At 40.0% G+C, this 57,671-nt stretch carries 55 protein-coding genes and 1 tRNA gene (1 of these 56 running past the window's edge); 16 read left to right on the forward strand and 40 right to left on the reverse strand.

Features of this window, described 5'->3' with window-relative positions; translation table 11 throughout:
* Positions 1 to 623: 623 nt before the first annotated feature.
* The 15 genes from BFP77_RS07975 to BFP77_RS08045 all read right to left on the reverse strand — a co-directional run bounded on the left by BFP77_RS07975 (position 624) and on the right by BFP77_RS08045 (position 16,777).
* A tRNA-Arg gene (locus BFP77_RS07975) sits at positions 624 to 697 on the reverse strand.
* Positions 698 to 721: 24 nt separating this feature from the next.
* Positions 722 to 1,168, reverse strand: coding sequence for a GatB/YqeY domain-containing protein (locus BFP77_RS07980; protein WP_099573514.1), 447 nt, complete (start codon positions 1,166 to 1,168; stop codon positions 722 to 724).
* Between the two features lie 87 nt (positions 1,169 to 1,255).
* Complete coding sequence (gene ftsZ / locus BFP77_RS07985) at positions 1,256 to 3,172, reverse strand: cell division protein FtsZ (protein WP_099573515.1); 1,917 nt, start codon at positions 3,170 to 3,172, stop codon at positions 1,256 to 1,258.
* 45 nt (positions 3,173 to 3,217) lie between these two features.
* The gene (ftsA, locus tag BFP77_RS07990) at positions 3,218 to 4,558 is read right to left on the reverse strand and encodes a cell division protein FtsA (RefSeq protein ID WP_099573516.1); all 1,341 of its coding nucleotides are present in this window, start codon (positions 4,556 to 4,558) and stop codon (positions 3,218 to 3,220) included.
* Between the two features lie 5 nt (positions 4,559 to 4,563).
* Positions 4,564 to 5,244 (reverse strand): cell division protein FtsQ/DivIB, encoded by a 681-nt coding sequence (locus BFP77_RS07995; protein WP_306475422.1) that lies wholly within the window; start codon positions 5,242 to 5,244, stop codon positions 4,564 to 4,566.
* Between the two features lie 28 nt (positions 5,245 to 5,272).
* A complete protein-coding gene (gene murC / locus BFP77_RS08000; RefSeq protein ID WP_099573518.1) occupies positions 5,273 to 6,625 on the reverse strand; it encodes a UDP-N-acetylmuramate--L-alanine ligase in 1,353 nt (450 codons plus the stop codon).
* Positions 6,626 to 6,629: 4 nt separating this feature from the next.
* Entirely contained in the window at positions 6,630 to 7,718 is a 1,089-nt protein-coding gene (gene murG, locus BFP77_RS08005; RefSeq protein ID WP_099573519.1) for an undecaprenyldiphospho-muramoylpentapeptide beta-N-acetylglucosaminyltransferase, read from the reverse strand.
* Positions 7,705 to 8,907, reverse strand: a complete 1,203-nt coding sequence (locus BFP77_RS08010) for an FtsW/RodA/SpoVE family cell cycle protein (RefSeq protein ID WP_099573520.1) — start codon at positions 8,905 to 8,907, stop codon at positions 7,705 to 7,707. The genes murG and BFP77_RS08010 overlap by 14 nt, the downstream gene beginning before the upstream one ends.
* Entirely contained in the window at positions 8,908 to 10,242 is a 1,335-nt protein-coding gene (murD, locus tag BFP77_RS08015) for a UDP-N-acetylmuramoyl-L-alanine--D-glutamate ligase (RefSeq protein ID WP_099573521.1), read from the reverse strand.
* Positions 10,243 to 11,463 (reverse strand): phospho-N-acetylmuramoyl-pentapeptide-transferase, encoded by a 1,221-nt coding sequence (mraY, locus tag BFP77_RS08020; protein ID WP_099573522.1) that lies wholly within the window; start codon positions 11,461 to 11,463, stop codon positions 10,243 to 10,245.
* A 120-nt stretch (positions 11,464 to 11,583) separates the two neighbouring features.
* A complete protein-coding gene (locus BFP77_RS08025) occupies positions 11,584 to 13,047 on the reverse strand; it encodes a UDP-N-acetylmuramoyl-L-alanyl-D-glutamate--2,6-diaminopimelate ligase (protein WP_099573523.1) in 1,464 nt (487 codons plus the stop codon).
* The gene (locus tag BFP77_RS08030) at positions 13,044 to 15,050 is read right to left on the reverse strand and encodes a penicillin-binding protein (RefSeq protein ID WP_099573524.1); all 2,007 of its coding nucleotides are present in this window, start codon (positions 15,048 to 15,050) and stop codon (positions 13,044 to 13,046) included. The genes BFP77_RS08025 and BFP77_RS08030 overlap by 4 nt, the downstream gene beginning before the upstream one ends.
* Positions 15,051 to 15,052: 2 nt before the next feature.
* On the reverse strand, positions 15,053 to 15,382 hold the full coding sequence (locus tag BFP77_RS08035) for an FtsL-like putative cell division protein (RefSeq protein WP_099573525.1): 330 nt from the start codon (positions 15,380 to 15,382) through the stop codon (positions 15,053 to 15,055).
* Between the two features lie 38 nt (positions 15,383 to 15,420).
* Positions 15,421 to 16,335 (reverse strand): 16S rRNA (cytosine(1402)-N(4))-methyltransferase RsmH, encoded by a 915-nt coding sequence (gene rsmH / locus BFP77_RS08040; protein WP_257212909.1) that lies wholly within the window; start codon positions 16,333 to 16,335, stop codon positions 15,421 to 15,423.
* Positions 16,304 to 16,777, reverse strand: coding sequence for a division/cell wall cluster transcriptional repressor MraZ (locus tag BFP77_RS08045; RefSeq protein WP_099573527.1), 474 nt, complete (start codon positions 16,775 to 16,777; stop codon positions 16,304 to 16,306). Before BFP77_RS08045 ends, rsmH begins: the two co-directional genes overlap by 32 nt.
* A gap of 259 nt (positions 16,778 to 17,036) precedes the next feature.
* Here BFP77_RS08045 and BFP77_RS08050 point away from each other — a divergent pair, with 259 nt between their 5' ends.
* Positions 17,037 to 17,801, forward strand: coding sequence for an alpha/beta fold hydrolase (locus BFP77_RS08050; protein WP_099573528.1), 765 nt, complete (start codon positions 17,037 to 17,039; stop codon positions 17,799 to 17,801).
* Between the two features lie 11 nt (positions 17,802 to 17,812).
* Complete coding sequence (yihA, locus tag BFP77_RS08055; protein WP_099573529.1) at positions 17,813 to 18,430, forward strand: ribosome biogenesis GTP-binding protein YihA/YsxC; 618 nt, start codon at positions 17,813 to 17,815, stop codon at positions 18,428 to 18,430.
* Between the two features lie 21 nt (positions 18,431 to 18,451).
* Here the strand turns inward: yihA and BFP77_RS08060 are convergent, their stop codons facing one another.
* Positions 18,452 to 18,832 carry a GTPase gene (locus BFP77_RS08060; RefSeq protein ID WP_099573622.1) on the reverse strand — a complete coding sequence of 127 codons (381 nt, stop codon included), beginning with the start codon at positions 18,830 to 18,832 and terminating at the stop codon, positions 18,452 to 18,454.
* Positions 18,833 to 19,016: 184 nt separating this feature from the next.
* On the opposite strand from BFP77_RS08060, the gene BFP77_RS08065 reads away from it, so the two are divergent.
* The 11 genes from BFP77_RS08065 to BFP77_RS08130 all read left to right on the forward strand — a co-directional run bounded on the left by BFP77_RS08065 (position 19,017) and on the right by BFP77_RS08130 (position 28,215).
* Positions 19,017 to 20,528 (forward strand): hypothetical protein, encoded by a 1,512-nt coding sequence (locus tag BFP77_RS08065; RefSeq protein ID WP_257212910.1) that lies wholly within the window; start codon positions 19,017 to 19,019, stop codon positions 20,526 to 20,528.
* A 142-nt stretch (positions 20,529 to 20,670) separates the two neighbouring features.
* Positions 20,671 to 21,024: a PH domain-containing protein gene (locus tag BFP77_RS08070; RefSeq protein ID WP_099573530.1), complete on the forward strand. Its 354-nt coding sequence runs from the start codon at positions 20,671 to 20,673 to the stop codon at positions 21,022 to 21,024.
* A gap of 40 nt (positions 21,025 to 21,064) precedes the next feature.
* Positions 21,065 to 21,958 (forward strand): IS1595 family transposase, encoded by an 894-nt coding sequence (locus BFP77_RS08075; protein WP_099573531.1) that lies wholly within the window; start codon positions 21,065 to 21,067, stop codon positions 21,956 to 21,958.
* Positions 21,959 to 22,578: 620 nt separating this feature from the next.
* Positions 22,579 to 22,860: a type II toxin-antitoxin system RelE/ParE family toxin gene (locus BFP77_RS08085; protein ID WP_099573532.1), complete on the forward strand. Its 282-nt coding sequence runs from the start codon at positions 22,579 to 22,581 to the stop codon at positions 22,858 to 22,860.
* Positions 22,861 to 22,871: 11 nt separating this feature from the next.
* Positions 22,872 to 23,174 carry a HigA family addiction module antitoxin gene (locus BFP77_RS08090; RefSeq protein ID WP_099573533.1) on the forward strand — a complete coding sequence of 101 codons (303 nt, stop codon included), beginning with the start codon at positions 22,872 to 22,874 and terminating at the stop codon, positions 23,172 to 23,174.
* Positions 23,175 to 23,442: 268 nt separating this feature from the next.
* A complete protein-coding gene (locus BFP77_RS08095) occupies positions 23,443 to 23,661 on the forward strand; it encodes a hypothetical protein (protein WP_099573534.1) in 219 nt (72 codons plus the stop codon).
* The gene (locus tag BFP77_RS08100) at positions 23,661 to 23,966 is read left to right on the forward strand and encodes a type II toxin-antitoxin system RelE/ParE family toxin (protein ID WP_099573535.1); all 306 of its coding nucleotides are present in this window, start codon (positions 23,661 to 23,663) and stop codon (positions 23,964 to 23,966) included. The genes BFP77_RS08095 and BFP77_RS08100 overlap by 1 nt, the downstream gene beginning before the upstream one ends.
* A 19-nt stretch (positions 23,967 to 23,985) precedes the next feature.
* Entirely contained in the window at positions 23,986 to 24,249 is a 264-nt protein-coding gene (locus tag BFP77_RS08105) for a hypothetical protein (protein WP_099573536.1), read from the forward strand.
* A 1,292-nt stretch (positions 24,250 to 25,541) separates the two neighbouring features.
* Positions 25,542 to 26,747, forward strand: coding sequence for a M1 family aminopeptidase (locus tag BFP77_RS08120; RefSeq protein WP_099573539.1), 1,206 nt, complete (start codon positions 25,542 to 25,544; stop codon positions 26,745 to 26,747).
* A 416-nt stretch (positions 26,748 to 27,163) separates the two neighbouring features.
* On the forward strand, positions 27,164 to 27,535 hold the full coding sequence (locus tag BFP77_RS08125) for a DUF2200 domain-containing protein (protein WP_099573540.1): 372 nt from the start codon (positions 27,164 to 27,166) through the stop codon (positions 27,533 to 27,535).
* 77 nt (positions 27,536 to 27,612) lie between these two features.
* The gene (locus BFP77_RS08130; RefSeq protein ID WP_218963464.1) at positions 27,613 to 28,215 is read left to right on the forward strand and encodes a DUF1684 domain-containing protein; all 603 of its coding nucleotides are present in this window, start codon (positions 27,613 to 27,615) and stop codon (positions 28,213 to 28,215) included.
* Positions 28,216 to 28,225: 10 nt separating this feature from the next.
* On the opposite strand, the gene gldC is transcribed toward BFP77_RS08130, so the two are convergent.
* Complete coding sequence (gene gldC, locus BFP77_RS08135) at positions 28,226 to 28,561, reverse strand: gliding motility protein GldC (RefSeq protein ID WP_099573542.1); 336 nt, start codon at positions 28,559 to 28,561, stop codon at positions 28,226 to 28,228.
* Positions 28,562 to 29,518 (reverse strand): gliding motility lipoprotein GldB, encoded by a 957-nt coding sequence (gene gldB / locus BFP77_RS08140; protein WP_099573623.1) that lies wholly within the window; start codon positions 29,516 to 29,518, stop codon positions 28,562 to 28,564. It abuts the gene before it with no gap.
* 91 nt (positions 29,519 to 29,609) lie between these two features.
* Between gldB and nadE the strand changes: the two genes are divergently transcribed.
* Both nadE and BFP77_RS08150 read left to right on the forward strand, forming a co-directional pair.
* On the forward strand, positions 29,610 to 30,398 hold the full coding sequence (gene nadE / locus BFP77_RS08145) for an NAD(+) synthase (protein WP_099573543.1): 789 nt from the start codon (positions 29,610 to 29,612) through the stop codon (positions 30,396 to 30,398).
* A gap of 171 nt (positions 30,399 to 30,569) precedes the next feature.
* Entirely contained in the window at positions 30,570 to 31,199 is a 630-nt protein-coding gene (locus BFP77_RS08150) for a response regulator (RefSeq protein ID WP_099573544.1), read from the forward strand.
* 67 nt (positions 31,200 to 31,266) lie between these two features.
* On the opposite strand, the gene dnaG is transcribed toward BFP77_RS08150, so the two are convergent.
* From dnaG to rsgA, 11 genes are all read right to left on the reverse strand, one after another.
* Positions 31,267 to 33,246, reverse strand: a complete 1,980-nt coding sequence (gene dnaG, locus BFP77_RS08155) for a DNA primase (RefSeq protein ID WP_099573545.1) — start codon at positions 33,244 to 33,246, stop codon at positions 31,267 to 31,269.
* A 420-nt stretch (positions 33,247 to 33,666) separates the two neighbouring features.
* Entirely contained in the window at positions 33,667 to 34,758 is a 1,092-nt protein-coding gene (locus BFP77_RS08160; protein ID WP_099573546.1) for a hypothetical protein, read from the reverse strand.
* A 112-nt stretch (positions 34,759 to 34,870) separates the two neighbouring features.
* Entirely contained in the window at positions 34,871 to 35,635 is a 765-nt protein-coding gene (locus BFP77_RS08165; protein ID WP_099573547.1) for a hypothetical protein, read from the reverse strand.
* Complete coding sequence (locus BFP77_RS08170) at positions 35,622 to 36,185, reverse strand: RNA polymerase sigma factor (RefSeq protein WP_099573548.1); 564 nt, start codon at positions 36,183 to 36,185, stop codon at positions 35,622 to 35,624. Before BFP77_RS08170 ends, BFP77_RS08165 begins: the two co-directional genes overlap by 14 nt.
* Positions 36,186 to 36,373: 188 nt before the next feature.
* A complete protein-coding gene (locus tag BFP77_RS08175) occupies positions 36,374 to 37,351 on the reverse strand; it encodes a polyprenyl synthetase family protein (protein WP_099573624.1) in 978 nt (325 codons plus the stop codon).
* Between the two features lie 103 nt (positions 37,352 to 37,454).
* Positions 37,455 to 38,495, reverse strand: coding sequence for a 23S rRNA (adenine(2503)-C(2))-methyltransferase RlmN (gene rlmN / locus BFP77_RS08180; protein WP_099573549.1), 1,041 nt, complete (start codon positions 38,493 to 38,495; stop codon positions 37,455 to 37,457).
* A 98-nt stretch (positions 38,496 to 38,593) separates the two neighbouring features.
* On the reverse strand, positions 38,594 to 39,643 hold the full coding sequence (gene queA, locus BFP77_RS08185) for a tRNA preQ1(34) S-adenosylmethionine ribosyltransferase-isomerase QueA (protein WP_099573550.1): 1,050 nt from the start codon (positions 39,641 to 39,643) through the stop codon (positions 38,594 to 38,596).
* A 69-nt stretch (positions 39,644 to 39,712) separates the two neighbouring features.
* The gene (locus BFP77_RS08190; protein ID WP_099573551.1) at positions 39,713 to 40,942 is read right to left on the reverse strand and encodes a 3-phosphoshikimate 1-carboxyvinyltransferase; all 1,230 of its coding nucleotides are present in this window, start codon (positions 40,940 to 40,942) and stop codon (positions 39,713 to 39,715) included.
* Between the two features lie 76 nt (positions 40,943 to 41,018).
* Positions 41,019 to 41,345, reverse strand: coding sequence for a nucleotide pyrophosphohydrolase (locus BFP77_RS08195; protein WP_099573552.1), 327 nt, complete (start codon positions 41,343 to 41,345; stop codon positions 41,019 to 41,021).
* Positions 41,345 to 41,797 (reverse strand): D-aminoacyl-tRNA deacylase, encoded by a 453-nt coding sequence (gene dtd / locus BFP77_RS08200; protein WP_099573553.1) that lies wholly within the window; start codon positions 41,795 to 41,797, stop codon positions 41,345 to 41,347. Before dtd ends, BFP77_RS08195 begins: the two co-directional genes overlap by 1 nt.
* Positions 41,794 to 42,747 (reverse strand): ribosome small subunit-dependent GTPase A, encoded by a 954-nt coding sequence (rsgA, locus tag BFP77_RS08205; RefSeq protein WP_099573554.1) that lies wholly within the window; start codon positions 42,745 to 42,747, stop codon positions 41,794 to 41,796. The genes dtd and rsgA overlap by 4 nt, the downstream gene beginning before the upstream one ends.
* Positions 42,748 to 42,910: 163 nt before the next feature.
* Between rsgA and BFP77_RS08210 the strand changes: the two genes are divergently transcribed.
* The gene (locus BFP77_RS08210) at positions 42,911 to 43,546 is read left to right on the forward strand and encodes a hypothetical protein (RefSeq protein ID WP_099573555.1); all 636 of its coding nucleotides are present in this window, start codon (positions 42,911 to 42,913) and stop codon (positions 43,544 to 43,546) included.
* A 42-nt stretch (positions 43,547 to 43,588) separates the two neighbouring features.
* Here the strand turns inward: BFP77_RS08210 and BFP77_RS08215 are convergent, their stop codons facing one another.
* The 11 genes from BFP77_RS08215 to BFP77_RS08270 all read right to left on the reverse strand — a co-directional run.
* A complete protein-coding gene (locus BFP77_RS08215) occupies positions 43,589 to 44,671 on the reverse strand; it encodes a bifunctional 3-deoxy-7-phosphoheptulonate synthase/chorismate mutase type II (RefSeq protein ID WP_099573556.1) in 1,083 nt (360 codons plus the stop codon).
* Between the two features lie 129 nt (positions 44,672 to 44,800).
* Entirely contained in the window at positions 44,801 to 45,661 is an 861-nt protein-coding gene (locus BFP77_RS08220; RefSeq protein WP_099573557.1) for a prephenate dehydrogenase, read from the reverse strand.
* A gap of 72 nt (positions 45,662 to 45,733) precedes the next feature.
* Positions 45,734 to 46,882 carry a pyridoxal phosphate-dependent aminotransferase gene (locus BFP77_RS08225; RefSeq protein ID WP_099573558.1) on the reverse strand — a complete coding sequence of 383 codons (1,149 nt, stop codon included), beginning with the start codon at positions 46,880 to 46,882 and terminating at the stop codon, positions 45,734 to 45,736.
* A complete protein-coding gene (locus BFP77_RS08230) occupies positions 46,879 to 47,727 on the reverse strand; it encodes a prephenate dehydratase (RefSeq protein ID WP_099573559.1) in 849 nt (282 codons plus the stop codon). Before BFP77_RS08230 ends, BFP77_RS08225 begins: the two co-directional genes overlap by 4 nt.
* A gap of 427 nt (positions 47,728 to 48,154) precedes the next feature.
* Entirely contained in the window at positions 48,155 to 49,660 is a 1,506-nt protein-coding gene (locus BFP77_RS08235) for a M20/M25/M40 family metallo-hydrolase (protein WP_099573560.1), read from the reverse strand.
* 72 nt (positions 49,661 to 49,732) lie between these two features.
* Entirely contained in the window at positions 49,733 to 50,191 is a 459-nt protein-coding gene (locus tag BFP77_RS08240) for a hypothetical protein (protein ID WP_099573561.1), read from the reverse strand.
* Between the two features lie 111 nt (positions 50,192 to 50,302).
* A complete protein-coding gene (locus tag BFP77_RS08245; RefSeq protein ID WP_099573562.1) occupies positions 50,303 to 51,439 on the reverse strand; it encodes a serine hydrolase domain-containing protein in 1,137 nt (378 codons plus the stop codon).
* The gene (locus BFP77_RS08250; protein ID WP_257212911.1) at positions 51,436 to 52,161 is read right to left on the reverse strand and encodes a head GIN domain-containing protein; all 726 of its coding nucleotides are present in this window, start codon (positions 52,159 to 52,161) and stop codon (positions 51,436 to 51,438) included. Before BFP77_RS08250 ends, BFP77_RS08245 begins: the two co-directional genes overlap by 4 nt.
* 99 nt (positions 52,162 to 52,260) lie before the next feature.
* Complete coding sequence (locus BFP77_RS08255) at positions 52,261 to 53,361, reverse strand: acyloxyacyl hydrolase (protein ID WP_099573625.1); 1,101 nt, start codon at positions 53,359 to 53,361, stop codon at positions 52,261 to 52,263.
* A gap of 120 nt (positions 53,362 to 53,481) precedes the next feature.
* On the reverse strand, positions 53,482 to 54,435 hold the full coding sequence (gene metF / locus BFP77_RS08260; protein ID WP_099573564.1) for a methylenetetrahydrofolate reductase [NAD(P)H]: 954 nt from the start codon (positions 54,433 to 54,435) through the stop codon (positions 53,482 to 53,484).
* A 255-nt stretch (positions 54,436 to 54,690) separates the two neighbouring features.
* On the reverse strand, positions 54,691 to 57,671 hold the 3' portion of the coding sequence (locus BFP77_RS08270) for a vitamin B12 dependent-methionine synthase activation domain-containing protein (RefSeq protein ID WP_099573566.1). The gene runs 190 nt beyond the window's last position; the window shows 2,981 of its 3,171 coding nt (coding positions 191–3,171); its start codon lies off the right edge, out of view; its stop codon occupies positions 54,691 to 54,693.

Genomic DNA, 57,671 nt, shown 5'->3' on the forward strand with positions numbered 1-57,671 from the left:
GATACCTTTGAGATAGGGTCAATTGTTTGTAATGTTTCATGCAAGATCAATATAAATATTGAACCTAAAATACTTGGGGCTAGCCCCAAGTATTTTAAATATGCATGTTGCACTTATGACTTGAACTTAGAGATATCTTAAATCCACTACCTCGGAACAAGCAAATTTTATAAATTCGATTTAAGGTAGTGTAAACTTCACTGAAAGGATTTGTCAAATGCTTTTTATAATGCGTTAACCTTTATAATAGGAACAATGTAAAAAAGCAAGGATTTGGCTTTATAGTAATTATCCAGACGATGTAGCTGATAAGAAAGTACACTAGTTCTTGCTCTTTTCAAAAAAACAAAACCACGTTAAAAATGACGTGGTTCTCCGCTTGTAGTGACCCTGGAGGGATTACCTTCGCTAAAGCTCGTTTTTCCCTCAAAGCTCCACCCGAAAGTTCTGGATTGAAAATAAAAAACTTTGTTTTCAAATTAAAGTGAGAATCTTTTCAATGAACTGTAGTCTTTACTTAGGGATTGGCTGCGCATTTCCCTCAAAGCTCCGCTTTGAAAATAGTTCAAACAAAAAAACGCTCAAGCAAGCTTGGCGTTTTTTCTTATCGAACTATTTATTCGTGACCCCGGAGGGATTCAAACCCCCAACCCTCAGAGCCGAAATCTGATGCGCTATTCAGTTGCGCCACGAGGCCAATTATTTTATAGTAAGCACTAGCTTACAAAGATAATTTATTCTTTACAATTGTGGATATTGTTTTACCATCCGCTTGGCCGGCAAGTTCCTTTGAAACCATGCCCATAACCTTACCCATGTCTTTCATCCCAGAAGCACTAGTAGCGTCAATGGTTTGCACTACCACCTTTTCTATTTCTTCTTCTGTTAGCTGCTCTGGTAAAAATTTTTCTATTACGGCTACCTGTGCTAACTCCAGTTCTGCGAGGTCGTCTCTCCCTTGCTCCGTAAAAATAGCAGCACTATCTTTTCTTTGCTTTACGAGTTTTTGGACCAACTTTATTTCATCGTCCTCGGACAGATCACCATTGCCACTCGTCTGTGCCAACAATAACGCCGATTTAATGGCCCTTAACGATTCCAAGGCAACGGTATCCTTAGCTTTCATGGCCATTTTCATTTGCTCCATTACCTTTTGTTGTAGTCCCATGGTATATTATTTTAGCGGCACGAAGATAAAAAATAAACCCGAAAACAGCTTTTGTTTTCGGGTTTAAACTTCTTTAAAAGGTATTACCTAATCTACATTGTCATGCAGAAAAGAATTGTTGGACCTTAACTGAATCTCATCGTTACTGTCATCACTTAAACTTGTTCTGGAGATTTTATTCTCTCTAGGAGTATCGTTTAAATGAACACCTTGTCTTTTGTAAGCGGGTTCCTTTTCAATTTCATCGATATTACTAAGACTGTTCTTGAACTTATAGTTGAAATCTTTTAATTTTCTTCTGCGTTCGTCCGCCCTTTCTTTTAAAAGCTCCTCAATAGGAGTTTCCATAGGATCCACTTCACGATTCGTATGTGTAGTGGCATTATCATCTACTATGGTTTTCTTCTCAAAAACGAGCTCATCCTCGATAATTTTTGGCTCAAACTCCTCTGCTTTTGATTTAGCTCCTGTCAATTGATTCTCCAATTGCATGTAATCGTCCAGACTATAGCGTGTTTCCCCGGTCTTGTTGTACTCCAACACTGGTATGATTTCAACACTGTCCTTTACATCCATGTCCTTTACATCATCATCCAAACTAAAGGTAATGACGTTCTCCTTCTCCTCTTCATCCTTTAAAGGCATATCAAAACTCATCGCAAATTGATCGTCCTCTTCTTCGACCTTTAATATTTCCGGCTCTACCACCTCTATATTCCTGAGCGCGTCGGAAGACTCGATGATAATAAAATCATCTTCGGAAACATTCTCTGCAACCACTTCTTCATAAAAAACATTGAAATTCTTAATGTAGCTGGTCGTAGGTATCAAGTCAAAATCGTCATCGTCCAAAAGCTCATAGCGAGTTTCTGGTTCCGGAGCTGCCTTTTCTTCTTCGTCCTCAACAACCAGCGTATGCACCGTAGTATTATTGGACAACAGCTCTTTCTCTGCGCGCTGACCATCCTCAAGCGTGTGGATTATTTTTTTTGTCTCTGTATTTACGATATCGTCCTGTTGTTCAATATTAAAACCCGTGGCGATCACCGTTACCGCAATTGCTTCTCCTAAAGTTTCGTCCTCACCTACACCCATGATGATATTGGCACCATAACCAGCCTCTACTTGGATATGGTCATTTATTTCGCCTATCTCATCAATAGTAATTTCTTGCGCACCGGATACGATCAGCAATAATACATTTTTAGCACCTTGTATCTTGTTATCATTTAATAACGGCGAATCCAAAGCTTTCATGATGGCCTCGTTAGCCCTTGAAGAACCAGAAGCTATTGCCGAGCCCATTATGGCCGTCCCACTATTGGAAAGTACTGTTTTGGCATCACGTAAATCGATATTCTGCGTGTAATGATGCGTTATTACTTCTGCAATACCACGCGCTGCCGTAGCTAAGACTTCATCCGCTTTTGAAAACCCGGCCTTAAAGCCTAGGTTACCGTAAACTTCCCTTAGTTTATTGTTATTGATGACAATCAACGAATCTACGTTTCTCCTTAATTTCTCAATTCCCAATTGGGCTTGATCGCATCTCATTTTTCCTTCAAACTGAAATGGCATGGTCACGATACCAACGGTAAGGACATCCATCTCCTTTGCAAATTTGGCAATAACGGGAGCAGCACCAGTTCCTGTTCCCCCACCCATACCAGCAGTGATGAATATCATTTTTGTCGTATTATCCAGCATTTGCTTGATATCTTCCATACTCTCCATAGCGGCTTCCTCACCTACTTCAGGGTTGGCACCAGCCCCCAATCCTTCTGTTAAAGAAACGCCCAGTTGAATTTTGTTAGGAACCGGACTATTATCCAATGCCTGTGAATCTGTATTACAAATAACAAAGTCAACACCATTGATGCCTGCTTGGAACATGTGGTTTATGGCATTACTACCACCGCCACCTACACCAATGACCTTTATGACGTTGCTCTGATTCTTTGGAAGATCAAAAGAGATATTATCAAATTCGCTGTTCTTACTCATATTACTTTTATTACTGGTTATTGTATTCGTTGTATGCTTTATTATTTACTCTGCGTTGTCCAAAAACTCCTTTAGCTTTTCAGACCACTTGTCAAAAACTGATTTTCTTTCCCTTCTTTCTCCGTTAGTGGAAATTTTAGTGTCCCCACTTTCCGCATAGACCAGTTCACCTTCTCCCGTTTCTTCATTACCCTCCGTAGCCTCTGTAGCCGGGGCCATCCTTGCCTCGTTCTTAATGGCATTCATTAATAATCCTACAGCTGTAGCGTATAAAGGACTCGCTATTTCTTCTTCTGAATCCCCGGCTAAATGCTCGTTTGGATAGCCTATTCTGGTATCCATACCGGTGATATACTCCACTAGCTGTTTCAAGTGTTTTAATTGGCTTCCGCCTCCTGTTAGCACTATACCCGCAATAAGCTTTTTCTTTTGCTCATCATGGCCGTAGTTCTTAATCTCTACGTAAACTTGTTCTATAATCTCCACTACACGGGCATGGATTATTTTGGACAAATTCTTTAAGGTAATTTCCTTTGGTTCCCTACCTCTTAGTCCCGGAATGGAAACAATTTCATTGTCCTTGTTCTCGCCAGGCCAAGCGGAACCAAATTTGATCTTAAGCAACTCCGCCTGCTTCTCTATAATAGAACATCCCTCTTTTATGTCTTCCGTAATGACACCACCACCAAATGGAATTACTGCCGTATGCCTAATGATACCATCCTTGAAGATGGCCAAATCAGTTGTACCACCTCCTATATCAATCAAAGCAACACCTGCTTCTTTCTCTTCCTGACTAAGTACCGCATCCGAAGAAGCCAATGGTTCCAAGGTGATATTCCCCAAGTCCAACCCGGCACTTTTAATACAGCGGCCTACATTTTTGATGGAAGTAACCTGACCAACAACAACATGAAAATTAGCCTCTAAACGACCTCCGTACATACCAATGGGCTGCTTAATCTCGGCCTGTCCGTCCACTTTATATTCTTGCGGCAATACATGGATAATTTCCTCTCCAGGGAGCATAATCAGTTTATAAACCTGGTTGCAAAGGGTATCCAAATCCTCATCGTTGATTACCTCTTCAGAGTCTCTACGAGTGATATAGTCACTATGCTGTAAACTTCGTATGTGTTGGCCGGCAATACCAACAACTACAGAACCGATTTTAAGACCAGAGTTGCTCTCCGCCTCTTCAACGGCCTGCTGAATAGATTGTATCGTTTGCGTAATATTATTAACAACACCTCTGTGAACACCTAAACTCTTGGATTTTCCTATACCCAAAATTTCAATCTTCCCATACTCATTTTCCTTCCCAATAATGGCAACGATTTTTGTTGTTCCTATGTCTAGGCCTACTGAATATTTAGTTTGTTCCATTTCTATTATATTTTAGTGCACACCACTTGGTTATTGAATTCTAAACTGACAATCGCAAAATTTTCCAAAGTTTTATCCTTGTTCGCCTTTGCATAAAAAGCTTTAAAATTGCTGAACTTTTCCTCTAGATTATCAATACCCCCTAAATTCACCACAAAGCGGTTCAGCCTAAATTTTAATTGATAGTTATCCTCTGCCTTAACATGAATACCAATTATGTTTTTTCGTAAAAAATCGTCCTTATTTATAAATTCCAAAATTTCATACACATCCTTAAGGCTTTCCCCTGTTACATTACCTGTAATTATGGGAACTCTAGCTGAATAATTGGACGAAAACGGCATGCGTTTTCCTTCGTCATCCAAATAGAATTTTGAATTACCTTCTATGCGTCCGATTGGTTTACGTTGAACAATTTTAGACGTAAGCTCACCATCTATAGTAAGATAGACTTGGGCACTTTTCACCATTTCATTGGCCGCAATGACCTTCTCTACAGTATTCAAAACTAATTTTTCTTTAGGCACATTTTCTAGCCGCCCGTATTTTTGTATTAACAATTTATTAACCGTCCCTTCTGTGAGGTATAAATTTTGGTCTCCTACAAATTCTACATTTATTTTAGCGATATTCTTCCTATTACTCCTTTGGTTAGAAAATGCGTAAAGCCCCATTACTACTAGCATTAGAGAAATAAACTTTAAAATGTTCCAATTAATACGCATAAGACAGTTCCTTTTGTATTTTATTTATTTCGAGTCCGATATCTCCTGCACCCATAGTCACGAGAACATCAGGATTTTGAGCTTTTATTTCGGATATAATTTGTTCCTTTTGAATTAATTTTTTAGAGGGATTTGTTATTTTATCCAACAACCAATTCGAAGTAATCCCTGGAATGGCCTTTTCCCTTGCCGGATAAATTTCCAGCAGGCAAATACTATCGAATCTTGAAAGACTTGTCGCAAAATCATCGCCAAAATCCTTAGTTCTTGAAAACAGATGTGGCTGAAAAATCGCCAATGCTTTTTTCTGAGGATGCATCTCCGTAATTGCTTCAAAAACAGCATTGATTTCTGTAGGATGATGCGCGTAATCGTCTATAAATACCAATTCATCGTTCTTTATCCTGTAAGAGAATCTTCGTTGCACCCCCTTGAAAGTGGCCAAAGCTTCAGCTAGGCGATACGGTGGGGAACCGGCCTCTATCGCCATAGCAAAAGCAACTAAACCGTTAAGCAGGTTATGCCTTCCTGGTTTATTGAACTTAACCCCTTCCAAAACTGAATTCGGGGTTCCCAAATCAAATATGTAGGTACCTTGTTCTATTCTTATGTTTCGGATACAGTAGTCCGAATTATCCTCAATACCATAGGTTATACCCGCTACAGGCAGACCACTCTTTACAAATAACTTTCCGTTAGGCTTTAGCCGCTTTGTAAAATCCAGAAACGATTTTTTCAATTCGTCCGAATCTCCATAAATATCCAAGTGATCCGCATCCATTGAGGTAATACAGGCTACATTAGGCGTTAACCTTAAAAAGGAACGATCAAACTCGTCTGCCTCCACCACCGAATACTCCGTACCTTCCAATAAGAAATTACTATTAAAATCCTCGGAAATACCACCGAGAAAAGCGGTTAGAGGAGTGCCCGTTTCTTTTAACAAATGTGCGAGAATACTAGAGGTAGTTGTTTTACCGTGCGTACCGGCAACGGCAAAACAAAAAGAATCTTTTGTAACCATCCCCAACACTTCAGACCGCTTTTTGATATGAAAACCGCGCTCGAAAAAATATTGATATTCGGAATGTGTTTTGGCAACCGCTGGTGTGTAGACGACCAAAGTATCCTCAACATTTTTGAATGTTGACGGAATACGGTCCACGTCATCTTCATAATGTATAGCTATAGCATTAGACGTAAGTTCTCGTGTTAAAGGGGTTTCTGTTTTATCATAGCCCGCAACATGCTTATTAATAAAACGAAAATATCGGGCAAGGGCGGACATACCAATGCCACCTATCCCGATGAAGTACACATTACGTATGTCTTTTAAATTCATTCTATCAGTTCAATAATTTTACGATTTCATCACATATTTCAATCGTGGCGTTGGGCAATGCCAATGCCTTACTATTTTTCGATAGTTCTTGCTGTTTTTCTTCCGAATTAAAAACGGAACCAAACTCCTGTTCAAAATCCCGCTCCAAATCCTCTTCTTTAATCATGATGGCGGCATCCTCTTGTACCAATGCCAAAGCATTTTTAGTCTGATGATCCTCTGCCACCGTCGGGGACGGGATGAAAATCGTGGGCTTACCCACCAGACATAGTTCGGAAACCGCGCCTGCTCCAGATCTAGAAATGATGAAATCCGCAGCGGCGTAGGCCTTGTCCATCTGGTTTAAAAAAGCACGTACCTTCACCTCTTTGGAATCATATTTTTCGTATTCCGCTATATATCCTTTTCCACATTGCCATAACACCTGAATCCCAAGGCTTTTAAAATAACCCAGCTTCTCCGCTATTAAAGTGTTAATTCTTCTCGCACCAAGACTACCACCTAAAACCAATAGCGTTTTCTTGTTGACATCCATTTGGTAGAAAGCAATTGCCTCTGCTTTGGATACGCGAAGCGCAACCAAGTCCTCTCGTACGGGATTACCCGTTTTTACGATTTTTTCCTTTGGAAAAAACTTTTCCATACCATCATAAGCAACACAAATCTTTGCCACCTTATCTTTTAATAGTTTATTGGTAATCCCGGCATAGGAATTCTGTTCTTGTAACACACATGGTATTCCCCTTCCTGAGGCAACTTTCAGTAACGGTCCGCTGGCGAAACCACCAGTGCCGATAACCGCAGCCGGTTTAAACCTTGTTACTATGTTGCCTGCTTTGATCAAACTACTTATCAATTTTATGGGAAACATTAAATTTTTAAGGGTGAGTTTCCTTTGCAACCCCGTAATCCATAATCCTTCAATCTTATAACCTGCCTGCGGCACTTTTTCCATCTCCATTCTATCCTTGGCCCCAACAAATAAAAATTGGGCCTTGGGGAACCTTCTCTTTAGTTCATTGGCTATGGCAATCGCCGGATATATATGTCCGCCTGTTCCACCACCGGAAACAATAAATTTATAATTGCCCACTTAATACTTCTAAGGGATTACTTTCATCAAAATGCTTGTTACTATTGTTATCCTGAACTATACTTTTATTGCTTGCACTAAGAATAATTCCAATGGCCAAACAGGTCATCCAGCTAGAGGTACCCCCGCTACTTATCAATGGTAAATTCTGTCCCGTAACGGGAAATAATTCTACCGCCACCGCCATATTTATAAGCGCCTGAAAAACAATGGGCAAACCAACTCCTAAAACCAAAAGTTTACTGAATACGGTGCCGGCCCCATTCGCAACGACCACAATCCGAAACAATAGAAACAGGTAAAAAAACATTAAAGCGAAACCTCCGACCAAACCATATTCCTCTACAATAATGGCATATATAAAATCTGACGAGCTTTGGGGCAAAAAGTTCTTCTGCACACTTTTCCCAGCTCCTTTACCAACGATACCCCCCGTGGCGATGGCTATTTTAGCTTTTTCAATCTGGTAGTTTGCCTGGACATCATCTGGATTGGAAAAACTATCTATTCTGCTCATCCAGGTATCCACCCTATTGGGAAATAAATCTGGTGCCGCCTTTGCGGTAAGGATAAATAGCGTTAAGCATAAAAGACCCGTACCTACTATTCCCAATAAATATTTTACGGGATATCCGCCTAAAAAGCACAACATCAAAACCATGGAAAATATGATGCCCGCGGTCGAAAAATTCGCAGGTAAAATCAGTAAAACCACTAAGAATACCGGAACCCACAAGGGTAAAATGCTTTCCGTAAAACCTATTTTAATATCCCTGATCTTAGACAGATAGCGGGCCACATAAACCATTACCACTACCGCTGCCAAATTTGAAGGCTGAAAACCAAAGCCCACGAAAGGAATCCTTATCCACCGACTGGCATTAGCTCCGCCGATAGAGGTTCCCTGCGCTAGAACAAAGATTAAGAGCACCAGTACAATGGGCAGCGCAATGAGCGATAGTCCCTTAAAAAAATGGGTAGGAATCTTATGTACACCGTATATAATACCAAAGCCAAGAAATAGTAGCAAAGCGTGTTTAACCAAATGGCCTACCGTAGTGCCATTACCTACCACGTACACCAAATTGCTACTGGCACTATACACCGGCAGAAAAGAAAACAAGGCCAAAAGTGCCGCAACGGCCCAAATAGCTTTATCTCCATTTATGTTTCTTAATACGCTTAACACTTATAGATTTTTTACGCAATTCTTAAATTGATTTCCCCTGTCCTCGTAATTTTTGAACAAATCAAAACTGGCACATGCCGGAGAAAGCAAAACACTATCCCCTCTTTCCGCAATTTTATACGCTACTTTTACCGCTTCTTCCATGGCAAAGGTCTCCACGATCAAATCCACGACATTGCCAAACGTTTCCTTTATCTTTTCATTATCCATACCCAAACAGACGATTGCTTTCACTTTTTCCCGCACCAACGGCATCAGTTCTTTGTATTCATTTCCTTTATCCACGCCGCCCACGATCCAAACGGTGGGGGTCTTTAAACTATCCAACGCGTAATATGTAGCATTCACGTTCGTTGCCTTGGAATCGTTGATGTACTGTACATGATGAATTTTAAGGACCTTCTCTAGCCTATGCGGTGCGCCTTGAAAATTAGAAATACATTCTCGTATGGTTTCTTTACGAATTCCTACCAATTTGGCAATCGTAGCTGCCGCCATGGAATTTTTTAAATTGTGCTGCCCTTCCAGTGCCAATGCGTCTGTCATAATCGTTATAGTGTCAGTATCTGTTGTTATTCTTATTTGTTCGTTCTCTAAAAATGCGCCCTCCTTTACCCTTTTTTTCAATGAAAAAGGGATTAGTTTTGATTTGATCGGGTTGTCTTTTAACCAGTTGGTAATTACTTCGTCATCTGCATCATAAATGAGACAATCCTCCTCCGTTTGATTCTTGGTTATCCTAAATTTAGAGGCGATATAGTTTTCAAACTTATAGTCATACCGGTCCAAATGGTCTGGCGTTATGTTCGTAATTACTGCGATATGCGGTCTAAAACGTACTACGCCGTCTAACTGAAAACTGCTGATTTCCAACACGTAATAGTCAAAATCATTTTCAGCGACCATTTTGGCATAACTATCGCCAATGTTTCCCGCCATGCCCACGTTTAAGTTCCCACCTTTTAAGAGATGGTTGGTCAACATGGTCGTAGTGGTCTTCCCGTTACTGCCCGTAATTCCTATAATCGTAGCATCCGTATACTGTGAAGCGAACTCTATCTCAGAAATAACCGGTATGTTATGGCTTAACAGGTTCTGCACCAAAGGAACACTATCCGGAATACCAGGGCTTTTCATGACCACGTCGGCCTTAAGGATTAGCGCTTCGGTATGTTGCTCTTCCTCCCAATCAATTTCAAAATGTTCAAGAACGTCTTTATATTTTTTTTGAATTGTTCCCTTATCGGAGACAAAAACCTTGAATCCCTTTTTCTTTCCTAAAATGGCGGTCCCTACACCACTTTCTCCGCCTCCCAGGATTACCAAAAATTTCATTTAGCGCACTTTTAAAGTCACAATGGTAACAATGGCCAACATAATTCCCACAATCCAAAATCGTGTTACAATCTTACTCTCGTGATATCCCTTCTTTTGGTAATGGTGATGTAATGGCGACATCAAAAAAATTCTTTTCCCCTCTCCTAATTTTTTCTTGGTATACTTGAAATATCCCACCTGAAGCATTACCGATAAAGACTCCGCGAAGAAGATTCCGCACAATAGTGGAATCAACAGCTCTTTCCTCACGATAATGGCTATGACCGCGATAACGCCGCCAATGGTTAGACTTCCTGTATCTCCCATAAATACCTGGGCAGGAAAGGTATTGTACCAAAGAAATCCTACCAAGGCCCCAACGAATGCCGTTATAAATATTAATAGCTCTCCCACTCTGGGGATGTACATAATATCCAGATAATCGGAAAAAATAATATTACCGGATACGAGCGCAAAAACACCTAATGTGAATACGATAATGGCCGAGGTCCCAGCTGCCAAACCATCAATACCGTCCGTAAGGTTAGCTCCATTAGACACTGCCGTTACGATTAAGATGATGATAGGAATAAAAACCAGCCAAGCGTAATCCTTGGCACCATCTCCGGCCCAGCCAATGAAATTGGTATAATCAAACTCATTATTCTTAAAGAATGGAACTGTTGTCATGGTAGACTTGACCTCTTCTCCCCTCACTTCCTCCACCGTATATTGGTCGGTAATCATCGTTTTACTATGCTCTCTCATGGTCACTTCCGGATGAAAGTACAATACCGCGCCTACAATTAAGCCCAGTACCAGTTGACCCAGAACTTTGAACCTTCCTTTTAAACCCTCCTTGTTTTTCTTGAATACTTTTATATAGTCATCCACAAAGCCGATAACACCCATCCACAACATGGTAAAAATCAAAAGGATGATGTATATATTCTCCAGCCTGGCGAATAATAAAACAGGAATTAAAGTGGCTAGAATTATAATGACACCTCCCATAGTCGGCGTACCTGCTTTTTGTTTTTGACCTTCTAAGCCCAAATCCCTTATCGTTTCCCCTACTTGTTTTCTTTGCAGAAAAAGAATGATGCGTTTACCAAATGCCGTTGCGATGATTAAAGAGAATAAGATCGCCATTGCCGCACGAAACGTACTGAACTGAAACAGACTTGCTCCCGGCAGTTGGTATTCTTTTTCTAAATATTCGAACAAATAGGTTAACATTTCTTATTTCAATTCTGGTTCAATCACCGAGTCCAAATCAAAAAGATGGACTTTCCTGTATTTTTGAATTCTACAATTATCTTTTACTACTTTATTACTTCTAAAAACGCTGTCACAGCATTACTTATCCATCTGATTCAATAAGTTTTTGACCATTTTAAAATCATCGAAATCCACTCTTTCCCCGTTAGTTTCCTGATAGGTCTCATGACCTTTGCCGGCAACAAGAATAATATCGTTATCCACAGCAAGCTGGCAAGCTGTTTTTATGGCCTGCTCCCTATTTTCTATGGAAAGAATCTTTTTAGTGTTTTGCGGCTCCACTCCTGCCTCCATCTCCGATATAATAGCTTTAGGTGATTCGGTTCTTGGGTTGTCCGATGTAAAGATGATTTTGTTACTCATCTCGGAAGCGATATTGCCCATTACCGGACGCTTAGATCTGTCTCTGTCGCCACCACACCCCACAACGGTGATGACGTTTTCATTTCCAGTCCTCAATGTGTTGATTGTCTCAAGCACATTTTTTAAAGCATCCGGCGTATGGGCATAATCAACAATAGCCGTAATTTTCTTTTTCGATATATAATATTGGAATCGGCCATCTACATTGTCCAATTCACTCAATAAGCGTAGCGTTTCCAACCTTTCCAGGCCTAACAAATCTGCCGCTGCGTAAATGGCCAGGATATTATAAGCATTAAAATGACCGATTAGCTTGGTCCACAACTCATTATCATCCACTTTAAGCAACTGCCCATCAAATTGGTTCTCCAAAATTTGAGCCCTGTAATCCGCATAGTTCTTTAAAGCATAGGTGTTTTTTCTTGCTCTTGTATTCTGCAACATGACCAAGCCGTTCTTATCATCGATATTGGTCAGGGCGAAAGCTTTCTTAGGCAGATTATCGAACAGTATTTTCTTGGTGTCCCGATATTCTGCAAAGGTTTTGTGATAATCGAGATGGTCATGGGATAGGTTCGTAAAAATAGCACCCTCAAAGACCAAACCTTCCGTTCTTTTCTGATGTATTCCGTGGGAACTCACTTCCATAAAGCAAAATTCCACTCCAAAACTGTTCATAAGGTGAAGGTGATAGTTTATCGTCAATGCATCGGGAGTGGTGTGACTTGTATCGTACTCCTTATCATCGACCATGATTTTTATGGTAGACAACAAGCCCACCTTGTATCCTGCTTTTTTGAACAGCTGATATAGGAGACTAGAAACGGTTGTTTTTCCGTTGGTACCCGTAACACCGATCAACTTCAAATTTTTGGAAGGGTTATCATAGTAATTGGAAGCCATAATGGCCAAGGCACTGTTTCCGTTAGCTACTTCTACATAGGTTACTTCATTTACCAAATCGTCGGGAAGCGACTCACAGATAATAGCTTTTGCACCTAAATCAATGGCTTTTCTAATATACTTATGTCCGTCCGTGATGGTTCCTTTAATAGCCACGAAGACATCGTCCATTTGGACCTTGCGCGAATCAAAACAAACGGCATTGACACTACAATTCGTAGTGCCACTGACCGCTGTTAGGCTAACTCCAAATAATATGTCTTTTAGTAGCTTCATGAAAGTTGCAACACTATTTTTTTAACTTTTTTAATATCCGTTCCCTGGGATATGGATTGATGCCTTACCCTTCCATTACCGATAACCTCTACTTTAATGCCTAGGTTTTCCAATATTGAAACGGCGTCCATACCACTCATCCCCTTAAGGTTTGGTATTTCATTATATTCTTTTTGGGCGTTCGCGAAATAGGATTGATACGCTTTATCCAAATCCGTGTTGAATTCTTCTTCAACATTGACCTCATCAATAAGTGGCGATGTGGCATACACCTTTTGCGCTACTGACTTAAACACGGGGCCGGAAACATCCGCACCATAATACCCTACGCTTTTATCCGGTTTATGTATAACTACAATACATGAGTACTTTGGATTGTCCGCAGGAAAATATCCCGCAAAAGATGAGATATACTCATATTTATCCTTGTCCTTAGATACATAATTGGTCTGCGTTGTACCTGTTTTACCGGCCATCGAGAAATTAGAGGAATACATTCCGTGACCAGTACCGTGTTCCTTCTCGACTACGTTCTTCAAAATTTGCTGTACTTTACGTACGGTTTCCTGAGAACAGATAGCCGGGTTCAACACCTCTTTATCGAATTTTTCAATGGTCTTGTTCCACTCTTTAACCTCTTTAAGAAGTCTTGGCTTAATAAGCTCTCCATTATTGGCAATGGCGTTATAAAAAGCTAGTGTTTGTAAGGGCGTTAACGACACCTCATAACCATAGGCCATTTGCGCCAAGGAAAGACCGGACCAACCTTTATCTCCCGGATATCGAAGAACCGGAGTGCCCTCTCCCTTTACGGGAAGTCCCAATTCTTTATGAATACCCATGCTCATTAGCCTGTTCACATATTTCTCGGGGTCATCCTTATACCCGTTATGAATCATCTTAGCGAAAGCCACATTAGAAGAAACCTCAAATGCCTCGGCAATGGAAAGCTCTCCATGACCACCGCGCTTGGTATCCCTTACCCGATGCCTGTAAATTTTCCAAGAACCTTTTTCGGTATCTATGACAGTACTGGTATCAACAACTTTGTCCTCTAGGGCTGCGACTAAATTCATGAGTTTAAACGTGGAACCTGGCTCGTGAGATTCCCCAATGGCATAATTGAGACGTTCATAGTACTTGCCCTCTTTGGTTTGTCCTAAATTGGAAATTGCCTTGACCTCACCCGTTTTGGTTTCCATGACGATGACCGTTCCATGGTCTGCCTTGTATTTCTCCAATTGCCCTAATAAGGCATGGTGGGCAATGTCCTGTATATTAATGTCGATAGTGGAATACACATCATAACCATCTTTTGGCTCAATGATATTATCCGTACCTGTTGGCTTCCATTGGTTTTTAGCAATCTTTTGCTTCCATCTTTTTCCGGCAACACCACTTAAATACTCACTAAAGGCACCCTCCATACCTACGCGGGTACGGTAACCATTCTCATCTACACGCTCATAGCCAACACTACGCTCGGCAATTTTACCTAAGGGATGTTCTCTTTTGGATTTTTGTTCTATAATGAGTCCGCCTTTGAAAGCACCCTTATTGAACAACGGAAAATCCTTAACGGCCATGTAGTCGGAATAATCCAAGTTTCTAGCAATTAGCGCATACCTGTTCTTGTTCTGTTTAGCTTTGCGTAACATCTGCTGGTAATGGGAGGAAGTCTTTCCGAATAGCTTTACCAAGGCATCCGACAGCGGTTTTACGTTCTCCCTAAAATCTTCATCACTTACCGTAACGGCGTCAAAACGTATGGTGTATTTGGAGACGGACGTTGCCAAAAGACTACCATCATCGGAATAAAGGTTACCGCGGTTGGGCTCAATGGTAAATAGTTTAGTGGTCCTGGTTTCGGCCAATGCTATATACTTTTGACCGTCAACAACCTGTATGGAAACCAATTTAAATAGCACGGCAGCAGCAAAAAGGACAAGGCCTCCTGCTACAAAATATAATCGCTTTAATATGCTTTTGTCCGTTGCTGGCATCTTTATTCAGAATCCTTTAATGATTTTACCCTAATTTTTTGTGGTGGCGTTTCTGACGGAAATAATCCTTTATCCTCTACCGTACTCGTTATCGTAGACTCTAACTTTAATTGTTGCAAGTCTGAACGCGCATCTACAAATTCATTCTTCAACTCCTTTACTTCTTCATTTAAAGCCGCTATTCGATGCACTTTTTTATCGGCACTGTGCGAACTACTGATCATTACCGCAGCTAAAAAAGAAGCGAAAATGATAAACAGCCAATTCTTTGGAGCGTCACCGCTGACCAAAAACTTACCTTTTAAAATGTCCAGTATACCTTTCTTAACCATGTTGTACTATTCTAGTTACTTTATAAGAGCGATACTTTTTAAATGCGCTCTGCAATTCTGAGCTTTGCACTTCTCGCCCTATTGTTATTTTTTATTTCTTCTTTCGACGGAACCACCAAGGGACCCACTTTCTTTAGGGGGACGTTAATGTTTCCATAAAAATCCTTTTCCGGCTCTCCTTCAAACTGTCCGGCCCTGATAAATCGTTTTACCAAACGGTCTTCTAAAGAGTGATAACTGATAACACTTAATCTTCCTCCTTTTTCCAAAAGACCGGGGACTTGCTTCAAAAACTCCTTGATCACAACGATCTCCTGATTTACCTCAATACGTATCGCCTGATAGATCTGAGCCAAAATCTTATGCTTCTTATGCTCTGGCAAAAATGACTTAAGCACTGATTTCAGCTCCTCTGTGGTATTGATCTCCGCGAACGACCTGCTGTCTATGATTACTTTGGCCATCGCGTTTGCGTTACGCAAATCTCCATAGGTGAACAACACATCACGTAAATCGTCATAACCATAGGTGTTCACCACATCATGAGCGGACAAATTGTTACGCTTGCTCATACGCATATCTAACTCAGCATCAAAACGTGTTGAAAAACCGCGTTCCGCCTTATCGAACTGATGGGACGAAACACCAAAATCCGCCAAGATTCCATCTACTTTCCGAATGCCATAGAACTTTAAAAATTGGGTGATATACCTAAAATTCTCCCCAATCAAAACAAACCTCTTATCGCCAAGCGCATTGGACTGCGCGTCCTCGTCCTGGTCAAAAGCGAATAACTTTCCGTCTTCGCCCAATCTTTTCAATATCTCCTTGGAATGGCCTCCCCCACCAAAAGTTACATCAACATACACTCCATTTTCCTTCACCGCCAACCCATCTACAGACTGCTTCAACAGCACTGCATTATGATACATTGCCACCTGGTTTTTCAGCATACTTTACATCATACGCCAATTGCTCCCTATCATCTGCCGTAGAATCTACCTCACGATTATACGTAGCCTTGTCCCATATTTCCAAGTGGTTGTCCATGGGAGAAAGGGTTACTTCTTTCTTTATATCCACTAGGCCAATAATATCCTTAGGTATCAACAATCTGCCCGTGGCATCAATCTCTACCTTGCGAAGACCCGCAGTAAATTTTCTTTTAAAATCCCTATCCTTTCTACTATCCCCTAAGCGTTCATTGAGTTTTTTTACTTCTGCCTTCCAAACTTCGGTGGGATAAAACTCCAGACATTCATCGTAGTAGGATTTCTTAATAAAGAAGCCATCATTAAGCATGGGCGCCATTTGATTCCTTAAGGAAACCGGCAACATTACCCGTCCCTTAGCATCAGCTTTGCAGTTGAAAACGCCTGAAAAATAGATTTCCAAAATTGTTGGTCTTTATTATATAACCCAAATATATAAATATTATTACCACATTTTACCACAAAATTCCACTTTGTTAATAAAATAAGCAATTTTTGACAAATTTCAGACCTCAACTCACTAATTATGCCCTTGCATACCACTTTCCACTGAAATTCAAAGTGAGGTGTCCATGAAAAAAAGCTTTGCCTTAGCAGATAAAGCCCTATTATTGTATTGCATTGAAATGCCTATATTTGCGCAAATATCAGCACCATCTTGAATGGAATACGAAATTATTAAGGACGGAAAATTCAGGTATATTGAGAAGGGCGAAGGTACCCCGATCATTATCCTGCATGGTTTAATGGGCGGATTGAGTAATTTTCACGGCGTTACCGACTATTTCCCCAAAAAAGGCTACAAAGTACTGGTTCCTGAACTCCCCATCTACGATATGCCGATGATCAAGACCAACGTAAAAAACTTTGCGAAATATCTTGAGCGCTTTATTGAGTACAAAGGACTAAAGGACGTTATTCTCTTGGGCAACTCCCTGGGTGGCCACATTGGACTCTTGCACACCAAATTATTCCCAGAAATGGTGAAAGCTTTGGTAATCACTGGAAGTTCCGGACTTTACGAAAGTGCTATGGGAGACGGTTATCCCAAACGTGGCGACTACGAATTTATTAAGAAAAAAGCACAAGATGTTTTTTACGACCCCGCCGTTGCCACCAAAGAAATCGTGGACGAGGTATTTGAAACGGTCAACGACCGCATGAAGCTGGTTAAAACCTTGGCCATCGCCAAAAGTGCCATACGGCATAATATGAGCAAGGACTTGCCAAAAATGCACACACCTACCTGTATAATTTGGGGAGAAAACGACTCAGTTACACCGCCAAAAGTGGCAAAAGAGTTTCATGAGTTACTACCGGACTCTGAACTTTATTGGATCAACGAATGTGGCCACGCCCCAATGATGGAGCATCCCAAAGAATTCAATGCCATTCTTGATGCTTGGCTGGAAAAAAGAAAATTCTAAAACTCCCTTAGATGAAAATAAAGTCGGCAGACTTTGTCATGAGCAACAGCGATGTTGCCAAGTGCCCCAACGAGCCCATTCCGGAGTATGCCTTCATTGGACGGTCTAATGTGGGGAAATCTTCCCTCATAAACATGCTCACCGAGAAAAAAAGTCTGGCCAAGACTTCGGGCAGACCGGGCAAGACCCAGCTTATCAATCATTTTAAAATCAACGGGAATTGGTTTTTGGTAGATTTACCGGGCTACGGATATGCAAGGGTATCCAAAAGGGATAAGAACATTTTTCAAAAATACATTACCAACTACTTTTTACAGCGGCAACAACTGGTCTGCTCTTTTGTATTGATAGATATTAGGCATGAACCACAGAAAGTGGACATGGAGTTTATGCAATGGTTGGGAGAGCACGCCATTCCGTTCGCTATTATCTTCACCAAGGCCGATAAGCTGAAGACCCAAGCCATAGAAAGACAGGTGGACCATTACATTAAGGAATTACTTAGCGGTGCTTGGGAAGAAGCTCCGCAACACTTCGTCACCTCGTCTAGCAAGCGCATAGGTCGCGATGAAGTTCTTGGCTATATCGATGCCATTAACCTCGATTTTTTTGAGGCCAATAAGAAATAATACTATCGGCGCTGCATCTCTCTAAAGTCGCGCCTTCAACAGCACAATCAATGCCGTTGCATCCTCTAATTGGCTTAACTCCTGCGTTTGTACAAAAATTTCTAGGTCGGTCGTGGTTTCCATCAACACAATGGGAAAAGTAAACTTATAGCCGAACTTAGAACGGTAGGCCTTGGTAAATTCATCCTTATGAAGAAACTCCATTTGTACCGTATCCGCAAGTTGCAATCTAAACTTCTTCCAAACCGTATTTTCCGTAAAGGCACCAAAAGTTATATCGCATAGGTTGCAGACATAGGTAGACGGACTCAAAATTTTATGTGCACCATCCAGTAATAAATTCCGAAGACCAGAATCGATATTATAGATGAAGATTAGTTTTTGTAGCGTATCTTTTTTCATAACAGCTTTTGAAAATAGTATATTTAAGGGAGTCATTTGTCCTATCCGGACACCAATACTAACAAAACCATCCCATGAAAAAAATTATCCTGCTCGTTATCGTTTGCCTTAGCTTTTTTAGCTGCGCCAAAAAAAGAAAGAACAAGCACCCCCTGCAAAAGCAACCTTCTCCAATGTAGACACCTTGGCCATAAATGACTGGTGGAACAGAGCGGACAATCCTATCATTAACTTAAAAGTGAATCGGGACAGCGTTATCGCCTTTGGTATCCATACCGTTTCCGGCACCACATTAAAACTGAGCGCACAATGCTATCCACTCTACCCAGAAGAGACCAGAACCGTACGTCTGGAAATACAAGAGAACGGTACCTGGACGGAGGTACAGTCCCAACAACTAAACGATCTGGGGTGGTCCGCTTTTTTTCGCGTAGAAAATTGGGACAGTTCCCGAGACCACAAATACCGACTTCGACACGGAGAAAAGGCAAGGTATGAAGGCACCATTCGCAAAAATCCGATGCACAAAACGGAAATCAGTCTGGCCGCACTCTCCTGCAACAGCAATCAAGATAGGGGTATGCGAGAGAATTATGTTCGCAATATTAATCATCAGGACCCGGACCTTATTTTCTTTGCGGGAGACCAGTCCTACGACCATACGGAACATACCGCGGCCTGGCTCAAATTTGGGCTGCAATTCAGGGAAACCTTCCGCCATAGACCCTGCATTACCATCCCGGACGACCACGATATAGGACAGGGAAATCTCTGGGGCGAGAACGGAAAAGTTTCCATGACCAAAGGCAGCCCGGACGGTGGTTACCGCTATCATCCGGAATATGTAAAAATGGTGGAGCGCTGCCAAACGGCACACCTCCCCGACCCTTTTGACCCTACTCCTATTCAACAAGGTATTGGAGTTTACTACATCAACCTTCTTTGTGGCGGAGTTGACTTTGCCATTCTGGAGGACCGAAAGTTTAAATCCGGGCCTGAGGGTAAAATACCGCAACAAGGCCCACGCCCGGACCATATCCAGAATCCGGAGTATGACCCCGCATCGATTGATTTGCCCGAACTAAAGTTGCTGGGCGACCGCCAACTGCACTTCTTAAAAACATGGGGACAAACCAATACGGATGCCACCAAAGTAGTACTTTCCCAAACCGGTTTTTGTGGTGGGGCACATATTCACGGTACTATGGACAACCGCCTGCACGCGGATTTGGATAGTAACGGATGGCCGCAAACGGGGCGTAAAAAAGCACTGGAACTTATACAACAAGCGAACGCCGTACATATTGTGGGAGACCAACATTTGGCCACCGTAATTAAACCGGGCATTGACGAATTCGGGGACGGCCCTTGGGCCTTTGTTGTCCCTGCCATTGTTAATGACTATTATAGCCGTTGGTGGTGGCCCGAAGATAAAAAAGCCGGAAACAATCCCAACCCTAACACTCCCTTACCTTGGACCGGAGATTACCTCGACGGGTTTCATAATAAGATTTCAATGAAAGCCTATGTAAACCCAGAAAGTCCCTCGCATGGTAGTGGCTATGGATTGATACATTTTAATACCCAAACCCAGGACGTTACCTTTGAATGTTGGCCTAGAAATGCCGATGTTACCCAACCTGATGCCCAACAATTTGAGGGCTGGCCCATGACGGTGCGTTTAAAAAACAACTAATAGTTCCACAAGCCAAGGTGCTTATCTTCCTATTTTGTAAGTAACTACGAATAACTTATGGTCAGATTTTTTGATTCTTAGGTTCTTTTAGGCGAAATTTAGGGATACAGACTTATATACGAGTTGTAGATAAGCTAAAAAAATGAAATTCAATAGCAGAAAAGACATATTATTTAGTTTCATAATCCTCAGAATAAGTATATTTCTGACTGGAATTATGATTTTAGATATTGTTAATGGCAAAATGGAAAAAGAAGGGTATTGGCCTCTATTGCTAGTATTCGGCGTAGTCGGACTTTTACTTTGGCTATTTTTCGGAACCAATTATGAATTATCAGAAAAAGACGGGTTGATTTACAGAAGTGGACCTTTTAATGGAAAAATAAATACGGATAGAATAATTGAGATAATAAAAGGAAAAACTCTTTGGGTCGGATTCAGACCCGCAACCGTAAGAAAAGGGCTAATTATAAAATATGACAATAGAGGTCAGTAGATAAATTCATACTTTTGAATTCAATAAATATAGGGTTTATATGGATATTTTCAAGGGTCAAAACCTTCTAGAGTTCTCCGATCGCTTCAAAACGGATCTGGACTGCAAGGAGTATCTCGCCGGGATCAAATGGAAAGAGGGTTTCAAATGCGTCAAATGTAACCATGTCGCAGCGCAGGTAAGAAAAGACTTTTCGAGGACGTGCAACATCTGCGGCCATACCGATTCGGCCACTGCCAACACGCTTTTCCATAAGGTCAAGTTCGGTCTTCGAAAGGCCTTTTTCATCTGTTTCGAGATGTCGACCAGTACAAAGAGCCTGTCGGCCAGTTACATGGGCGTGCGCTACGGTGTCACCGAAAAGACCGCCCGCCTGTTCATGCTCAAGGTAAGGGAGGCCATGGCGTCCAGCGGGAACCACCCGATGGACGGCACGGTGCACGTCGACGAGTTCGTGCTCGGCGGGGTCGAGAAGGGAAAGATAGGGCGCAGCTACGATGCCAAGAAAAAGAAGGCGGTCACGGCCGTGCAGCTTACCCCGGAAGGTAAGGTCAGGCGCATGTACGCCATGCGCATCGAGGACTTCTCGGCAAGGTCGCTGCAATATATCTTCATCGACCATATCAGCAGGGAGGCCAAGGTGACCACGGACAAATGGAAGGGGTACAGGCCCATCGCAAAGGTCTACGATATAAACCAGATAGAAAGTGCGAAGGGGGCCAACTTCAAGGCGCTGCATACCATGATACACCAGATAAAGTCATGGATTAGAACGACCTATTCATGGGTGAGCGACTTTCATATCAACAGGTATTTCAACGAGTTCTGCTTCAGGATAAACCGCTCCCAAAGCAAGGCGACCGTATTCAACAACCTGATAACTAAAATGGTCGGAAAAGAAAAAGTATACCGGTCCAAACTAATATGCAGTTAACTACTGACCTCTATATGACAAATACAACGAACTGTACATAAGTCCAAAAACTAATGAAACGTTCATCAATAAAATATTAGAATTGAAGAGTGGAATAAAAATATCGGACGGACACAAGGAATTGAAATAACGCGCGGAAAAGCCTACCTACAACAATGGTAACCGTTGCACAAGCCCGTGATTTTCAAAATACAGATTGAATACAACCCCTTAAAGGGGCTTTTTACTTGTCGGCACAGAAACGGAAGTTCAAATTCCGATGCGCCATGAAAGATTGAAACAGGTTTTGGAGCACACTTTTGGCCAATACCATCAAAGCAAGCTGTCCCGCACCGCTTTTTACCCGTTTTTGTTCGAATTTCAGGCACTTTTTCAGGTTGTAGGCGATGGCCGAGAGGTGCACCACCTTGTTGGCCTGTGCAAGGCCGATGATTTATCTTGGGTCTTCCTATGAACTTGTAAACGATCGGGATTATTTAAAAACGATTAGTAGCCGGATTTGTTGGTCAACAGCTACTCTTAGCCGAAATTTAAGGATAGAGACTCATATACAAGTTAGCAACATTTGCACAAAACAAATTTTTTACTTACCTTTAACGTTAGTAACGTAAAACGAAAGTATGATTGTTTCTTTTGGCTCGAAAGAAACCGAAATGATTTGGAACGGTATTCGAGTTAAAAAACTGCCGATTGAAATTCAGAACGTTGGACGTCGGAAATTGAGAATGCTAAACAACTCACAGGACATTAAGGACTTAAGAGTTCCGCCATCAAACCGACTTGAAAAACTCTCTGGAAATCTAAAGGACTTTTACAGTATTCGGATTAACAAACAATGGCGAATCATTTTTGAATGGAATAACGGAAACGCAAGCGAAGTGGAAATAATCGACTATCATTAAAAAAGGACAAAATGGAAAAATTGGCAAATATACATCCTGGCGAAGTCTTGAATTTGGAATTCCTTGAACCACTTGAAATTTCGGCTTACCGACTTTCAAAGGACTTGAAAATCCCTCAAACAAGAATTTCTGAAATTATAAAAGGTCGGCGCAGAATAACTGCGGACACAGCATTGAGATTGAGTAAATATTTTGGAAACTCAGCCAAGTTCTGGCTCGGACTTCAAGATGATTACGACATCGAAGAAGAACGAGATGAAAAACAAGTGGAATTGGACAAAATAAAAAAATACGAAAACAAAAACGTTGCCTAACATTAATAACCGTTGCACAAGCCTGTGATTTTCAAAATACAGGTTGAATACAAGCCCCTTTTAAGAGGCTTTTTTGGCTGAATGCCTATTGGAGATGTACTTATAAGCGTTTGTATTTATTTAAAAACGATTATTAGCCTGGATTTGTTGGCCAACAGCTACTTTTAGCCGAAATTTAGGGATATAGACTTATATAGAAGTTGTGCTTCATACTGAAAAATCAGACCAGAAAGGGAATTTTCAGTAAATTTGAAAAAAGGGAATTGAAATGGACATCAAAACATCAAAAATAGAGCTCGTAAAATTGATATTGAATATCGACAACGATAAGTTCATCAAGAAAGTGACGGATTTCATAAACAATGAGAAATCGGACTTTTGGAACGAGTTGACCAAATCAGAGCAGGCCGAAATCAAAAAAGGAATTGAACAATTGAACAAAGGCAAGCGGACTTCTTACGAGGAAGTTCTCAAAAGGATTTCTTGATGGAGGTCTTCATTTCCGAACTTGCCGAGTACAAACTCAAAAAACTTACCGAATACTTGTTGGAACAATGGAATTTTAAGGTCAAAAAAGATTTTTTGGCCAAATTGACCAAGAAAATCCAACAAATACAATCCCAACCTGAAAGTTGCCCGAAATCAAATGAATTTGGGGGAATATATAAGTGTGTAGTTACAAAACAGACGACTTTTTTCTATCGCGTCAATTTCGAGCGGGAAGAAATAGAAATAATTACTTTGTTCGACACGAGACAAGACCCTGAAAGACTCAAGCAGCAATTGGATTAGCTTCAAAAACCGATAGTGAATGTTTGACGAATTAGATAAATATAAATCAAATGGACATTTCTTTTTTTCAGCCGATGATGAAATATTAACGGTCTGTAACGCTCCGAAAAACGGAGTTGGAACTTATATCGTTTACGCACTCAAAGGCGGTAAAATTGAATTGATTTACATTGGTTCTTCTGGAAAAATATTACAAAGCGGGCATAAAAAAGTTCGGATTGGCGAAATGTGCGACAGATTGGTAAACGGAAAACAATATGGAATTAAAAGTTCAAAAATCTAAACACAGAACAGATAAAATTCTGAACTTTAAGTGTTAAAACATTAATTGTCGTTAGATTGGTTGTTTGTCCGATTTAAAGAAATCGAGAAATTTAAAAAAGTGAACCAATAATCAATTTTAAACTATCTTGATATAAACTTAGATTAATAGGCAAATAGATATTTATTGATATATAATTTTTTCGGGATTATGGGTCGGATATTTTTAACGGTTATCGGATATATAACAAGACTATTCACTGGGGATTTAAAAAACAATTCCAAAAAAGACACGCTCATAGATTTCCAAGAAAATATCAACATTGCACTGCTACTATTAGCTCGTATTGGAATTTTAATAATTATAGGAATTGTTATAGTTAAAATTATTCAGAGTATCGCATAAAAAAGCAAGCGCATAACAACGGTAACCGTTGCACAAGCCTGTGATTTTCAAAATACAGATTGAATACAAGCCCCTTAAAGGGGCTTTTTTTGCTGAATGCCTATTGGAGATGTACTGTATAAGCGTTTGTAATTAGTTAAAAACGATTATTAGCCTGGATTTTTTGGCCAACAGCTACTTTTAGCCGTAATTTAGGATATAGACTTATATAGAAGTTAGCAAAAACGGCTTTTAAAAAAATAATATGTTAGATAGTATATATGAAAATTTCTCAGAAAAAAGTTTAAAACAAGATCTAGCGATATACGGTGGACTCCTTATTTCAGCTATTGTTTTACTGATTGTAATTTTGGTAGTCGAATATTTTGTATACGGTAAGATTTCTCTCAATAAATTAATGATTATTTTCCTAATCATTCTTTTATGGAGCCTATTTAATATTGACTATTTAAAGAAAAGATTGAGAACCAAAGGAAAATCTGAATAGACTTATGGAACTAATATCTGATGGACTTTACACCAACACGACTGCTGCGTGATAATTTTTACTCCAACAGATTTAAAACCAAATTGTGGAAAGACTTAACTCAATTTAAACTGTTGCGCAGATTGACTTTACTCTGACGGAAAAAATTCAAAATGGAATAGTTCGTAATTACTCGCGCGTGTCGCCGCATTTTACTTACAAGAGTAACCGCGGCGCGATTCTTTAATTCTTAAAAACATAACAACATTTAAGCTTTCAAAGAGGCTTTTCTTTTGCTGAATGCCTATTGGAGATGTACTGTATAAGCGTTTGTAATTAGTCAAAAACGATTAGTAGCCTGATTTGTTGGTCAACAGCTACTTTTAGCCGAAATTTAGGGATCTAGACTTAGATAGCATTTAGAAATAATCAATATCAACAAATGAAACTTTGGTTCTTTATATTAGGTTTTCTAACCTTAACAACGCATAATTATGGACAGAAAATTGAAAAATACATTGCTGATGTTAATGTAGATAGAGTAAATAGTTCAATTAAAGCAGATTTTCAAATCAAGTTCAGTGAACTGACCGAAAATGATACTATCAAATTTTTTCTTCACGAAAGCTCAACAATTCATTCAATTCTATCCTTTAATAAACCAATCGAATTTAAGTTTACTGATGAGAAATTAATTGGTGAAGACAAAGCAATTCTTATACCTACAAATGCCGTATCTGAAAATATGGTAGAGATAAGTTACTCAATTGACTTAAGCTTAATCAAAAATCCTAATTTTAAATATAATCCTCATTGGATGGAATTCAACATTTACATCTCTTGGTTTCCCTTAAATATCGAATATGGTTTGTTTGATTATGAGATACGATTAGACACCGACAGTACAATCGTAGGCACGATGCTAACTAATGATAGTATCTTAAAAAGCACTACCCGAACATTTGACATTCCCTTCGTTATTTCAGATGAAATTTTGAAGACTAATGCAGATAACGGTAAAATAACTTTGTATCATCAAAATGTGAGCGATACTATCATTCAGAATATCAAAAAGAAATCTGAACAGTATTTCAATGCTTACAATAGTATGTTCGGCGTAACCAACGCCGATAATCTATCAATAACTATAAATAGCTTCAGTAGAACCATAGTATATGCTCGACCACAGTTCATTTCCTTGAGCATTGACGACAAATTTACTAAGAACAATGGAAAGACCTTGGCTCACGAAATAGGTCATTTGTGGTGGAATAAAGCGAATGTAGGAAATTGGGAAGATTGGTTGAATGAGGCATTTGCGGAATATAGCTCTTTAGTGTTGTATAGAAATGAAAACGGAGCAGCGGATTTTGAAGCTAAAATTAAAAATATTGAGAAAAGGATAGAAAACCTTAAACCGATTTGGAATATTGATAAGCTAGACCCGAACAGTAATACAATACTGACCTATAAAGGCGCATATTTATTATATCAACTTGAGAATAGAATTGGAACCAATAGATTTATTGAGCTAATGAAAGAAACACATCAATTAGAAATTTTTACAACAAAGGATTTTTTGGGATTAGTGGCTGTAAATATTGATAAAAAGACGAAAGATTGGTTTAAAACGAAGCTGAGAAAATGACTATTGCTAACAACGGCAACAGCTGCACAAGCCTGTGATTTTCAAAATACATTACCATTTAAGCCCCTTTGAGGGGCTTTTTTTCTCTTAGGTTCAGATGTGCAAAGACGATTTTTGATGCTTCATGAAGCGACTGGCCAAGTAACCCAGGATACTTTTGACTTATGCTACCTAAGCAAGTTTGTTCCAATCACTTTTAATTCTATCCACGATGATTTGGCATAGGCGTCCTGACAAAAGATTAGTTCATCAGACCTGCATGTACCATTCGGGCTGCTTGCTTGTTCATTGCTAATCCTAAAATTTATTATATTTAAAAGCATACAAGAAAAAAGAACCCTTAATAGACTACTAATACTTCAAAAAATTAAGCAATAGCATTTCTTAAATAGTCCGTAAAAATTAAATAAAACATCATGAAAGTTACCTCTGAAAAAAATGAGAAAGTGGCCCAAATGATATTTGCCTCCATTTATCCACTTTACCTGAGTAGGTTGGAAAAAAATGGAAGAACAAAAGAAGAACTGGACCAAGTCCTGACCTGGTTAACCGGTTTTGACCAAGATACTTTGCAAGCGCTCATTAACGACAAAGTAACCTTTAGAACCTTTTTTGAAAAAGCCAATATGCATCCGAACGCACACCTCATTAAAGGTGTGGTCTGCGGCTATCGCATTGAAGAAATAGCCGATGAGTTTGAAGTATATAAGAATTGTAGGCGCATGGAAAAACTAATCGATGAACTGGCCAAAGGTCGGAAAATGGAAAAAATTCTCAGAAAAACCTGATACCCATATACTGCTCCAAGCAATCCATAGAAGAAAATTGATATAACCCTTACGAACTTTATTTTACAGAAAGCATTATGAGAATACTAGTGCTCCTTTGCATTTTCTTTTCCTTAACCGCATTACAAGCGCAGACCTATAAGGATAGTATTATTGCCTTCCAAGTCCATCTCAATGAAGAGTACCGTGACACTATTAAATCACCACTATCCCACGAGGATATTGAGAAATTTCAAGGACATACGTTTTTCGCCGTAGACGAGAACTTTAAGGTCACCGCGAATTTTCAGAGAGCCTTAAACCCTATACCCTACCAAATGAAAACAACTACCGATAGAGTGCCGGTGTACGATATTTACGGCATAGCTACTTTTACCATCAATGGAAAGGAAATGAAGTTAAACATCTATCAGAGTCATTACCTTAGAACAAAGGAAAAATATAAAAACCGCTTATTTCTACCTTTTACGGACCTCACGAATGGTATCGATACCTATACCGGTGGTAGGTATGTAGATTTTAAAATACCTGCTGGCGACACCATTTTAATAGATTTCAGTAAAGCGTACAATCCATACTTTGCCTATAATATAGATTATTCTTGTCCTATACCTCCTAAGGAAAACGACATGCCCATTGCCATCCGGGCTGGAATACTTATGCAACCAGAGCCCGAATAAAAAGATAAGCTTACTTGCCCAATTCTAGCTTCTCGGCAAAATAATCACAGAAATCCTTCATGGTGGCGGTCATCTTTTCGTCTTGCGTGGCCTTCATAAAAGTATCGGTCAAAGAAACTAAGGTCTGATGAAAAAAAGTTTTCATTTCATCCACGGGCATATCCTTGGTCCATAAATCTATTTTAAGCGATTCTTGGTTCTTACTATCCCAAACGGAGAGTAACATCGCCTTTGCTTCCTCATTATCAATGCCACCATCTTGTGCGGACCAAGATAATTTCTCGGGTACCCGGTTATCATCTAATCCTACGCGCAATGTTATTTCCGATACATGTAAATCTGCCATCTAATTTCTTGGTTTGTAGTTCGATCTTTTGAATAGTTCCTCCGCTGGCATCGCCAATAGTTGTTTGAGTTCTATGTCATTGGTTTCCATAAAAGCCCTCACAATTTGCCATCCAATGTAACGACCTAGCCTGCCCGGGGATTCATTATCCAGTTCTAATCCAAATTTTGAAAAAGGCGCTTGGTCCAAAAACCTTGGATTTAAACCATTGTCCGTGCTGTACAGGTGCTCCTGCTCAATAAAGTTCCTCCAAATAGGCTCCTCATTGGCCATGGCCCAGTTAAGTTCCTCTTCCGTATACCCAATTTTTACGGTATCGTCCGCATTTGGGAGCAACTTATCCTTTAGGTATAGCTCTTTCCCAAAATAAATCATTCGCGCCAAAAAGGTTCTGTCCCTTGGCCGTGGCACCACTTTCTTGGCAAACGAACTTATGATATCACTGGCCAAATAGGCCCTATCAAGACTTTTAGCGATATAGCGCTGAAAACCGCCGTAGTATTTATGCGCTGGCCCTAGATAGTTGTCCAAACCTATGAGCAACAAGGTATCCGCTAGGATTATCCTGTTGTTGTAGTCTACATCGTTGGTAACGGTAATTATATGTGGGGTGGGCTGTTCTGGAAAATAGTATTTTACATGTTTGAACAATTGCTCCAGTGCCGCCCTTTCATCTTCAAAACTGTTAAAGGTGTTCCCTACTTGTTGCAAAAGCTCTATTTGTAGTGAATCTTGCATTTTAGCAATCCAGACACTATCCGGAGCAGGAAAAAAATAGGGATAGGTACTTCTGAGTTCTGACAAATTTTCCGGGGTTGCGGCCGCAAACTCCCGATCAAATCTGGTAATCTTCAGGTCCAGTGGAATCTTGGCTACCTCAGCAGCAACCTTATCGCCATCATTACAGGAAAAAAGAAGCACTGAAACTAACAATCCGCTAAAAATGAGTTTTTTCATACCAAGTATTTTGGAATACATTTTCTTATTCTCCAAGGACAACTTATTTTTATAGCAAAGTTAATCGATTTATATAAATATTGATAGCCTTATGCAAACTGAAAAAGTGATAGACCACATCGTTAATTGGTTAAAAGATTATGCGACCAATGCAAAACAGAAAGGTTTTGTAATAGGAGTTTCTGGCGGTATAGACTCCGCCGTGACCTCTACTTTATGTGCCAAGACGGGCTTGGATTTGCTTTGCCTTGAAATGCCCATTCACCAAGCACCCAATCAGTCGGACATGGCATCTAGACATATTGCCTGGCTACAGGAAAATTTCCCGAACGTAAAACGCCAGCCGGTAAACCTGACCCCTGTTTTTGACAGCTTGGTAGCTGCGTTCCCAAAGGTTGAAAACGAAGAAGAACGTTTTATGTCACTTGCCAATACCCGGGCGCGTCTGCGGATGACCAGCTTGTATTACTTTGCTGCGTTGAACCGATACCTGGTGGCAGGAACAGGAAACAAAGTTGAGGATTTTGGCGTAGGGTTCTATACAAAATATGGTGATGGTGGGGTTGATTTAAGTCCGATAGCAGATTTACTAAAGACCGAGGTTTACGCTATATCAAAAGTCCTTGGGGTTAACGAGGAGATTATTAAAGCGGCTCCTACGGATGGTCTTTGGGGAGATGACAGAACCGATGAGGACCAAATCGGGGCATCCTACCCAGAGTTGGAATGGGCCATGAAAATGAAGGATGAAGGCCGAACAATTGAGGAATTCACAGGCAGGGAGAAGGAAGTCTTCAAGATTTTCAGTAGATTCAACTCGATGAACCAACACAAAATGCTGCCGATTCCCGTCTGCATTATTCCAGAAACGTTAAAATAAACCACTCACCTAACAATCAGGTAGATAAATCGAATATTTTCTGACAAATTTTAAGAGTAAGAAAAAATAGTACACCTTTGCCTTCTAATTTAGATTATTTAGTCTTACATTGCATGTACGTCTTTTTGGACAATAAAATGCAAGTAAAGACGGTCTAGAAAAATCAACATAATGATCAAAGTTTTAATCGCGGACAATCATCCCATCATAAGAATGGGAGTACGAAACGTTCTTGAATCCGCAGCTGGTTTTGAATTAGTAGACGACGTAGCTACTACTGAAGAACTTTTTGAAAAACTGGAAAAAGTTACCCCCGATGTTGTCATGTTAGAGATGGATATTCCGGAAATTAATGGAATAGCAGCGCTACGAAAGATTAAAAAAGAATACCCTGATGTAAAGGTTCTTATGTACAGCGGACAATCTGAGGATGTCTATGCTCTAAGTGCTATCAGAGCAGGTGCTTTTGGATACCTATCCAAATCTTCTGACATTGATTACATCATTGCGGCGGTAAGAAAAGTCAGTGAAGGTAGTATGTTCATCACCAACGAGCTAGCGCAACGCTTAGCATTTGATGAAGGAACTAAGAAACCAAGAAGGTTCTTCCGTAAATTATCCACTAGAGAAGTTGAAGTTTTAAAACTTTTGGCTAGCGGAAAACGTAACAAGGAAGTAGCTCAAGGGCTAAACCTTAATGAAAAAACAGTAAGCACCTATAAGGCACGTTTGATGAAAAAGTTAAACGTTGACAATATGGTAGATTTACTACAACAAGCAAAAGCGCTAGAATTGTACTAAGCCCCTTATGCTAAAAAAAATTAAAGTCCGCTAATGCGGGCTTTTTTCATTTTCATGGCTATCCCAATTATGATAGCACCCTATTCAATTTTTTATTCAGAAGCTTGTTGAGCTGTATATAATTCATAATTTCCTCCAATGTTTCCCTATGGTCTCTAGCCATGTCCTCGGTTTTACTTTGTAATGATTCCATTCGTTTTTTGATTAGGAAACAACGCAGGGTCAAAATTGTTTCGCTTACCAATTGGGCTACACTCTTTTCCTTGGGCTTCGGGTAAATATCCTTTCGTTCCCACGCATGTAAGGTATAACGCTCCTCCTCCATTAAGATTGAAGAAATATCGTTTGCGGCGTCCTGTTCCAGTCCCGCGATAAAAGTATTGATAGTGAATTCTTCCGTTTGGTTCAAAGCTTCAATAAGTTGATAATAGATATTTCTAAACTGCGGATTTGCCAATTCTATTTCATCCTCCTGTAAATCCAAATAAACTTTTTCATAGACTTTGACCTCTAAGGATTCTGGCTCCAGAATTAAATCACCCGCCTCGTTTTCCTTTAAAATGAGGTCTTCAAACTCTTCTTTACGGTCTCCATAGACCAACAGAAGCTCTATTATTTTTTGCTCTAGAACAAACTGTACATCTACCTTTTCTTGAACCGTTTCATTACGTACAACGTTAAAGGCCTTTTGTTCCTCGCGTTCTTGTTTTTTGGCATCGGCAACATCCTTTTTACCAATCTGCGCCAAAGTATTGAACAAGACCGCTTCGGAAATATTCATAATTTGGGCACATTCCTGAATGTAGATTTCCTTTTTTATACGGTCCGGAATTTTAGCGATACTGTTGACGATATCCCTGACCGTATCCGCCCTCTTAATAGGGTCATCCGATGCCTCCTTGACCAACAGCGAAGCTTTGAACTGAATAAAATCCTTCGCATTTTCCTTAAGATAACGCTCCACCTCTTCCAGCTCGTTATTCTTAGAAAAACTGTCCGGGTCCTCTCCCTCTGGAAACGTGCATATTTTAACGTTCATCCCCTGTTCCAAAATAAGGTCTATCCCTCTTAAAGAAGCTCTGAGTCCGGCCGCATCGCCATCGAACAGAACGGTAATATTTTTTGTAAGCCGGTTTATGAGGCGTATTTGTTCCGGAGTCAGGGCCGTACCACTCGAAGATACGACGTTATCAATGCCCCTCTGGTGAAATTGAATAACATCGGTATATCCTTCCACCAAGTAACAATTGTCCTCTTTTGCTATAGCCTGCTTGGCATAATAAATGCCGTATAGCACCTTGCTCTTGTGGTAAATTTCACTCTCGGGAGAATTAAGGTACTTTGCAGCCTTCTTATCATTGGTCAATATTCTACCTCCAAAGCCCAATACTCGTCCACTAAGCGAGTGAATAGGGAACATGACCCTTCCCTTAAAACGATCGAACTTTCTAGGGTTGTTCGGGTTGTTCGAATCTTCCTTTACGATGGTAAGCCCCGTTTTCTGAAGATAATCCAGTTGATAACCCTTGTCCAATGCCGCGCTCGTAAAACCGTCCCATTGGTCCAAGCAATACCCCAACTCAAACTTTCTAATAGTCTCTTCCGTAAATCCGCGTTCCTTAAAATAGCTTAAGCCTATAGCTTTCCCCAGTTCCGTATCCCATAACATTTGCTTAAAATGTTGCTGGGCAAACTCTGAGACCAAATACATGCTTTCTCGTTCGTTGGCCTGCTCTTTTTGTTCATCTGACTGCTCGGTTTCCTCTATTTCAATATTGTACTTTTTAGCCAGATATTTGATGGCCTCGGGATAGGTAAAGTGCTCGTGCTCCATTAAAAATGCTACCACATTACCTCCTTTACCACTACTAAAATCTTTCCAAATCTGTTTTACCGGCGATACCATAAAACTTGGTGTGCGCTCATCTGAAAATGGACTAAGTCCCTTGAAATTTGAACCCGATTTTTTTAACTGTACAAAATCACCGATGACCTCCTCTAAACGGGCGGTTTCATAAACTTGGTCTACGGTGGTTTTAGCAATCAATTTTTTGTCTTAAGAAGTCGATAAAGGTACTAAAAAAGGGAAAATTTAAGATACTAAAACTTTTGATTAGAACTAAAGAAACACATAGCGTTATGAACTACTCCTTTAATAATCGCTAACTTTAAGATTCATATTCCTAAAATAAAGCTATTAAACAGCCCTAGCTTGACGAAAAAAATTGGATTTTGGCCCTCTATGGCACTTGTAACTGGAAACATGATAGGGGCCGGAGTCTTTCTACTGCCCGCTACCATGTCAGTTTATCAAGGTATCGGTATTACAAAAAGCCTCACCTACTTGAGAAAAAGGAGTACATCATTTTCATTCCCTGCTCGCTGAACATCTAAACATGTAAGGTATAAAAAAGAGGTGAGCATTATGAATGTCACCTCTTTAAATCAAGTAGGCAAAAGACCGGATTTACAAATCGAACCTAAGGCCAAGTGATATATTTCTTTGCTCTACTAACGCGTCCTTAAATATGGGATTCAAATCGTATTTCGCATATAACAAAACTCCATCAAAACCGGCATATGCACTAAGACCGTACACGAATTCGGACGTGTTGTATCCTCTTTTCAATTTATCCTTGACACGTTCACCGTTCCTATTATACTTTAATTTTTGACGTGTGCCTAGATTAAAACCACCATACCCTCCAATTCCGAACCGGAATTGATTATGTAAGGAATAGCGTATTTTATTCTCGGAACCCGTGAATTTCGAAGGTCCAAATTCAAAATGCAGTGGAAAAACCAAATTATCCATCCTCAGTTTAGACTTCCTAAGGTCAAACTCAAACTCTTGCAATTCCGTTTGTCCGTCGTCGCCTACTACAAAATATTGATTGCCCTTAGGTTTTAAACCGTTAAATTGAAATGAGACCCCGTAGTTAAGTCTTAAAAAATTGGTGCTCTTAAAAACCCGTGTTCTCCATTGCCAACCCAGTTCAAAAAAACGACTCCCACCTATTCTATATGGCGTATCTTCTAAAGATTCCCCATCTACAATAGCGTTGTTTAAACCCACTGCTAAGAAGAAATCCGAGTATGTCCTTCTGTCGTATTTTATTCTTCTTACTCTTGGGTTTTCTTTAAATCTTATTCCAAAAATACGCTCTTCGTCCCCATCTCTTCCACCAAAACCTATTTCAATTTGAGAAGGATAATTAAGCGTGTCCAGTTCTAGAACATTATCCCCGTTACGTTCTGCCAACTTCATCTTGTTATCGATAATAGCAATTCTATTTTCAATATTCAAAGCGCGTTTCTTTGCGGCTTCTTCCTTTAAGACGGTGGCTTCGTCTTCATTGATGTCACCATTACGTAAACGCTCATTGATGCGCTCCACTTCCTTTTTCAAGGCCTCCTTCTCTTGATCTTTGATCTTCTCTTTGGCGCCCTCCAACATCTTAAGCGTTGTTTGACTTTCCTTAGTTGTTTCTTGCGCTTCCATATTCTGAACATAAAGCACCAAGAAGATAGCCATTAAATACATTACAGTTTTTCTCATAATAGTTTGATTTTTGATTGACCGTCCTAGACGGATAAAATTGATGAATAAACTCCTCCCTGTCCCTCTTCTATCTTAGATAGGGAAATACACTCGTTAAAAAGAAATTAGGTTAATTATTACGGTCTGCGACAGCAGTCCTTACCTTTAGAAAACCGGTTTTCAATGACTCAAAAATTTGGTCTCGGAAGGATTGATCAAGTTCATCTTCGACCTCGGTCAGTAATGCCATTGCATTGACCGAATTATCTGAATTAAAAAGGTTCTCTTTTACAATAGCTTCCTGCGCCTGGAGCAGTAATGAATCTACCTCAGCATCCGTTACCGTATTCGATAGCGCTAAGGCATCTACTTTTGCCACAACTTCAGCGATTTTACTATTAAGTATATCTTCTGGCACCGTAATAGTTTTAGCACCATCTCGTATTTCTTTTTTAGGAGTATCCAGAACAATTTCATCCTTAATAACCGGCCTTTTATTCTCCTCAATGGCCACCGTTGTTACAGCTATGCCTTTTTTGTTGTCGCTACTTTCTTGAAAACCATCCTCCGAGACAATAGACGTACGCTCGTCGCTAACTACGATATTCGATTGCTCCACAGTTGCCCCTTCCTTTGCTTTTTCGGCAGGTTGTGTATCCACCACCACTTCTACATCACTCTTGATTTCAATTGGGGCCGAATTAAAATAGAATACAGCGATTCCGATGAGTACTAGCATGCTTGCAGCGATACCCATCCAAAGGTAATTTGGTCTTTTCGAAGGTGTATTTACTACTAATTCTTTAGAGATTTTATTCCAAGCATCTGCCGATGGTTTTATTTCGCGCTCGCTCAGTTTTGATTTAATATGTGCTTCAAATTTATCGGTTTCCATAATCTACGATATTTTGTTGTTGTAATTTTTCCTGTAATATCTTACGTGCCTTGAACAATTGTGATTTTGAGGTACTCTCACTTATATCTAGCATCTCCGCAATTTCTTGATGTTTATACCCTTCAATAGTGTACAGCACAAATACCATTTTATAACCTTGCGGCAAACCATCGATCAATTGCTGAATATGCTCCGTATCCAAATCCATGCTTTGCGATACTTCTTGGGTCTGATTTTGTTCATAAACCTCATCATCGTATACTACGAACTGTTGCTTTCTCAAATACGAAATACTCTCGCGTATCATTATTCTCCTTAGCCATCCTTCAAAACTACCCTGAAACTTAAACGTATCCAGTTTAAGGAACATCTTTAAAAAGCCCTGAACCATTACATCTTCCGCAAAATGAACATCCTTGATATACTGCCTACAGACTCCTAGCATTTTAGGCGCATGTTTGGCATACAATCGCTGTTGCGCATCTGTATGACCAGCAATCGCCTTTTTAATGAGCTGTTTCTCGTTTTTATATAGTGGTATAATTTTCAAAATTGTGTTTGGTCTTCTATGTATAGAGACGCAAAAACCATGACCAAGGTTGCCTGCGCACGAAAAAAAAAGTAAAATTAATTTACAAATAGTTGATTATAAATGTTTTAAAAAACAATACTATCGAAATTACGGGCATCTATGAAGTGCTATTGATGCATGAAACTCAAGAAGTAGAACTCAGGATACTACTTCTCGCGATCTACCACGTAGTTTACCATGAGCTTTAGAGCACTTCTATATTCTGATTCTGGATAGGCCGTTAAAAGTTCAAGTGCTTCGTCTTTAAAGGCCAACATTTTTTCTACGGCATACTCCAAACCACCTTTTTCCTTTACAAATGAAATGAGTTCTTTTACCCGTTTTTTATTCTTGTTATGGTTTTTTATAGAATTGATGACCCAGCTTTTTTCCTTTTTAGAGCATTTGTTCAACGCATAAATTAACGGAAGCGTCATTTTCTGCTCTTTGATGTCAATACCAGTTGGTTTACCGATACGCTCATTTCCATAATCAAAAAGGTCGTCCTTTATTTGAAACGCCATCCCACATAGTTCTCCAAATTTTCGAAATACTTCTACATCCTCGCTTTCCGGCTTTACGGAACACGCTCCCAGACTACAACAAGCAGCAATTAAGGTAGCTGTTTTTTGCCGGATAATATCGTAATAAACATCTTCTGTGATATCCAATCTCCTTGCCTTTTCAATTTGCAGGAGTTCGCCCTCGCTCATTTCCCTTACAGCTACGGAAATGATGCGAAGCAGGTCAAAATCACCATGATCTATAGATAACAACAGTCCTTTGGACAACAAGTAATCCCCGACCAAAACAGCAATTTTATTTTTCCAAAGGGCATTAATGGAGAAAAAACCACGGCGTTTATTACTCTCATCCACTACATCGTCGTGTACCAATGTGGCGGTATGTATTAGCTCTATAACCGAAGCACCTCTGTAAGTCCGCTCGTTGATTTCACCGTTGTGAAGAAGTTTTGCAGTTAGAAAAACGAACATGGGTCGCATCTGTTTTCCTTTCCGGTTTACAATGTAGTGGGTAATCCTATTGAGCAGGGCAACTTTAGAACTCATCGCGTCTCGGAATTTGGATTCAAACAGATCCATTTCCTTGCGTACCGGTTCTTTTATTTGTTCTACTATTTTCAACCGTGAAAATTTAGGGCCCGAAGCGGACACACTGTGTAAATTTACGTAAAAGACCTAAGCCATAATCGCTTCACTCCACGTATTACCCGTAATAATCGACGGGTTATGATTTATTTGCCAATTGACCACAAGCGGCATCTATATCCTTACCTCTAGAACGCCGGACGGTTACTACGATTCCATTTTCTTCGAGCAAGTCCACGTACAGGTCTATTGCTTTGTTGGAAGCTTGTTGAAATACCCCATCATCGATGGGATTATACTCTATAAGATTTACTTTAGACGGCGCAAACCTGCAAAAATCTATTAGGGCATCTATATCCTTGCGCTTATCATTAATTCCCTCCCAAACCACGTACTCATAGGTAATACGGCTTTTGGTTTTTTCATACCAGTAGACCAATGCCGCTCGTAAATCGCTAAGCGTAAACGTTGCGTTGAACGGCATGATGGACGTTCTAATCTCATCTATTGCCGAATGTAGTGATACCGCCAATTTGAACTTTACACCATCATCTGCCATTTTTCTAATGAGCTTTGGCACACCTGATGTAGAAACGGTTATTCTTTTGGGAGACATCCCTAAACCCTCAGGGGAGGTTATCTTGTCAATTGCCTTTAGTACGTTGTTATAGTTCATCAACGGCTCTCCCATACCCATGAATACGATATTACTCAAAGGCCTATCAAAATAGAGGCGACTCTCGTTATCAATGGCCACCACTTGATCGTAAATTTCATCAGGATTTAAATTTCGCATTCGCTTTAATCGGGACGTGGCACAAAACAAACAATCTAAACTACACCCCACCTGACTGGATACACAGGCCGTAGTTCTGGTCTTTGTAGGTATCAGGACAGATTCTACTACCAAATCATCGTGTAGACGTACCGCGTTTTTAATGGTGCCGTCGGAACTGCGCTGCATCTGGTCCACCTTAATATGATTGATCACGAAGTTGGCCTCTAGCATTTCGCGAGTGTCCTTCGATAGGTTGGTCATACCCTCAAAAGAATGGGCAGCTTTTTGCCATAACCATTCGTACACCTGGTTGCCCCTAAAGGCCTTATCGCCATTTTTAACGAAAAAGTCCCTTAACTGGTCTCTGGTTAACGCTCGTATGTCCTTTCTTTTTGCCTGCACCTTCTTTTAACTAGAAAGCCCTGCTTTATATTACAAAGTGATAAAGCAGGACTTTTATTTTAGGTATCCATCCGTTTTTACGGAACATCAATTATTTCTTATAAAATCAACATGGCATCACCATAAGAATAAAACTTATAGCTTTCCAAGATTGCCTCTTTGTAGGATTTTTTCATTAAATCATGACCCATGAAGGCAGATACCATCATCAATAAGGTAGATTTCGGCAAATGAAAATTGGTGATCATGCTCGTAGCAATACTAAATTCATATGGAGGGAAAACAAATTTATTGGTCCATCCCTCATAAGTATTTAACGTATTATTGGAGGAAACTGCACTTTCTAAACCTCTCATGGCCGTAGTACCAATGGCACAGACCTGTCTTTTGTTTTTCTTCGCATTATTTACGATTTCCGTAGCTTTCTCGTCAATGAACAGTTCTTCACTATCCATCTTGTGCTTGGAAAGGTCTTCTACTTCCACCGGATTAAAGGTGCCCAGACCAACATGCAAGGTTAGTTCCGCAAAATCCACACCTTTTATTTCTAAACGTTTTAAAAGATGTTTGGAAAAATGAAGTCCTGCCGTTGGTGCAGCTACCGCCCCCTCATGCTTTGCATATATGGTTTGGTACCGCTGTTCATCTTCTGGCTCAACTTCTCTCTTTATATACTTTGGAAGCGGTGTTTCTCCTAGTTCCCTTAATTTTCTTCTGAAATCTAAATAAGCGCCATCGTATAAAAATCGTAACGTACGCCCTCTAGAAGTGGTGTTGTCAATGACTTCCGCCACTAGTGTCTCATCATCTCCAAAGTATAACTTGTTACCAATACGAATCTTACGTGCAGGGTCTACCAAAACGTCCCATAATCGTTGCTCTTCGTTTAACTCGCGTAGAAGAAACACCTCAATACGGGCACCTGTCTTCTCCTTGTTTCCATAAAGTCTGGCCGGGAAGACCTTGGTGTTGTTCAATACCATGACATCACCTTCATCAAAGTAGTCGATCATGTCCTTGAACATCTTATGCTCTATCTTTCCGGTTTCCCGGTGTATGACCATTAATCTGGACTCGTCCCTGTTTTCTGAGGGATGTTCTGCCAATAATTCCTTTGGAAGTTCAAAATTGAAGTGTGATAATTTCATGTATTCTGTATATGTTTAGCGGCTGCAAATATACAATCTGGGAAGGGGGGTTGTCAAGTAAATAGGGAATTATAATTCCGTCACCTCTATTTGAAGTAATTCCATATCGTTCCAAAAATCGGGATATGACTTGGACACCACCTCCGCATCATTCACGCACAGTCTTGTCTTGAGCGCTAGAGGAGCAAAAGCCATTGCCATTCTATGGTCATTATACGTGTCAATTGCAACGTTCTCCTTTATAGTAGTACTGGATTTTAAGGTAAGTGACTTATCTGTAACGGATATGGACCCACCTAGTTTTGAAAGCTCCGTATACAAGGCTTCCAACCTGTCTGTTTCTTTTATTTTTAAAGTGTGTAACCCATCTAAATGACAACCTATCCCCAATCCAAAACAGGTAACGACAATAGTCTGTGCAATATCCGGTGCATTGGACAGATCTGCCCTAAACTGATTCGGGTACGAAGTGGAATTTTTTTTCAGGGTGATATTATTGGCGTTAAACGTTGTAGAAACCCCGAGCTCCTGATACAATTTTGCCAAAACACTGTCTCCTTGCAAACTATTTTCTTTATAGGACGACAAGGTAATTTCCGTTCCGAGTTCTGCCAAAGCTGCAATACTATAAAAGTATGATGCGGAACTCCAGTCCGATTCTACCACTAAATTAACAGGGGCAACCTCTTTTTTAGGATTAACTTTGATCGTATTCCCCTCAAAAGAGGTAATTACACCAATTTCATTGAGTAAACTTAAGGTCATTTTAATATAAGGAACCGAAGTAATTTTACCCACGAGTTGCAACTTCAGACCATTTTCTAAACTTGGCGCGATCAATAACAGGGAAGAAATATACTGACTGCTAATATCGGCCGGCAGACTTACTTTATCCTTGGTTAGCTTACCACCCTTTATTTTCAAGGGAGGATAACCCTCGTTCTTTACATAGGAAATATCGGCACCTAAACTCCGTAACGCCTCCACAAGAATTTTTATAGGTCTTTCCGTCATTCGCTGAGAACCGGTCAGCACTACCTCTTTTCCTTCTTGAGAGGCAAAATATCCGGTAAGAAAACGCATTGCCGTTCCTGCATGATGGATATTCACAACACCGTTGGATTTCTGCAATCCCGCTGTCATTACCTGAGCATCGTCCGAGTTAGAGATATTATCGATTGTAATCCCAGGATATAGCGATGCTAATAAGAGCGACCGATTGGATTCACTTTTTGAACCAGTAATCTCAATGGTTTTTCGTAGTAATCTATCTGATGGACCGGAAAGACGTATTTTCAAAAGTGTATGTTTTTAAGACGTGCCAAAACTACAAAAACACCCCTAAAAACTAGTATTGCTATGCTCTTATTTTGGCTTATTTAAGTTTTTCGTTGTTATGATGACGGTCATGATCACGCTTGGTTTTTAAATCTAACTTCTGATCAAAGGATTGTTGTAAATCCACACCCGTTTGGTTGGCCAAGCACAATACCACGAACAACACATCTGCTAATTCTTCTCCTAAATCCTTAGATTTATCAGATTCCTTTTCGCTTTGCTCGCCATATCTTCTTGCGATAATGCGCGCTACTTCGCCCACTTCCTCGGTAAGCTGTGCCATATTGGTGAGCTCATTGAAATAGCGAACACCGTGTTCCTTAATCCAATTATCTACAGCTTTCTGTGCGTTTTGTATATTCATTATTCTTTATTTTTAGAATCGATAGTTATCGTCACGGGACCATCATTTACCAAAGCAACTTTCATATCTCCACCGAAAATGCCCGTTCCAACCTTTTTGCCTAAGGCGTTCTCTATTTCTGAGATAAAGGACTCGTATAAAGGAATTGCAATAGTCGGCTTAGCTGCCTTGATATAAGAGGGCCTATTTCCTTTTTTAGTGGAGGCGAACAGCGTAAACTGACTTACTACAATGACGTCTCCCTCGACATCAACTATGGATTTATTCATGACACCTGCATCATCATTAAAAATTCGCAGATTGGCTATCTTGTTTACAAGCCATTTGATATCTTCCAAACCATCGCCCTCAGTTATTCCAAGTAATATCAGAATACCATTTCCTATGGAGGAGATGGTCTTCTTATCTACCGTTACACTAGCTTCGGAAACACGTTGTAGAACTACTCTCATTTCTTTTCATCATAAATATCTACCCTGTAGTTTTCATCCTCTCCCTTTATCATCTGCAAGTAACTATTGTACCTACTCCATGCAATTGCTTCTTCTTCCAAGGCTTCTTTAACGGCACATTTGGGTTCATCCGTATGTATGCAATTATTGAACTTGCAGTGCTGCTTTAATTCGAAGAATTCTGGGAAATAATCTCCTATCTCCTCCGGCTCCATATCCACGATTCCAAAACCTTTGATACCGGGGGTATCTATAATACGGGAGTCAAAAGTTAAGTCGTACATCTCTGCGAAGGTTGTGGTATGTTGGCCTTGCAAATGTTGGTCCGATATTTTTTTGGTCTTTATGTCTAGATTCGGCTCAATAGCGTTGACCAAGGTAGATTTCCCCACACCGGAATGACCCGAAAACATAGAAGTCTTTCCTTTCATCATCGCCTTTACCTTACCAATATTCTTACCGGTCAAAGCAGAGATACCAATGCAGTCATACCCAATTTTTCGGTATAAGGCTGCTAAATACTTCACCTCACCTAGCTCATCGTCATTATAGGTATCCACTTTATTGAAAAGGAGCGTAACCGGTATATCATATGCCTCTGCAGTGACTAAAAAACGATCTATAAAAACAGGATAGGTAGTAGGATTATTCAATGTTACCAATAAAAAAACCTGATCTAGATTAGAGGCAATGATATGTGTCTGCTTGGATAGATTTACAGACTTCCTGATGATATAATTCTTTCGGTCCTCTATTTTGTGGATAATACCGATGGTGTCATCTCCAATAGTTTCTACCTCAAAGTGTACTTTGTCCCCTACCGCAATAGGATTGGTACTTTTTATTCCCTTTATTCTAAACTTACCTTTGATCCTACATTCGTAAAAATCTCCCTTTTCAGATTTTACAAAATACCAACTCCCCGTAGATTTATATACTGTTCCCTCCATGTAATTTTCTAGGTTTTTAGTGCTAGAGTAACAAAGAAACAATTTAATACTTATAACTCCCATTCTTTTGGAATCCTTACTAATATTATTCCCCAATATGACAAGATTTTCATTATAACTTCGTTACCCAATTAAGAATACTAATTAACCTAAACCATAACACATGAAATTTGTTTTATTTTTATTATTTCCTATCTCCATCCTAGCACAAACCAGTCTCTATGAAAATCCTGATTTTGACGACATTGCAAAATCACATAAAATTATAGCGATGGTGCCTTTTAAAACTCAAGTAAAATTACGTCCCAAACAAATGAAAGACATGACAGACGAACAACTGGATAGATTAGAAAAATCTGAAGGAGAGAGTATTCAATCCGCAATGTACTCTTGGTTTTTGAAGCGAAAAAAAAGAGGGAAACTATTAAATTTAGAAATTCAAGACCCTAGAACTACAAATGCGATACTTTTTAAAAAAGATATCAGTTACGAGAATATCCTTGAGTATACCCCTGCAGAATTGGCCAAATTACTCGAAGTAGACGCTATCATTTCTGGAGATTTCGAAACGGACAAACCTATGTCAGAGGGTGCATCCCTTGCCTTAGGGCTTTTGGTAGGGTTTTGGGGCTCAACTAACAATGCAGTAATAAACATGAGTGTTCATAATGCAGCGGATGGGATTTTACTTTGGAACTACAACAAAAAGGTAAGAGGGAGTTTAGGTAGTAGCTCGGAAGACCTGATTAATATTCTAATGAGAAAAGCGTCCAGAAGATTAGCCTACACAAAACAATAAAATACATAAAACCCCAACTTTTTAAGTTGGGGTTTTATGTATTTAAGCTTTTACTATTTTCTCTTGATGGTTTATGGATTCTTGGTGAATAGCTTTGAACATTCGCAGCACAAACTCTTCACTTAATCCTTTAGATTCACCCTCGAGAATCATTTTACCTAAAATCTCGTTCCAACGATTAGATTGTAGAACGGCGACATTTCTCGACTTTTTTAAGGTTCCGATACCATCGGAAATCTTCATGCGCTTTCCTAGAGTTTCTATCAATTGATTGTCGATAACATCTATTTGCGCCCTTAGATTGCTTAATTGACTGTTATACTCCGCCTCCGGGTCGGATTCTTTTCTAATTTTTAAATCCTTCATGATTTGCACCAACCTATCTGGGGTTACTTGCTGCGCGGCATCACTCCACGCATTATCAGGGTCATGATGCGTCTCTATCATCAATCCATCAAAGTTTAAATCCAAAGCGGTCTGTGATACATCAAAAATCATATCCCGTTTACCCGTAATGTGCGACGGATCGTTTATCAATGGTAGATCAGGGAATTTATTTTGAAATTCTATCGCTAGCTGCCACTCTGGAATATTCCTGTATTTTGATTTCTCATAAGTTGAAAAACCTCTGTGAATAGCTCCCAGTTTGTTAATCCCAGCCGTATGCAAACGCTCAATACCGCCCAACCATAATGCTAAATCAGGATTTACCGGGTTTTTCACTAAAACAATTTTATCCGTCCCTTCAAGGGCGTCGGCCAATTCTTGCATTATAAAAGGGCTAACGGTAGAGCGTGCTCCAATCCATAATAAATCTACATCATGCTCAAGCGCTAGCTCTACGTGTGCCCTGTTCGCCACCTCAGTGGCCGTTTTTAAGCCTGTTTCGGCTTTAACTTTTTGCAGCCATTTTAGCCCCAAAGCTCCCACTCCCTCAAAATTACCGGGACGTGTTCTAGGCTTCCAGATTCCCGCACGGTAATAATTAACATCGGTATCTTTAAGGCTATGCGCAATACGCAATACTTGTTCCTCGGTTTCCGCACTACATGGCCCTGCTATTACTAGTGGATGATCTAAACCCATATCATTCAACCATGTTCTCATTTCTTTTGTATTCTCCATTACTTTGTTTTTGGGCGAAGGGCAAAAAGCTGAAGGGTAAAGGTTTTCAACATCTCGCTTCTTCTTCTATTTAAATATTAATTGTTTATTTTAAGTACACCTTAATAATTCTGTTGTCTCTCTATAAAATCACTTTTTATTCAGCGGAATTCCCTGTAATATTTCTTTAATCTTGTTCGTGCTGTTCATTTCATTGTAAATACCTTCAAAATCGTTTTCCACCAATAATTTCTTAAAAGCGGATAGGTTCTGAATATACTCGTCCAAGGTTTCTATTACATTATCTTTATTCTGCTCAAAAATAGGAGTCCACATGGCCGGGGAACTTTTTGCCAAACGCACCGTGCTTTCAAATCCACTGCCCGCCATGTCAAAAATATCACGTTCATTTTTTTCCTTCTCAATAACTGTCTTTCCTAACATAAAGGAGCTAATGTGTGACAAATGGGATACGTACGCAATGTGCTTATCATGCGCTTTAGGATTCATATAGCGAATTCTCATTCCCAATAGCTGAAATATTCCCAAGGCCTTTTCCTGTAATTTAAACGCCGTTTTTTCTACCTCACAGATAATATTCGTTTTACCATCGTACAGACCATTAATAGCTGCAGACGGACCGGAGAATTCAGTACCTGCAATGGGATGACAAGCCAAAAAATTTCTTCTTTTAGGATGATTTTCCAAGGCCTCGCAGATCAGCTCCTTTGTAGAACCGGCATCGCACACCACGCATTCCTCATTTACTTTATCTAGAATTCTAGGAAGTTCTTCCACAGCAACATCAACGGGAATACTCACGATTACAAAATCTGCAAGGTGCAAGGCGTCGTAACTAGATTTCACATCAATAAGATGTAGCGCAAAAGCCTCTTCTAGATTGGCTTCACTGGCGTCTATCCCGTAAATGGTAACCTCTGGCACTTGGGCCTTGATATCTTTGACGAACGACCCCCCTATTAAACCGATTCCTATTACAAATACGTTCATATATTTTTCAGATAATGGATATTTGATTTGAGATTTTAGACAGATTGCCTTTATCTCTTTTCTTATATCCTACTACTCAAATCTATTAATCGCCTCTTTAATTTTTTCTTCTGTTACACAAAGCGAAAACCGTATATACCCTTCCCCATTACTACCAAAAATAGTCCCTGGAGTTATGAATATATCTTTCTCATACAGTATATCATCTATAAAGTTTTCTGCGGATGCAACTCCGTCCGGCAATTTTGCCCAAACAAACATTCCCACTGCTTTAGCATCGTAAGTACAACCTAATTTTTCCGCCAACTGCCAGATAAAGTCCCTTCGTTTTCTATATATGTCATTTAAATTATGATACCAATCGTCTGTACTCTGCAACGCTTTTATCGCTCCTTTTTGAATGCCATAGAACATGCCAGAATCCATATTGCTCTTTACTTTTAGTATCGCATTAATATGGTCTGTACTACCTAATACGAACCCAACACGCCAACCGGCCATATTAAACGTTTTACTGAGCGAATTCAATTCTAGACACACATCCTTTGCTCCCTTTATACCCAGCATACTTGTGGGCGTTTCATTAAGCACAAAACTGTACGGATTATCGTTTATTAAAAGAATGTTATGACGCTTTGCAAAGGCCACCAGTTTAGAAAACTGTTCCTTGGTAGCGACCGCCCCCGTAGGCATGTGTGGGTAACTCACCCACATTAACTTTACTTTGGATAAATCTTCTCTTTCAAGAACTTCCAAATCAGGGAACCAACACGTGGGTTCCGTTAAGTCATAATATTTTGGAACCGCTCCAACTAATTTCGTAACCGAAGTATACGTTGGATATCCGGGGTTAGGAATCAACACTTCATCTCCTACATTCAAGAATGCTAGGCTTATATGCATTATCCCCTCCTTTGAGCCCATTAACGGAAGTATTTCACTGGCAGGGTCGCTGATCACGTTAAATTTCCTTTCATAAAAAGAAGCTATGGCATTACGCAATTCCGGTAAGCCTTGATAACTTTGATATTGGTGAGCACCATTGTCCAGTACCGCCTGTTGAATGCTTTCTACCACCACCGGTGAGGGCGCTAAATCCGGACTTCCTATACCCATATTGATAATGGGTCTACCTTTGGCTAAAAGCGCTCGAACTTCCCTTAATTTCTTTGAAAAGTAATACTCCTGTACCGTCTGCAACCTATCCGCCGTCTGTATCATAACATGGCATTTTTATATTCCCCTAAAACTTTAAATTCCTCCGTCATAATATCCAATAATGCCTTTGCCTTACTAAAATCCTCATAGGCCGTAAAGGTCACATCCACAAAGAACGCATACTTCCAAGGTGTCTCGATTACGGGCAATGACTGTATTTTGGTTAAATTCAATTTACAATCGCTCATCACATTCAATACAGTGGCTAAACTACCTCTCTTATGGTCGGTTATAAAGCGTAGGGATGCCTTATTTATATGGGCTTTTGACAACTCATTTTCAGCCTCTCCGTCACTCTGGTTTTTAGTCTTCACGATAATGAACCTCGTAGAATTATTAGGAATGGTCTGTATTTCGGAAGCAATAATATCCAAGCCATATAATTCTGCCGCCGCTTTTGGAGCAATGGCCGCAATACGCTTTAACTGATATTTTTGAATTCGTTCGGCGGTTTCGGCCGTATCAACAGCCTCTACCAATTTAATCTTAGGATAAGACCTTAAAAATTCCTTACACTGTAGCAATGCCATTGGATGCGAATGTACTTCCTCAACGTTTTCTATAGCCTGCCCTTTGTAAACGATTAAATTGTGATGAATACTAAGATAATATTCACCGATAATGGCCAAGTCGTTCTTAAAGACTAAAGCGTAGTTGGGTATGATAGAACCTGCAATTGAATTCTCAATGGCCATTACTGCCTTGTCCGCCGTATTATCCAGCAACTGGTCCACCAAACTATCAAAAGAAAGACATTCCACTAAGTCGATATCTTCTCCAAAATAATCTAAGGCCACCTGATGGTGATTAGAACCTTTTACTCCCTGTATGGCTATTTTTAAACTCATTAACCGCTATCTAAATCTTGTTCCCATTACCCCCTCGATTCCTCTCGGGGCAAATTCTTTCTAAACCCCGTAATGGGATTTGAATTGATTTCAAAAAAAAAGCCCCGTTTTTCACGAGACTTCAATTGTTTATATCTTAACATATACTACAACAGTCTCGTACCTCTCTTAAAAAAGAAGTAAAAGGTAAAACCGTTCCAGAAATATTGTTTTGTCATTTTTCTTATAAAACTTCGGCTAATGTACTAATTAAATTTAAAAATCAGGGTTTGATAGAATTTTTTTATGATTTATTAGACTTCTGGTGATTTCACTAACAATTACAAACACAAATGAAAATCTTATTGCGAAAATCTTAAAATTATAACGCTATACCAAACCCGCCCGGCCTGTTAGTTAGCATCGTGAGAAGTTCTCTCCTTAAAAATCACAACTTCTCCATAAGAATGGCAATCATAGTCTTTACACCCTCCCTGTAGTTGCCAATCCTTAAATTTTCATTTGGACTATGTTGATTATTATCTCTATTGACCGTTGGCACGGTTACCGCAGGAATGCCCAGGGTGGTCACAAAAGGAGCTATGGGAATGGAACCCCCGCTCATACGAATACGTATAGGGTTCTCTCCGAATGCATTTTTTAGGGCGCTTGTCAACCATTTTCCCACTTCCGAATCAAAGTCGGTCCTAAAGGATTGATATGATATTTCCGAGGTAAAGGTAGCTATCTTATGATGAGCTAGTCGCTCTTCTGCTGTAGGAACCGTATCCGTAACATAATATCCTTGGGAAGCGATGTGCTTTTTCACCAATTGTATTAAACGTTCTGGATTTGACTCTAATATTAACCTAACATCGAGCTCCGCTCTAGCCCAACCTGGGATAATCGTACGTACTTTTTCATCTATCCAGCCAGACTGCATTCCCCTGATATTCAAAGAAGGATACTGAATGGCCTCCTGATAGTATGACCCCACTTTATCCGAAGAAACAATCTGCAGTCTTTTCTTTATTTCGCCCTCGTTATCAGGTACATTTTTCAAAATACGCTCTGTGGCTTTATCTATCTCTACACCATCGTAAAAGCCCGGGATAACAACACGCCCATCATCATCCTTCATTGATGCCAATAGCTTGGACAAGCGTAATGCGGGATTAGGAGCGTAATTGCCAAAATGACCACTATGCTGTGGAACTACAGGACCATAAGTGGTTAAGGTTATCGTTGCTATTCCCCTAGCCCCAAAGGTTAAGGTGGGTTTATTGCTAATATGACGTGGACCATCAAAAATAATCAACATATCCGCTTTTAATAATTCAGCGTTCCGAGTAACGGCTTTAGGCAATCTAGGTGAACCAAGTTCCTCCTCAAAGTCCATAATCGCCTTTATATTGTAGTTCGGAACTATATCCTTGGAAGCGGCCGCATCAAGAGCTGCAAGGAACATGGCAACGGGACCCTTTGCATCGCTAGCAGAACGGGCGAATATGCGCCAGTCATCCTCCTTTGGTTCCTCAGAATCCCACGATACTGCTACCCATTCATCATTACTGTTCTTTTTTTTGATAACAGGTTGATATGGATTCTCTTGAAACCAACGCGTACTATCTACAGGTTGCCCATCTAGCTGAAGATAAATTAACACTGTTTTCTTGGCTTTTGGGTGTTCGCGTTCCGCTAGAAGAAGAGGCGCATGGGAAGTGCTTATACGCTGTGTCGCAAAGCCCCTACTTGAAAATTCTCTTTCACACCACAGCACGTTTTCTTCGATATCCTCTGGATAGAACGCATCATTAGGTATGCTCAAAAGCGCTTTTAACAAAGGGAGACTCGCATCTGCGTAGGCATCGGATAATTCATCCAATACTATACCCTGTTGAGCAACACCGATAAAAGAAATAAATAAAAATAAGTAAGGGATATGCTTTATCATGATAAGGAGATTTTATTACGCTCCTTAAAAATAAAACATATCCCTTTAACCTTCTGAAGGGTTATTAAATAATTAAAACTCCAGCGCCAAACCAACCCCTTGTTGCGATGGTACAAGCCTATATGTTGTCTTACCTAGACTATCGTTAAATTCTAGAATAGCGTTCTTTTTATTTTTGCTCGCCAAACAATAAAATATAGAACCAACTACGGCCGTACCAGCAAAACCAACTATTGGCGCCGTGGTACTCTTATCGGCATTATCATTCACTAAATACCATATACCGAAACCTAGATTGGCCGTGGCCGCAGCAAAGGTTACGCCATATTGCTTTTTAGATTTTGACCAGTATACTTCCGAAGCGGGATTGGAATCCATAGCCATACCAAATTCCTTCCAAGAGATTTTTTCCTTATCCTTATAAAACTCATCGCCCCACATTCCCTGGAAAACAGTTATTTCCTGTGCTGTAATGTTCGATGAACAAAACGCGATTAAAACTAATACTAAAAGTGGCTTACCTATTTTCATATTTTAATTTTTGTTCATAGTTAAAATATTTTGATTAAACAAAAATGAAATAAGGCCAGTTTAATAAATTTTTAGGATTTTAAAAAAGACGCGCTATTACTATTCGCAGCATTATGCAGAACTAGCATCTCTTGAGACCAATGTTTCTATTACCTCGTCTAACTGCTCTTGAACTTTAGGGTCGGTACAATTTATTAAAATGGCGAATACCATCTGCTCTTCCGGGTACACATAGAAATTAGCGTAGCCGCCCACTCCATTTCCTACATGGCCGAAGTAAGGCCTGCCCTTTTTATCTTGACTTACCTGCCAGCCCAACCCGTAAAAAGTGGGTGTTCCGTTAATCGTTTCCATGGTAGTAAATTGAGATAAAATTTCACTATCCATAACCGTGCCTTCCAAATACGCTTGCCCCAATTTTGCTATATCCTCCACAGTGGACAAATAACCGCCTCCGGCCAGTTTATAGAAATTATTTACTTCTACAGCTTTTCGAAAGCCAAATCGGTTCTTGGAATAAAAGGAAGTTACCCGCGCCTCGTCCGGAACAGTTAAAACCTTGTTATTTGATACATGATCTCTTGTATGATTTTCCCCTTGCTGCCGTTCTGGAATATAGGTATTGGTCATTCCTAAGGGACCCAAAACCTTTTCTTGCACGTAATTCTCAAAAGGAATGCCACTGGCCTCTTGTATTGTAAGGGAAATCAACACCCAGTCAAAACTATTATAATGATAGGCCGTTCCCGGTTTAAACTGTAATGCATCATTCTTGAAAATCTCCAGGCTCTCTTTTATGGTATAGGGTTTATTCAGTGCATATTCCATGCCCCGATAAGAACGTAACCCAGCGGTATGTCCCGCCAATTGCCTTATGGTAAAGTCCCATTCTTTTTTAGGAAAATAGGGTGCATAATGGTAAAACGACTGGTCCAAATCTATGTGTCCGTCCTTGACCATGTGCGCAAGAGCTGTTGCAGCAATTGGTTTTGAGACACTTGCAATTCGGAAAATTGTCGCCCTGGGGTCAACATAAACTTTGTTATCCAAGTCCGAATAGCCATAGCCTTTTTGTAGTATTGGTTGTCCTTCTTTGTGCACCGAAATTGCTAAACCGGGGATCTTTTTATCGTCAATTAAATCCTGCAGTAGACCGTCCGCTTTTACCAGACCATTGAGCGCGGATTCATTGCCTAATATGCGTTGGCCAGCAAAAAGATGCTTCAGGTATTTGAGGACAGGATTCATTCCCTAAATACTAATCGTCCATTAAAAATCTCTTCTACAGCAACTGTAGCCGGCCTGTTAAAACTAATGACATCACCCGTGCCACGGATGATTCCACGTAGCGCCAATTGCGGATTTACCAACATATCGTTGGTACCCCTATGATTAACATTTACAATTTGGGTAACTAAGTTTTCTGCCTCTATTCTAGAATCTCCCGCAGCTATATTGAGGTTTAAATTTTCTGCCGTACCACTTAATTTGAAATAGGCAATTCCGTTGACCACCACACTAACGCTTGTAGCGTTCAAGTCCAAATCAAAAGAACCATCTGTAGTTTCCGTTTCAGGATTTAGAAAGCTTTCGGACAACAAATTCAGATTTGGATAGCTCAGGGTACCATCGCTACTGATCAATAAACCGGTACTACTCCGTATCTCTGTAATGTTGGGTGCCGTAACATAAACCGTAGTTAGGCCATACTCGCGAAATAGGTTGCATCCATTATCATTTCTCACTATTAATCTATCTCCTTCTACCCTTGCGCTAACTTCGTCTAAAAGAAATTCCCCCGTTTCTATCTCCACCTTCTGTTCTGTACCTTGTTTCAATACCAAAGCCACCTTTTCAAAAACCGTTATTTTATCAAATTCTGGAAGTGAGACTTCTACCCGAACCAAATCTCCCGAATTTTGCAAGCAATCCGGAGCATTTTCAGTATTACATGAAAATAATAAAATCATAAAACTGAAAAACAGCACATTAAACTTCCAATTAAAGCTTAACACCTTTCTAAATAAGATTATGTTCTTGTTTAGCATCTAAAATTCTTATCGCTATTCCTAAAATCTAATTCCCAAACCAAACTCCACCGCTTCCGCTGCGGCTCCGTGCGACTTTAAAGTTACGGCTCCAAATACCTTGTCTCCAAAATACCTCTGTAGCCCTATTCTATTGTACACCCGTCCTTCGAAATCAAAAGGATAATACACGTAGTAACCTAACTGGGCTACAATACTCATACTATTAATGAATAGCTCATGGCCTACGAACAGCCCTACGCGTTTATAGTCATCATCCAAATTTACATCCATCTCCGGAAAAGAGGTCGCCTGAAAGCGAATCAACTCCTTCAAGAAATTTGAGAAAAAAATATCTGCCCCGAATTGCACAGCACTTTTTCTACCCAGCCTTTTATCTGCGTATCCGGATAGTATTAAAAATCCGTATTGCCCAGAGCCTATGACATCGCTTTCGTTAAGTCCACCACGTAAAACCAAATTATATTTAACAGGCTCCTTGATTTTTGGTTTATCTTCACTTTTCAAATAGGTTATTTCCTTTCCACCGTCCAAATCATAAGTAACACCTGCGTTCAAAGCAAACGTATTGGTAGAGGTATTAGGTGCCCTAAAATTAGCATTGGAATAATGGATTACAGCAAGTCCCGCCTTAAAACCAAGACCTTTGAACACGTTTTCTTTATGATAGTTCAGCATTAAATAGGTGGAGCTTAAGAAGTCCGAACCATAGGCATTATTTCTAAAATTCGTTTCTCTATCGTAAGGATTTGTCGTGTAAGCAATGCCCTGACCCACTCTAAACTGCACATTGCGTTTTAAGAAATAAAAGTTATAGTGCGCATAAATACCATAGTTTTCTCCCAAGGTCTCATCGTTCATATCCTGATATATAAACGAAGCGCCATAATCGGGATAATTATATAACCCCTCCCACTCTTTAGCACCATAGGTCTTCCTATTATAACTTAAAATGACCCCTCCAGGGTGGTTGTTAATGAGGTGAGAAATATCTGGGTTGTGTAATAATATGGAACCATAGAATTGATTGGCATCTAAGGTGTATTTCTTTAACTCCTTGTTATCCTGAGAAGAACAAAGAATGACACATAAAAGTAGGCAGCTAAAGAGTTTAGACTTCATGGGATGTAAAAGTAGAAAAAAGAAGGCATTAGCGGTCAGGAGTTTCCATTTTAAGTTAGCAATATCAACAACATACATCCAACCCCTTAAGGAATTTTACCATTATCGTGCTAAAGCCTATTAAAATATGGTCTTAGCTATTGCCTTAATATTATCCGATTTACCCATCGAATAGTAATGCAATACCGGCACCCCAGCTTCCTTAAGTTCCTTAGACTGCTGTATGGCCCATTCAATCCCTACCTGCCGTACTTCTTTATTCGTACCACAATCTTCAACGGCATCTATTAAATCTTGCGGCAGGTCTATACGGAAAACCTGGGGCAATAGCTGTAAATGCCGCTTTACGGCAATAGGCTTTATCCCTGGAACAATAGGCACATCAATACCCATATTCTTTGCCGCCGCTACAAATTCAAAGTACTTCTTGTTATCAAAAAACATTTGGGTAACCACATAATCCGCGCCAGCATCAACCTTTTCCTTTAGCCGTTTTAAATCCGTTTTTAACGACGGTGCTTCTAGGTGTTTTTCCGGGTACCCCGCTACACCTATACAAAAGTCGGCACAGTCGTCCGTTTCTATGACCTCGTGTAAATACTTTCCACAATTCAAATCCTGAATCTGCTTAACTAAACTGGTTGCGTACGGATGTCCCCCTTTTGTTGCCTCGAAATACTTTTCCTCGCGCATGGCATCACCCCTTAACGCCATAACATTATCAATACCTAAATAGTGACAGTCCACCAATAAATATTCCGTTTCTTCCTTTGTAAAACCTCCGCAAAGCACATGGGGTACAGTATCCACATCGTACTTATGTTTAATGGATGCACAAATACCAACTGTACCCGGGCGCATACGTGTCAATTTTTTATCCAAAAGACCATCCCTGTCGATGTACACATACTCTTCCCTAGAAGTAGTAACATCAATAAAAGGTGGCTTAAACTCCATTAACGGGTCTATATTATTATACAACTCTTGTATATTTCGCCCTTTGACAGGTGGAATAATTTCAAAACTGAAAAGCGTCTCTCCTGCCGCTTTTTTTATATGGTCTGTTACTTTCATAGGCCTTGCCCCCTATCCCCAAAAGGGGGAACTTTAACACGGGCGGTTTTATATGATGTTATTTCTTTTATTTATTTGGGCGTTACCTAAAGGTCGGGCTTTCGGTAGTCGCTTTTCAGTTGTTCACTTCCGCTTTGCTCAGCGAGCCACTAAAAGAGCTCCAACAATACCTCAATCCCTAACGCAAGTCTTTTTCTCATTTTTAAATCTATTCAAAAACTTCCTTTTAACAGAAAGTACTTCCCCCTTTGGGGACTAAGATGCGTCATCTGCTATATTCGGAGCCAACCATTTTGTAGCTTCCTCGATAGACATCCCCTTTCTAGTTGCAAAATCTGCCACTTGGTCTTCTTTTATTTTTCCCAGTCCGAAATAACGAGCCTCTGCATTCCCAAAATAATATCCGCTTACCGACGCTGCAGGCCACATGGCTAAACTTTCAGTTAATGCAACACCTATCTTTTCTTCTACTTTGAGAATTTCCCAAATGGTCAACTTTTCTAGATGGTCTGGACAAGCAGGATACCCTGGCGCAGGGCGAATTCCTTTATAAGATTCTTTTATTAAATCTTCATTACTTAAATCTTCATTTGCCGCATAGCCCCAATGTTTGGTTCTAACTTCTTTATGCAAATATTCTGCAAAGGCTTCTGCCAAACGGTCGGCTAAAGCTTTAATCATAATTGAACTATAATCGTCTAAATCTTTCTCATATGCTGTAGCCAGTTCGGCCGTTCCAAATCCGGTGGAAACACAAAAACAGCCCATATAATCTTGCTTACCACTTTCTTTTGGCGCAATAAAATCTGCCAGGGCAAAATCTGGAACACCTTCTCTTTTTTGGAGTTGTTGGCGTAGGGTTCTAAAAGTCCCCTCTCTCGCTTCGGCTCCGCTCAGCGACCCATCGCTATTTTCATCGAACCCTGAGCGTAGTCGAATGGCAATGTCATCGTCATTTATAGTATTTGCTTCGAACAAACCAAAAATGGCCTTTGCCTTCAGTTTCTTTTCTAAAACTATTTCTTTTAAAATCTTTTGAGCATCAGCGAATAAGTCAGTGGCCTGAACGCCTACCAACTCATCCATTAAAATTGCCGGGTACTTTCCATGGAGCTCCCAACTTCTAAAAAAAGGTGTCCAATCTATAAACGGGACCAATTTTTCCAAATCCATATCTGCTATGATTTGAATTCCCAATTCATTAGGTTTTACAATTTCAGTGGTATTCCAATCTATTTGAAACTTATTGGCTCTAGCCTTTTGTATCGATTTGTATTCTTTCTTTTTAGTTCGCGCTAAGAACTTCTCCCGGAATACATCGTAATCTTCTTTGATGGTCTTTTTATAATCGTCAGATGTTTCTTTTTGCAGCAAATCACCCACCACAGTTACCGCTCTAGAGGCATCATTTACATGCACTACCGCTTGGCTATATTGGGGGTCAATCTTAACAGCAGTGTGCGCTTTACTAGTTGTAGCACCTCCTATTAATAAAGGCACTTTAAAATTTTTGCGTTCCATTTCTTTCGCCAAATGCACCATCTCATCTAAAGACGGTGTAATTAATCCGCTTAAGCCTATGACATCTACATTATGTTCAATAGCTGCTGTAATTATTTTTTCGGGCGGCACCATAACCCCTAAATCTACAATTTCATAGTTGTTACAAGCCAAGACAACACTTACAATATTTTTACCAATATCATGAACATCTCCCTTAACAGTCGCCATTAGTATTTTTCCTGCAGCCCCCCCCGCCCCCAAAGGGGGAGCCGACAATTGTTCGTGTATCTTTTGTAATACCAAATCGAGATTTGTTAAAACTTCATTGTTGGTAAATCGAATTACACGATAGCCTTCATTTTCTAGCCAAGCCGTTCGTTCTTTATCGCTAATCTTATTTTCGGGCAACTGATGTATCAAACCATCAACCTCAATAATTAAATTCTGTTTAAGACAAATAAAATCTGTGATAAAATTTCCTATTATATGTTGTCTCCTAAACTTGAAGCCATCTAGGTTCTTTCCACCAAGCGCATTCCAAAGCATAGCCTCTGCTTTGGTTGGCTTATTACGCATTTGTTTAGCATACGCCTTAAGTAATCCGTACGCAACAGGGTTTGCAGTTTTCCAATGTTGCTCCCCCTTTGGGGGTTGGGGGGCTGATTTCAACTTTTCTTCCTCGATGTAAGGCAGTAAATAAGCAACCGCTTTTTTCATCACACGTGCGGACTTCACAACTTGCGGTAAGAACATTTTCCCGCTACCGAAAAGGTCTCCTACCACATTCATACCAGTCATTAAATTGCCCTCGATAACCTCAATAGGTTTGTTAGCAGCCTGCCGCGCTTCTTCAACATCTTCGGTAATATATTGGTCAATACCTTTGACCAAGGCTCTTGTAATTCTATTTTGTAAAGGCTCTTCACGCCAAGATAAATCAACCTTACTCTCCTTTGCTTTTCCCACTACGGACTCAGCAAAGTCTAATAGTCGTTCTGTAGCATCATCACGTCTATTGAGCATTACATCTTCAACGTGTTCTAGTAAATCTTTAGGAATATCATCATAAACTTCTAACATAGTCGGGTTAACGATACCCATATTCATTCCCGCTTTTATAGCATGATATAAGAATACCGAATGCATGGCTTCTCGTACTGGGTTATTCCCTCTAAATGAAAACGAAACATTACTTACCCCACCACTTACACTACAATGTGGTAAGTTTTCGCGAACCCATTTGGTGGCGTTTATAAAATCGAGCGCATTCAGTTTATGCTCGTCCATTCCTGTAGCTACCGGAAAAATATTTAAGTCGAAAATAATATCCTCTGGAGGTAAACCAACTTTGTTTACCAAAATATCATAAGAGCGCTTAGCGATTTCTATACGTCGTTCATAATTATCTGCCTGACCCACCTCATCAAAAGCCATAACAATGACTGCCGCGCCGTACCTTTTAATCAGTTTTGCATGATGAATAAATTCTTGTTCTCCTTCTTTTAAACTGATTGAATTTACCACGCACTTACCCTGTACCACTTGCAATCCCGCCTCAATGATTTCCCATTTAGAGCTATCAATCATAATAGGAACCCTAGCAATATCGGGTTCTGCAATGACTAGGTTTAAGAACTTGACCATAGCTTCTTTACCATCAATCAAACCATCATCCATATTAATATCGATGATTTGCGCTCCTCCTTCTACTTGATGTCGTGCCACATCTAGCG

This window comes from Maribacter sp. 4U21 (assembly GCF_002742365.1).
Lineage (GTDB): Bacteria > Bacteroidota > Bacteroidia > Flavobacteriales > Flavobacteriaceae > Maribacter.

Bases quoted from the DNA above. Each gene is read 5' to 3' on its own strand.
- BFP77_RS07980 (WP_099573514.1), bottom strand. From the start codon at position 1,168: ATGGGACTACAACAAAAGGTAATGGAGCAAATGAAAATGGCCATGAAA.
- ftsZ (WP_099573515.1), bottom strand. From the start codon at position 3,172: ATGAGTAAGAACAGCGAATTTGATAATATCTCTTTTGATCTTCCAAAG.
- ftsA (WP_099573516.1), bottom strand. From the start codon at position 4,558: ATGGAACAAACTAAATATTCAGTAGGCCTAGACATAGGAACAACAAAA.
- BFP77_RS07995 (WP_306475422.1), bottom strand. From the start codon at position 5,244: ATGCTAGTAGTAATGGGGCTTTACGCATTTTCTAACCAAAGGAGTAAT.
- murC (WP_099573518.1), bottom strand. From the start codon at position 6,625: ATGAATTTAAAAGACATACGTAATGTGTACTTCATCGGGATAGGTGGC.
- murD (WP_099573521.1), bottom strand. From the start codon at position 10,242: ATGAAATTTTTGGTAATCCTGGGAGGCGGAGAAAGTGGTGTAGGGACC.
- mraY (WP_099573522.1), bottom strand. From the start codon at position 11,463: ATGTTAACCTATTTGTTCGAATATTTAGAAAAAGAATACCAACTGCCG.
- BFP77_RS08025 (WP_099573523.1), bottom strand. From the start codon at position 13,047: ATGAAGCTACTAAAAGACATATTATTTGGAGTTAGCCTAACAGCGGTC.
- BFP77_RS08030 (WP_099573524.1), bottom strand. From the start codon at position 15,050: ATGCCAGCAACGGACAAAAGCATATTAAAGCGATTATATTTTGTAGCA.
- BFP77_RS08035 (WP_099573525.1), bottom strand. From the start codon at position 15,382: ATGGTTAAGAAAGGTATACTGGACATTTTAAAAGGTAAGTTTTTGGTC.
- rsmH (WP_257212909.1), bottom strand. From the start codon at position 16,335: ATGCTGAAAAACCAGGTGGCAATGTATCATAATGCAGTGCTGTTGAAG.
- BFP77_RS08050 (WP_099573528.1), top strand. From the start codon at position 17,037: ATGGAATACGAAATTATTAAGGACGGAAAATTCAGGTATATTGAGAAG.
- yihA (WP_099573529.1), top strand. From the start codon at position 17,813: ATGAAAATAAAGTCGGCAGACTTTGTCATGAGCAACAGCGATGTTGCC.
- BFP77_RS08060 (WP_099573622.1), bottom strand. From the start codon at position 18,832: ATGAAAAAAGATACGCTACAAAAACTAATCTTCATCTATAATATCGAT.
- BFP77_RS08070 (WP_099573530.1), top strand. From the start codon at position 20,671: ATGAAATTCAATAGCAGAAAAGACATATTATTTAGTTTCATAATCCTC.
- BFP77_RS08075 (WP_099573531.1), top strand. From the start codon at position 21,065: ATGGATATTTTCAAGGGTCAAAACCTTCTAGAGTTCTCCGATCGCTTC.
- BFP77_RS08085 (WP_099573532.1), top strand. From the start codon at position 22,579: ATGATTGTTTCTTTTGGCTCGAAAGAAACCGAAATGATTTGGAACGGT.
- BFP77_RS08090 (WP_099573533.1), top strand. From the start codon at position 22,872: ATGGAAAAATTGGCAAATATACATCCTGGCGAAGTCTTGAATTTGGAA.
- BFP77_RS08095 (WP_099573534.1), top strand. From the start codon at position 23,443: ATGGACATCAAAACATCAAAAATAGAGCTCGTAAAATTGATATTGAAT.
- BFP77_RS08100 (WP_099573535.1), top strand. From the start codon at position 23,661: ATGGAGGTCTTCATTTCCGAACTTGCCGAGTACAAACTCAAAAAACTT.
- BFP77_RS08105 (WP_099573536.1), top strand. From the start codon at position 23,986: ATGTTTGACGAATTAGATAAATATAAATCAAATGGACATTTCTTTTTT.
- BFP77_RS08120 (WP_099573539.1), top strand. From the start codon at position 25,542: ATGAAACTTTGGTTCTTTATATTAGGTTTTCTAACCTTAACAACGCAT.
- BFP77_RS08125 (WP_099573540.1), top strand. From the start codon at position 27,164: ATGAAAGTTACCTCTGAAAAAAATGAGAAAGTGGCCCAAATGATATTT.
- BFP77_RS08130 (WP_218963464.1), top strand. From the start codon at position 27,613: ATGAGAATACTAGTGCTCCTTTGCATTTTCTTTTCCTTAACCGCATTA.
- gldC (WP_099573542.1), bottom strand. From the start codon at position 28,561: ATGGCAGATTTACATGTATCGGAAATAACATTGCGCGTAGGATTAGAT.
- gldB (WP_099573623.1), bottom strand. From the start codon at position 29,518: ATGAAAAAACTCATTTTTAGCGGATTGTTAGTTTCAGTGCTTCTTTTT.
- nadE (WP_099573543.1), top strand. From the start codon at position 29,610: ATGCAAACTGAAAAAGTGATAGACCACATCGTTAATTGGTTAAAAGAT.
- BFP77_RS08150 (WP_099573544.1), top strand. From the start codon at position 30,570: ATGATCAAAGTTTTAATCGCGGACAATCATCCCATCATAAGAATGGGA.
- BFP77_RS08160 (WP_099573546.1), bottom strand. From the start codon at position 34,758: ATGAGAAAAACTGTAATGTATTTAATGGCTATCTTCTTGGTGCTTTAT.
- BFP77_RS08165 (WP_099573547.1), bottom strand. From the start codon at position 35,635: ATGGAAACCGATAAATTTGAAGCACATATTAAATCAAAACTGAGCGAG.
- queA (WP_099573550.1), bottom strand. From the start codon at position 39,643: ATGAAATTATCACACTTCAATTTTGAACTTCCAAAGGAATTATTGGCA.
- BFP77_RS08195 (WP_099573552.1), bottom strand. From the start codon at position 41,345: ATGAATATACAAAACGCACAGAAAGCTGTAGATAATTGGATTAAGGAA.
- dtd (WP_099573553.1), bottom strand. From the start codon at position 41,797: ATGAGAGTAGTTCTACAACGTGTTTCCGAAGCTAGTGTAACGGTAGAT.
- rsgA (WP_099573554.1), bottom strand. From the start codon at position 42,747: ATGGAGGGAACAGTATATAAATCTACGGGGAGTTGGTATTTTGTAAAA.
- BFP77_RS08210 (WP_099573555.1), top strand. From the start codon at position 42,911: ATGAAATTTGTTTTATTTTTATTATTTCCTATCTCCATCCTAGCACAA.
- BFP77_RS08215 (WP_099573556.1), bottom strand. From the start codon at position 44,671: ATGGAGAATACAAAAGAAATGAGAACATGGTTGAATGATATGGGTTTA.
- BFP77_RS08220 (WP_099573557.1), bottom strand. From the start codon at position 45,661: ATGAACGTATTTGTAATAGGAATCGGTTTAATAGGGGGGTCGTTCGTC.
- BFP77_RS08225 (WP_099573558.1), bottom strand. From the start codon at position 46,882: ATGATACAGACGGCGGATAGGTTGCAGACGGTACAGGAGTATTACTTT.
- BFP77_RS08230 (WP_099573559.1), bottom strand. From the start codon at position 47,727: ATGAGTTTAAAAATAGCCATACAGGGAGTAAAAGGTTCTAATCACCAT.
- BFP77_RS08235 (WP_099573560.1), bottom strand. From the start codon at position 49,660: ATGATAAAGCATATCCCTTACTTATTTTTATTTATTTCTTTTATCGGT.
- BFP77_RS08240 (WP_099573561.1), bottom strand. From the start codon at position 50,191: ATGAAAATAGGTAAGCCACTTTTAGTATTAGTTTTAATCGCGTTTTGT.
- BFP77_RS08245 (WP_099573562.1), bottom strand. From the start codon at position 51,439: ATGAATCCTGTCCTCAAATACCTGAAGCATCTTTTTGCTGGCCAACGC.
- BFP77_RS08250 (WP_257212911.1), bottom strand. From the start codon at position 52,161: ATGATTTTATTATTTTCATGTAATACTGAAAATGCTCCGGATTGCTTG.
- BFP77_RS08255 (WP_099573625.1), bottom strand. From the start codon at position 53,361: ATGAAGTCTAAACTCTTTAGCTGCCTACTTTTATGTGTCATTCTTTGT.
- metF (WP_099573564.1), bottom strand. From the start codon at position 54,435: ATGAAAGTAACAGACCATATAAAAAAAGCGGCAGGAGAGACGCTTTTC.